This window comes from Geodermatophilus poikilotrophus (assembly GCF_900111455.1).
GTDB lineage: Bacteria > Actinomycetota > Actinomycetes > Mycobacteriales > Geodermatophilaceae > Geodermatophilus > Geodermatophilus poikilotrophus.
Map to the genome: position 1 here is coordinate 57,177 of NZ_FOIE01000009.1, position 55,382 is coordinate 112,558.

The 55,382-nt window shown below is 76.1% G+C and carries 57 protein-coding genes and 1 tRNA gene (2 of these 58 cut by a window edge); 34 read left to right on the forward strand and 24 right to left on the reverse strand.

Annotated elements, in window-relative coordinates; translation table 11 throughout:
• From BMW27_RS19555 to BMW27_RS19570, 4 genes are all read left to right on the forward strand, one after another.
• Window positions 1-398: the 3' portion of a S8 family serine peptidase gene (locus tag BMW27_RS19555; protein WP_091447291.1), read on the forward strand. It extends 2,353 nt beyond the left edge of the window; only the last 398 of its 2,751 coding nucleotides appear in the window; the start codon falls outside the window, past its left edge; it ends in the stop codon at window positions 396-398.
• 368 nt (window positions 399-766) lie between these two features.
• The gene (locus BMW27_RS19560) at window positions 767-3,508 is read left to right on the forward strand and encodes an ATP-binding protein (protein ID WP_245743729.1); all 2,742 of its coding nucleotides are present in this window, start codon (window positions 767-769) and stop codon (window positions 3,506-3,508) included.
• 15 nt (window positions 3,509-3,523) lie between these two features.
• A tRNA-Gly gene (locus BMW27_RS19565) sits at window positions 3,524-3,594 on the forward strand.
• A 220-nt stretch (window positions 3,595-3,814) separates the two neighbouring features.
• The gene (locus BMW27_RS19570) at window positions 3,815-4,465 is read left to right on the forward strand and encodes a hypothetical protein (protein ID WP_091447294.1); all 651 of its coding nucleotides are present in this window, start codon (window positions 3,815-3,817) and stop codon (window positions 4,463-4,465) included.
• 39 nt (window positions 4,466-4,504) lie between these two features.
• Here BMW27_RS19570 and BMW27_RS19575 read toward each other — a convergent pair whose 3' ends face one another.
• Window positions 4,505-4,741 carry a hypothetical protein gene (locus BMW27_RS19575; RefSeq protein WP_091447298.1) on the reverse strand — a complete coding sequence of 79 codons (237 nt, stop codon included), beginning with the start codon at window positions 4,739-4,741 and terminating at the stop codon, window positions 4,505-4,507.
• A gap of 131 nt (window positions 4,742-4,872) precedes the next feature.
• Between BMW27_RS19575 and BMW27_RS19580 the strand changes: the two genes are divergently transcribed.
• The 3 genes from BMW27_RS19580 to BMW27_RS19590 all read left to right on the forward strand — a co-directional run bounded on the left by BMW27_RS19580 (window position 4,873) and on the right by BMW27_RS19590 (window position 8,049).
• Complete coding sequence (locus tag BMW27_RS19580) at window positions 4,873-5,673, forward strand: putative protein N(5)-glutamine methyltransferase (RefSeq protein WP_245743730.1); 801 nt, start codon at window positions 4,873-4,875, stop codon at window positions 5,671-5,673.
• Between the two features lie 124 nt (window positions 5,674-5,797).
• Window positions 5,798-6,334, forward strand: coding sequence for a universal stress protein (locus BMW27_RS19585; RefSeq protein WP_091447304.1), 537 nt, complete (start codon window positions 5,798-5,800; stop codon window positions 6,332-6,334).
• Window positions 6,335-6,438: 104 nt separating this feature from the next.
• Window positions 6,439-8,049, forward strand: coding sequence for a GAF domain-containing sensor histidine kinase (locus BMW27_RS19590; RefSeq protein ID WP_245743732.1), 1,611 nt, complete (start codon window positions 6,439-6,441; stop codon window positions 8,047-8,049).
• Window positions 8,050-8,191: 142 nt separating this feature from the next.
• On the opposite strand, the gene BMW27_RS19595 is transcribed toward BMW27_RS19590, so the two are convergent.
• The 4 genes from BMW27_RS19595 to BMW27_RS19610 all read right to left on the reverse strand — a co-directional run bounded on the left by BMW27_RS19595 (window position 8,192) and on the right by BMW27_RS19610 (window position 11,153).
• Complete coding sequence (locus BMW27_RS19595) at window positions 8,192-8,827, reverse strand: response regulator (RefSeq protein WP_245743734.1); 636 nt, start codon at window positions 8,825-8,827, stop codon at window positions 8,192-8,194.
• A gap of 166 nt (window positions 8,828-8,993) precedes the next feature.
• Window positions 8,994-10,028, reverse strand: a complete 1,035-nt coding sequence (locus tag BMW27_RS19600) for a type III polyketide synthase (RefSeq protein WP_091447313.1) — start codon at window positions 10,026-10,028, stop codon at window positions 8,994-8,996.
• Window positions 10,029-10,099: 71 nt separating this feature from the next.
• On the reverse strand, window positions 10,100-10,801 hold the full coding sequence (locus BMW27_RS19605; protein WP_091447315.1) for a methyltransferase domain-containing protein: 702 nt from the start codon (window positions 10,799-10,801) through the stop codon (window positions 10,100-10,102).
• 7 nt (window positions 10,802-10,808) lie between these two features.
• A complete protein-coding gene (locus BMW27_RS19610; protein WP_091447317.1) occupies window positions 10,809-11,153 on the reverse strand; it encodes a DUF3140 domain-containing protein in 345 nt (114 codons plus the stop codon).
• Between the two features lie 81 nt (window positions 11,154-11,234).
• On the opposite strand from BMW27_RS19610, the gene BMW27_RS19615 reads away from it, so the two are divergent.
• The 10 genes from BMW27_RS19615 (at window position 11,235) to BMW27_RS19645 (ending at window position 15,811) form a co-directional block, all read left to right on the forward strand.
• Window positions 11,235-11,732, forward strand: coding sequence for a DUF6328 family protein (locus BMW27_RS19615; protein ID WP_091447320.1), 498 nt, complete (start codon window positions 11,235-11,237; stop codon window positions 11,730-11,732).
• Window positions 11,733-11,758: 26 nt separating this feature from the next.
• Entirely contained in the window at window positions 11,759-12,691 is a 933-nt protein-coding gene (locus BMW27_RS19620; RefSeq protein WP_091447322.1) for a ribokinase, read from the forward strand.
• A 55-nt stretch (window positions 12,692-12,746) separates the two neighbouring features.
• Complete coding sequence (locus BMW27_RS23545; protein ID WP_175486580.1) at window positions 12,747-12,893, forward strand: hypothetical protein; 147 nt, start codon at window positions 12,747-12,749, stop codon at window positions 12,891-12,893.
• Between the two features lie 151 nt (window positions 12,894-13,044).
• Complete coding sequence (locus BMW27_RS23550) at window positions 13,045-13,185, forward strand: hypothetical protein (RefSeq protein ID WP_175486581.1); 141 nt, start codon at window positions 13,045-13,047, stop codon at window positions 13,183-13,185.
• A 278-nt stretch (window positions 13,186-13,463) separates the two neighbouring features.
• On the forward strand, window positions 13,464-14,087 hold the full coding sequence (locus BMW27_RS19625) for a TetR/AcrR family transcriptional regulator (RefSeq protein ID WP_091447659.1): 624 nt from the start codon (window positions 13,464-13,466) through the stop codon (window positions 14,085-14,087).
• A 37-nt stretch (window positions 14,088-14,124) separates the two neighbouring features.
• Window positions 14,125-14,550, forward strand: coding sequence for a hypothetical protein (locus BMW27_RS19630; protein ID WP_091447325.1), 426 nt, complete (start codon window positions 14,125-14,127; stop codon window positions 14,548-14,550).
• Window positions 14,551-14,628: 78 nt separating this feature from the next.
• Complete coding sequence (locus BMW27_RS23555; RefSeq protein WP_175486582.1) at window positions 14,629-14,793, forward strand: hypothetical protein; 165 nt, start codon at window positions 14,629-14,631, stop codon at window positions 14,791-14,793.
• Window positions 14,794-14,830: 37 nt separating this feature from the next.
• Window positions 14,831-15,193 (forward strand): LapA family protein, encoded by a 363-nt coding sequence (locus BMW27_RS19635; protein ID WP_091447328.1) that lies wholly within the window; start codon window positions 14,831-14,833, stop codon window positions 15,191-15,193.
• 172 nt (window positions 15,194-15,365) lie between these two features.
• Window positions 15,366-15,617, forward strand: coding sequence for a hypothetical protein (locus tag BMW27_RS19640; RefSeq protein ID WP_091447331.1), 252 nt, complete (start codon window positions 15,366-15,368; stop codon window positions 15,615-15,617).
• Complete coding sequence (locus BMW27_RS19645; RefSeq protein WP_091447333.1) at window positions 15,617-15,811, forward strand: hypothetical protein; 195 nt, start codon at window positions 15,617-15,619, stop codon at window positions 15,809-15,811. The genes BMW27_RS19640 and BMW27_RS19645 overlap by 1 nt, the downstream gene beginning before the upstream one ends.
• A 56-nt stretch (window positions 15,812-15,867) precedes the next feature.
• Here the strand turns inward: BMW27_RS19645 and BMW27_RS19650 are convergent, their stop codons facing one another.
• Genes BMW27_RS19650 through BMW27_RS19665 form a run of 4 tightly spaced genes read right to left on the reverse strand, consistent with a single transcriptional unit; the run spans window position 15,868 to window position 19,481 of the window.
• The gene (locus BMW27_RS19650) at window positions 15,868-16,473 is read right to left on the reverse strand and encodes a response regulator transcription factor (protein WP_091447336.1); all 606 of its coding nucleotides are present in this window, start codon (window positions 16,471-16,473) and stop codon (window positions 15,868-15,870) included.
• Entirely contained in the window at window positions 16,470-17,663 is a 1,194-nt protein-coding gene (locus tag BMW27_RS19655; protein ID WP_175486583.1) for a sensor histidine kinase, read from the reverse strand. The genes BMW27_RS19650 and BMW27_RS19655 overlap by 4 nt, the downstream gene beginning before the upstream one ends.
• Window positions 17,664-17,704: 41 nt before the next feature.
• Window positions 17,705-18,505 (reverse strand): ABC transporter permease, encoded by an 801-nt coding sequence (locus BMW27_RS19660; protein ID WP_091447340.1) that lies wholly within the window; start codon window positions 18,503-18,505, stop codon window positions 17,705-17,707.
• 25 nt (window positions 18,506-18,530) lie between these two features.
• Window positions 18,531-19,481: an ABC transporter ATP-binding protein gene (locus tag BMW27_RS19665; protein WP_091447343.1), complete on the reverse strand. Its 951-nt coding sequence runs from the start codon at window positions 19,479-19,481 to the stop codon at window positions 18,531-18,533.
• Between the two features lie 355 nt (window positions 19,482-19,836).
• Here BMW27_RS19665 and BMW27_RS19670 point away from each other — a divergent pair, with 355 nt between their 5' ends.
• From BMW27_RS19670 to BMW27_RS19680, 3 genes are all read left to right on the forward strand, one after another.
• Window positions 19,837-20,592 (forward strand): 3-hydroxybutyrate dehydrogenase, encoded by a 756-nt coding sequence (locus BMW27_RS19670; protein ID WP_091447346.1) that lies wholly within the window; start codon window positions 19,837-19,839, stop codon window positions 20,590-20,592.
• Between the two features lie 128 nt (window positions 20,593-20,720).
• Window positions 20,721-22,658, forward strand: coding sequence for a helix-turn-helix domain-containing protein (locus BMW27_RS19675; RefSeq protein WP_217638214.1), 1,938 nt, complete (start codon window positions 20,721-20,723; stop codon window positions 22,656-22,658).
• Between the two features lie 322 nt (window positions 22,659-22,980).
• Window positions 22,981-23,856 carry a 3-methyladenine DNA glycosylase gene (locus BMW27_RS19680; protein WP_091447350.1) on the forward strand — a complete coding sequence of 292 codons (876 nt, stop codon included), beginning with the start codon at window positions 22,981-22,983 and terminating at the stop codon, window positions 23,854-23,856.
• 99 nt (window positions 23,857-23,955) lie between these two features.
• On the opposite strand, the gene BMW27_RS19685 is transcribed toward BMW27_RS19680, so the two are convergent.
• Window positions 23,956-25,614: a tannase/feruloyl esterase family alpha/beta hydrolase gene (locus BMW27_RS19685; RefSeq protein ID WP_091447352.1), complete on the reverse strand. Its 1,659-nt coding sequence runs from the start codon at window positions 25,612-25,614 to the stop codon at window positions 23,956-23,958.
• A 217-nt stretch (window positions 25,615-25,831) separates the two neighbouring features.
• On the opposite strand from BMW27_RS19685, the gene BMW27_RS19690 reads away from it, so the two are divergent.
• A complete protein-coding gene (locus BMW27_RS19690) occupies window positions 25,832-26,692 on the forward strand; it encodes a tyrosine-protein phosphatase (protein WP_245743736.1) in 861 nt (286 codons plus the stop codon).
• On the opposite strand, the gene BMW27_RS19695 is transcribed toward BMW27_RS19690, so the two are convergent.
• Window positions 26,687-28,777: a diguanylate cyclase domain-containing protein gene (locus BMW27_RS19695; RefSeq protein WP_245743737.1), complete on the reverse strand. Its 2,091-nt coding sequence runs from the start codon at window positions 28,775-28,777 to the stop codon at window positions 26,687-26,689. The genes BMW27_RS19690 and BMW27_RS19695 overlap by 6 nt on opposite strands.
• A 173-nt stretch (window positions 28,778-28,950) precedes the next feature.
• On the opposite strand from BMW27_RS19695, the gene BMW27_RS19700 reads away from it, so the two are divergent.
• Complete coding sequence (locus tag BMW27_RS19700; protein ID WP_091447362.1) at window positions 28,951-29,451, forward strand: DUF4396 domain-containing protein; 501 nt, start codon at window positions 28,951-28,953, stop codon at window positions 29,449-29,451.
• Between the two features lie 69 nt (window positions 29,452-29,520).
• Here the strand turns inward: BMW27_RS19700 and BMW27_RS23560 are convergent, their stop codons facing one another.
• Complete coding sequence (locus BMW27_RS23560; RefSeq protein WP_175486584.1) at window positions 29,521-29,667, reverse strand: hypothetical protein; 147 nt, start codon at window positions 29,665-29,667, stop codon at window positions 29,521-29,523.
• 135 nt (window positions 29,668-29,802) lie between these two features.
• On the reverse strand, window positions 29,803-31,515 hold the full coding sequence (locus BMW27_RS19705; RefSeq protein ID WP_091447365.1) for a phosphoenolpyruvate--protein phosphotransferase: 1,713 nt from the start codon (window positions 31,513-31,515) through the stop codon (window positions 29,803-29,805).
• A gap of 160 nt (window positions 31,516-31,675) precedes the next feature.
• On the opposite strand from BMW27_RS19705, the gene BMW27_RS19710 reads away from it, so the two are divergent.
• From BMW27_RS19710 to BMW27_RS19725, 4 genes are read left to right on the forward strand one after another with little or no spacing between them, the layout of a single operon-like run.
• Window positions 31,676-32,443, forward strand: coding sequence for a DeoR/GlpR family DNA-binding transcription regulator (locus BMW27_RS19710; protein WP_091447370.1), 768 nt, complete (start codon window positions 31,676-31,678; stop codon window positions 32,441-32,443).
• Entirely contained in the window at window positions 32,440-33,474 is a 1,035-nt protein-coding gene (locus BMW27_RS19715) for a 1-phosphofructokinase family hexose kinase (protein WP_091447372.1), read from the forward strand. Before BMW27_RS19710 ends, BMW27_RS19715 begins: the two co-directional genes overlap by 4 nt.
• A gap of 18 nt (window positions 33,475-33,492) precedes the next feature.
• A complete protein-coding gene (locus tag BMW27_RS19720; protein WP_091447375.1) occupies window positions 33,493-35,625 on the forward strand; it encodes a PTS fructose transporter subunit IIABC in 2,133 nt (710 codons plus the stop codon).
• A gap of 50 nt (window positions 35,626-35,675) precedes the next feature.
• A complete protein-coding gene (locus BMW27_RS19725) occupies window positions 35,676-35,936 on the forward strand; it encodes an HPr family phosphocarrier protein (RefSeq protein WP_091221737.1) in 261 nt (86 codons plus the stop codon).
• A gap of 155 nt (window positions 35,937-36,091) precedes the next feature.
• On the opposite strand, the gene BMW27_RS19730 is transcribed toward BMW27_RS19725, so the two are convergent.
• From BMW27_RS19730 to pdhA, 5 genes are all read right to left on the reverse strand, one after another.
• Window positions 36,092-36,559, reverse strand: a complete 468-nt coding sequence (locus BMW27_RS19730) for an SRPBCC family protein (protein ID WP_091447377.1) — start codon at window positions 36,557-36,559, stop codon at window positions 36,092-36,094.
• Window positions 36,560-36,771: 212 nt separating this feature from the next.
• A complete protein-coding gene (locus tag BMW27_RS19735) occupies window positions 36,772-37,611 on the reverse strand; it encodes an alpha/beta hydrolase (RefSeq protein ID WP_091447380.1) in 840 nt (279 codons plus the stop codon).
• Window positions 37,612-37,781: 170 nt separating this feature from the next.
• Entirely contained in the window at window positions 37,782-39,245 is a 1,464-nt protein-coding gene (locus tag BMW27_RS19740) for a dihydrolipoamide acetyltransferase family protein (protein WP_091447385.1), read from the reverse strand.
• A 3-nt stretch (window positions 39,246-39,248) separates the two neighbouring features.
• A complete protein-coding gene (locus tag BMW27_RS19745; protein ID WP_091447388.1) occupies window positions 39,249-40,229 on the reverse strand; it encodes an alpha-ketoacid dehydrogenase subunit beta in 981 nt (326 codons plus the stop codon).
• Window positions 40,226-41,362, reverse strand: a complete 1,137-nt coding sequence (gene pdhA / locus BMW27_RS19750) for a pyruvate dehydrogenase (acetyl-transferring) E1 component subunit alpha (RefSeq protein ID WP_245743739.1) — start codon at window positions 41,360-41,362, stop codon at window positions 40,226-40,228. The genes BMW27_RS19745 and pdhA overlap by 4 nt, the downstream gene beginning before the upstream one ends.
• A 219-nt stretch (window positions 41,363-41,581) precedes the next feature.
• On the opposite strand from pdhA, the gene BMW27_RS19755 reads away from it, so the two are divergent.
• A complete protein-coding gene (locus BMW27_RS19755; RefSeq protein ID WP_217638216.1) occupies window positions 41,582-42,061 on the forward strand; it encodes an Lrp/AsnC family transcriptional regulator in 480 nt (159 codons plus the stop codon).
• Here BMW27_RS19755 and BMW27_RS19760 read toward each other — a convergent pair.
• The gene (locus BMW27_RS19760; protein ID WP_091447671.1) at window positions 42,058-42,312 is read right to left on the reverse strand and encodes a DUF3253 domain-containing protein; all 255 of its coding nucleotides are present in this window, start codon (window positions 42,310-42,312) and stop codon (window positions 42,058-42,060) included. The genes BMW27_RS19755 and BMW27_RS19760 overlap by 4 nt on opposite strands.
• 187 nt (window positions 42,313-42,499) lie before the next feature.
• Between BMW27_RS19760 and BMW27_RS19765 the strand changes: the two genes are divergently transcribed.
• Window positions 42,500-43,042: a hypothetical protein gene (locus BMW27_RS19765; protein WP_091447392.1), complete on the forward strand. Its 543-nt coding sequence runs from the start codon at window positions 42,500-42,502 to the stop codon at window positions 43,040-43,042.
• Between the two features lie 137 nt (window positions 43,043-43,179).
• Window positions 43,180-43,698, forward strand: coding sequence for a hypothetical protein (locus tag BMW27_RS19770; RefSeq protein ID WP_091447395.1), 519 nt, complete (start codon window positions 43,180-43,182; stop codon window positions 43,696-43,698).
• Between the two features lie 91 nt (window positions 43,699-43,789).
• Here BMW27_RS19770 and BMW27_RS19775 read toward each other — a convergent pair whose 3' ends face one another.
• Both BMW27_RS19775 and BMW27_RS19780 read right to left on the reverse strand, forming a co-directional pair.
• Window positions 43,790-45,115 (reverse strand): serine hydrolase domain-containing protein, encoded by a 1,326-nt coding sequence (locus BMW27_RS19775; RefSeq protein ID WP_091447399.1) that lies wholly within the window; start codon window positions 45,113-45,115, stop codon window positions 43,790-43,792.
• Between the two features lie 26 nt (window positions 45,116-45,141).
• Window positions 45,142-45,477, reverse strand: coding sequence for a DUF3817 domain-containing protein (locus BMW27_RS19780; protein ID WP_091447402.1), 336 nt, complete (start codon window positions 45,475-45,477; stop codon window positions 45,142-45,144).
• 84 nt (window positions 45,478-45,561) lie between these two features.
• Here BMW27_RS19780 and BMW27_RS19785 point away from each other — a divergent pair, with 84 nt between their 5' ends.
• Window positions 45,562-46,095 (forward strand): hypothetical protein, encoded by a 534-nt coding sequence (locus BMW27_RS19785; RefSeq protein WP_217638217.1) that lies wholly within the window; start codon window positions 45,562-45,564, stop codon window positions 46,093-46,095.
• A gap of 60 nt (window positions 46,096-46,155) precedes the next feature.
• Here BMW27_RS19785 and BMW27_RS19790 read toward each other — a convergent pair whose 3' ends face one another.
• Window positions 46,156-47,208: a C40 family peptidase gene (locus BMW27_RS19790; protein ID WP_091447409.1), complete on the reverse strand. Its 1,053-nt coding sequence runs from the start codon at window positions 47,206-47,208 to the stop codon at window positions 46,156-46,158.
• Between the two features lie 365 nt (window positions 47,209-47,573).
• On the opposite strand from BMW27_RS19790, the gene BMW27_RS19795 reads away from it, so the two are divergent.
• Genes BMW27_RS19795 through BMW27_RS19805 form a run of 3 tightly spaced genes read left to right on the forward strand, consistent with a single transcriptional unit; the run spans window position 47,574 to window position 50,261 of the window.
• Window positions 47,574-47,786 carry a hypothetical protein gene (locus BMW27_RS19795; RefSeq protein WP_139206944.1) on the forward strand — a complete coding sequence of 71 codons (213 nt, stop codon included), beginning with the start codon at window positions 47,574-47,576 and terminating at the stop codon, window positions 47,784-47,786.
• Window positions 47,787-47,844: 58 nt separating this feature from the next.
• Window positions 47,845-49,398 (forward strand): phytoene desaturase family protein, encoded by a 1,554-nt coding sequence (locus BMW27_RS19800; protein WP_091447415.1) that lies wholly within the window; start codon window positions 47,845-47,847, stop codon window positions 49,396-49,398.
• A 14-nt stretch (window positions 49,399-49,412) separates the two neighbouring features.
• Window positions 49,413-50,261: a YihY/virulence factor BrkB family protein gene (locus BMW27_RS19805; RefSeq protein ID WP_245743741.1), complete on the forward strand. Its 849-nt coding sequence runs from the start codon at window positions 49,413-49,415 to the stop codon at window positions 50,259-50,261.
• On the opposite strand, the gene BMW27_RS19810 is transcribed toward BMW27_RS19805, so the two are convergent.
• Complete coding sequence (locus tag BMW27_RS19810; RefSeq protein ID WP_091447418.1) at window positions 50,225-52,699, reverse strand: transglycosylase domain-containing protein; 2,475 nt, start codon at window positions 52,697-52,699, stop codon at window positions 50,225-50,227. The two genes, BMW27_RS19805 and BMW27_RS19810, sit on opposite strands and share 37 nt — an antisense overlap.
• Before the next feature lie 99 nt (window positions 52,700-52,798).
• Complete coding sequence (locus tag BMW27_RS19815; RefSeq protein WP_091447678.1) at window positions 52,799-54,799, reverse strand: HelD family protein; 2,001 nt, start codon at window positions 54,797-54,799, stop codon at window positions 52,799-52,801.
• Between the two features lie 57 nt (window positions 54,800-54,856).
• On the opposite strand from BMW27_RS19815, the gene BMW27_RS19820 reads away from it, so the two are divergent.
• Window positions 54,857-55,382 carry the 5' portion of a zinc-binding dehydrogenase gene (locus tag BMW27_RS19820; protein ID WP_217638218.1) on the forward strand. 485 nt of this gene lie beyond the right edge of the window, so 526 of the gene's 1,011 nt are visible here — the first part of the coding sequence; the start codon lies at window positions 54,857-54,859; its stop codon lies beyond the right edge, outside the window.

The window sequence follows — 55,382 nt, forward strand, 5'->3', positions numbered from 1 at the left end:
CGGCGGCGACCGTGGTCCGCTCGTCGGCGACCCAGGTCGTCGTCCAGGTGCCCGCCCGGGCCGCGGGCGTGTACGACGTGCACGTCTTCGCCCCCGACGGCCGGCACTCGGTGCTCACCGCGGCGCTGACCTACACCGCCCCCACCGGCGGGACGGCGCCCGGCGGCAGCACGCCGGGCGGCTCGGGCGGTGGGTCCGGCACCGGTGGCGGCGCGCCCGGCGGCGGTGGCGGTGCCGGCGGCGGCAGCGACGGCTCCGCGGGCGCCGGCGGCGGCTCCTCGTCCGACGTGCGCACCGGCCCCGGCGGGCTGCGGCTCGTCCGGAGCGCGGTCTTCGCCGGGCTGCGGACGGTCTGGTCGACCGACTGCTCGGTGTCCTGCCGCGGGATCCGCGTCTGACGCGAGGGCTTCCCCCCGGGCCACCGGCCGGACCCCCGTCCGGCCGGTGGCCCGGTCGCTCCCCGGAGCGACGTGCCGACCGGGACGCCGGCCGTCGGACAGGGGACGAGGCGTCCACCCGCGGGGAGGCCCTCGCTCGAGACACGGGCGCGACCGGCGGCACGCCGGCCCCCGGAGCTCCGACGCCACCGTCCTGCCCCGGCCGCCGAGCGGCTGCGCTCGGCGGCGACCGCCTCCTGGCAGCGGTGCGCCGTTGACCCGGGGGTACCGTCCCGTCCCGGTGGTCGGCCACGCCGGGGTACCGGGTCCGACGGGCGTCCGGTCCGCGTCGGGGGGCCGAGGAGCAGCACGCGGAGGTGGGCCGGCACGTGAGCGCAGGGCCCTCCCCGTCCCCGGCCCCGGGGGACGACGAGCTCTTCCGTGACGGCGGCGGGAACGGCCGGCTGATGGCCGCCTTCGACTGGTCCGCCACGCCGGTGGGACCGGTCGGGAGTTGGCCGGCCAGCCTGCGGCACGCGGTGCGCACCGTGCTGGTGTCGCGGTTCCCGATGATCCTGGCCTGGGGCCCCGGCTACACCCAGTTCTACAACGACGCGTACGCGACCCTGATCGGCACCAAGCACCCCGGCGCCATCGGCGACGACCTCCGGGTGACCCTCGCCGAGGGCTGGGCGGCGCTGCAGGAGCCGGTGGAGCACGCCATGGCCGCCCGCGAGGCGTCCTGGATCCCGCAGCTGCTGCTGCTGCTGGAGCGCGCCGGCTACCGCGAGGAGACCTACTTCACCGTCTCCCACGCCCCGGCCTACGGCGACGACGGCCGGGTCGCGGGCATGCACGCGGTCTGCACCGAGGTCACCCGGCAGGTGCTGGCCGAGCGCCGGCAGCGGCTCCTGCACGACGTCGCATCCTCGACCGGGGAGCTGGCCGACGAGACGGCCACGGTGACGGCGATGACCGCAGCGCTGGCCGGCGACCTCCTCGACGCGCCCTTCGCCGCCGTCTACCTCGACACCCCCGGCACCCCCGGGTTGCGCCGAGCCGCCACGATCGGCTGCGACCCCGGGCTGCTCCCGGAGGTGGCCGCCTCGCCCGGCGAGCTGCTGCCCTCGGCGGTGGCCGCCCTGGGCCTCACCGGCGGGCCCTTCGGCGACCCGGTCACCGAGGCCGCCGTGCTGCCCCTGGGCGCCCCGGACGGCGACGGCGTGGGCGCGCTGGTCGTCGGCCTGAACCCCAACCGGGCGCTGGACGAGGAGTACCGCTCCTTCCACGAGCTGCTGGCCGGCCAGTTGACCGCCGCGGTCCGCAACGCGCGCGCCTACGCCGAGGAGCGCGCGCGGGCGGAGGCGCTGGCCGAGCTGGACCAGGCCAAGACGGCGTTCTTCGCCAACGTCAGCCACGAGCTGCGCACCCCGCTCACCCTGCTGCTCGGCCCGATCGCCGACACGCTCGCCGCGGACGGCCCGGCCCTGCCGGGCGACGTCCGCGAGTCGCTCACCCTGGCGCTGCGCAACGGGCAGCGCCTGCAGCGGCTGGTCAACGACCTGCTGGAGTTCGTGAGCATCGAGGCCGGCCGGGCGTCGGCGGTGCGGGTGCAGACCGACGTGGCCGCCTACACCGCCGAGCTGGCCGGCGTGCTGCGGGCCGCGGCCGAGCGCGCCGGCCTGCGGCTCACCGTCGACTGCCCGCCGCTGGGCAGGCCGGCGTACGTCGACCCGCGGATGTGGGAGAAGGTCGTCCTCAACCTGGTCGCCAACGCGGTGAAGTACACCTTCGTGGGCGGCATCGACGTCGTGCTCCGGGCCGACGGCGACGATCTGGTGCTGCGGGTGTCCGACACCGGGGTCGGGATCCCCGCCGACGAGCTGCCACGCCTGTTCGAGCGGTTCCACCGCGGCGTCGGGACCGCCGCGCGCAGCCGGGAGGGCAGCGGGCTGGGTCTGGCCCTCGTGCGCGAGCTGGTCGCCCTGCACGGCGGCGAGGTGCGCGCCAGCAGCGAGCCCGGCGCCGGGAGCACCTTCACGGTCCGGGTCCCCTTCGGGGAACCCGACGCCCCGGCCGGTGCGCCGGCCGTCCCCTCGGCCTCCTCGCGCGGCGGCGTGGTGACCCCGTGGGACGACGTCGCGGACGGCGCAGGCCCGCGGACGCCGGCCAGCAGCCCCGGCACCAGCGTCCTGGTCGTGGACGACAACGCCGACATGCGCGCCTACCTGACGCGGCTGCTGTCGCCGATCTGGTCCGTCCGGACGGCGGCCAACGGCCAGGAGGCACTCGACGCCGTGCGGGCCGCGCGGCCCGACGTCGTCGTGACCGACGTGATGATGCCCGGGCTGGACGGCTTCGACCTGCTGCGAGCCCTGCGGGCCGACCCCGCCCTGCGCGGCGTCCCGGTGGTCATGCTCACCGCCCGCGCCGGCCAGGAGGCCGCCGTGGAGGGGTTCGACGCCGGGGTGGACGACTACCTGGCCAAGCCGTTCGAGTCCGCCGAGCTGATCGGGCGGCTGCGCGCCGTCGTTGAGCGCGCCGCCGGGCGCGCGACCGGTGCCCGCCCCGCCGACCGCGGCGCGGAGCTCCCGGCCGGCCCGGCTGCGGCCGACGGGGACGAGGCGCCCTCGGTGCCGCCCCGCCCGCGCCCGCCGATGACCCCGGCGGCGGCCGCGCCCGCCGCCGGGGACCGGGCTGCGCAGCCGGGCTCCGGAGCCCCCGCGCGGACCGCCGTCCGCCGGCACTGGCGCTTCCCGGCCACCACGTCGTCCGTCCCGGCGCTGCGCCGGCGGCTGTGGGCCGTGTTCGCCGACGCCGGCCTCGACGAGGACCTCGCCTACGACCTCGTGCTGGCGGCGTGCGAGGCGGCCACGAACGCGATCGAACACGCCCAGGACCCCACCGAGCCGGCGATCGACGTCCGGGCCGAGGTCGCCGGCGGCCGGGTGGAGGTCGCCGTCCGCGACTACGGCCGGTGGCGGGAGCGGGTGCCGAGCATGGACCGGGGCCGCGGCTCGATGCTGATGAGCGTCGCCGGGGACGTCACGGCGACGCCCAGTCCGGCCGGCACGACCGTCGTCATCCGCGCGGGCGGCCCCCCGCTCCCCTCCGACCGGGCGCTCGGGTAGTCTCGGCAGGACCCTGCGGGTGTAGTTCAATGGCAGAACATCAGCTTCCCAAGCTGACAGTGCGAGTTCGATTCTCGTCACCCGCTCTCCGCCTCCGGGCTGCCCGGCCGGTCGACCAGCCGGCGTCCCCGCTCATCAGCCGTACCGGCCGGGACGTGTGGACCGAGGAGCTCCGGCCGCTCCCCGGCCCGCTCACGCGGTGACGTCCGCCCCGGTCGGCCCGTCACCCGATCCGGTCACGACCCGTTTGCCGGGAGGACGACCGGGCACCGGTGCCGGGCCCTGTGTCGTCCACGAGGAGACGTGATGACCGAGCCCGACCGCACCCGCACCGACCTGCACGCCCGGACCGCTCCGGCCGCGCCCACCGGCGCGGCGGCACCGGAGGGAGCCCGCGCCACCCGGGGTGCCGCCCGGGACGCCGTGGACGCCCAGCACGCGCGCTACGGCGGCATCAAGTGCGGCGCGGCGTTCTTCGGCTGGCTGTCGGCCAACGGCCTGGCCGTGCTGTTGCTGGCGATCCTCTCGGCGGCGGGCGTCGCCTTCGGCCTGACCCAGGTGGACAGCGCGGACGAGGCAGCCCGGCAGGCCGCCACCATCGGCCTCACCGGCGGCATCGCCCTCCTGGTGGTGCTGTTCCTGGCCTACCTCGCCGGCGGCTACGTGGCCGGCCGGATGGCCCGCTTCGACGGCCCCCGCCAGGGCCTGGCCGTGTGGCTCATCGGCCTCGTGGTCGTCGCCGTCCTCGCTCTGCTCGGCGTGGTCCTGGGTGCGCAGTACAACGTGCTGTCCCAGCTGAACCTGCCGAGCATCCCGGTCAGCGGCAGCACCGCCACCACCGCCGGGGTCGTCGCCGGGGTCGCCGCTGCGGTCGTCTCCCTGCTCGGCGCGCTCCTCGGCGGCGGGCTCGGCACCCGCTACCACCGCAGGATCGACCGCGTGGGCTTCACCGCCTGACCGCACCGCCGGTCCCTCCGGCGCGACGATGCGGGCCGGCTACGACCGGTCGACCTGCGGAGCGGTCTGCTCGACGACCGGTGCGCCCCCGACGGCCGACCCGTTGTCCTGCACCGCCTGACTGCACCGCGGGACGAGCAGCAGGACCCCCAGCACGATCGCCAGTCCGGCGAGGAAGGTGCCGACGACGACGCCCCTGCCCCGGCGTCCCCGGGCGCTCGGCCGCTCCTCGCCGGAGCGGTCCTCGCCGGGAGGTCGTGGGTCGGATGTCGGCATGGTCGGCTCCTCCGTCGGCCCCGTCGCGCGCTGCTCGCGCACGACTGCCCTGCCCCGCAGGCACGGTGCCCATGCACGCGCCGCCCGCCCGTAGGCTGCGCGGCAGCCGGAGTCGGAGGGGGCGAGCGGCCGTGCGACCGTCCCCGGACGCCCAGCAGGACCCCGCACCGGTGGTCGCGCGGCTGCGCGCGGCGGGTTGCGTCTTCGCCGAGGAGGAGGCCGCCGAGCTGCTGGCCGCCGCGACCGGCCCCGCGCACCTCGCGTCGCTGCTGGGCCGGCGGGTCGCCGGCGAGCCGCTGGAGCTGGTGCTCGGCTGGACGACGTTCTGCGGCCTGCGCGTCGCCGTGGAGCCCGGCGTCTTCGTGCCCCGCCAGCGGACCGCCCTGCTGGTCGAGCGGGCGGTCGCGCTGCTGCGGGACACCCCCCGGACGCCGCTGGTGGTCGACCTGTGCTGCGGGTCCGGCGCGGTCGGCCTGGCGGTGGCCACCGCCCTCGGCGCGGTCGAGCTGCACGCGGCCGACGTCGACCCGGTCGCCGTCCGCTGCGCCCGACGCAACCTCGCAGGGGTCGGCGGCCGGGTGCACCGGGGGGACCTCTACGCCTCCCTGCCGGCGGGGCTGCGCGGGCGGGTCGACCTGCTGGCGGTCAACGCGCCCTACGTGCCCAGCGCCGCCGTGGCGCTGATGCCGCCCGAAGCGCGCGACCACGAGCCGCGCACCGCGCTGGACGGCGGTCCCGACGGCACCGACCTGCAGCGCCGGGTCGCGGCCGGAGCGCGGCACTGGCTGGGACCGGGCGGATCGCTGGTCGTGGAGACCAGCGTGCGCCAGGCGCCGCGCACCGTCGCCGCCGTCGAGGGCGGGGGGTTGCGCGCGGTGCTGGTGCGGGACGACGAACGGGACGCGACGGTCGTCGTCGGGAGCGCGTGTTGAGATCGTCACTCTCCGCTGTGACACACGCGGTCACCATTCGGAACGGATCAGTCACGCGCTGACCTGGGGAGACACGGGCCCTTGGTCCCTGCCGCCCCGCAACGGGGGGGTACACGATCGCCGCATGGACGATGCGCACCGGTTCGGCCACGGGCCGGAGGGGGAGCGGCCGGACCCACCCGCGACAGGCGACACGTCGGCGGACGCCGCGAGCGACCGGCGCCGGGTCGAGCCGATGCGACTCACCCCGCTGCTGCCGCGGCGCCAGAACCCCTGGCTGCTCGTCGACGTCGACGGCTCGCCGTCCTCGCACGGCGCCCTCGTGTGGGCACTGCGGGAGGCCGCCCGCCGGGAGGCCACCGTGGTCGCCGTCTGCGTCCTCGACGACGAGGGCGACGACGGGCTGCCGGGCCTGGGCCGGCCGGGACGGCGCACGGGCACCGTCGCCCTGGAACGGCTGGAGGCCCAGGTCCTGCGGGCCATCGCCGAGACCGGCGTCTCCGGCCGGGTGCGCACCGCCGTGCTCGAGCGCCCGGTCTTCGAGGCGCTCAGCAGCGCCGCCCGCGGCGCCGACCTGGTGGTGGTCAGCGGCCACGGCAAGACCCTGCTGCGCCCCGCCGTCCCCCGGCAGCCACCCCGTCGCCTGGCCCGCGGAGCCTGACGGAGACACACATCGCCACGACCTCGCCGCTCCTCCCGGAGCACCCCGACCACCGGGCCCTGACCCCGCCCGGCGCCGGGGCGGCCGGTCTGCCCACGGCCGAGGTGTCCGTCCTGGGCAGTCAGCCCACGGCGCACAGCACCCAGGTCGACGGCACGCTGAAGGAGATCGTGCAGGCCGCCGTCGAGACCACCGGTGCCACGTACGGCGCGCTCGGCGTCCTCGACGACACCGGCGCGGCCTACGAGCGTTTCGTCGTCGTCGGCATGGACGCCGCCACACGCGAGCGGATCGGCCGGCCGCCGGTGGGGGCCGGCGTCGTCGGCCTGCTGCTGGGGCGGTCCGAGCCGGTGCGCCTCGACGACCTGACCACGCACCCGGAGGCGGTCGGCTTCCCACCCGGCCACCCGTCGATGCGCTCGTTCCTCGGGGTCCCGGTCCGGGTGCGGGGCGCGGTGTTCGGTCACCTGTTCGTGACCGTCGAGCGCGTCGACGCGTTCACCGTGGCCGACGAGGCCGCGGCGGTGGGGCTGGCCGCCGCGGCCGGCCTGGCCATCGGCAACGCCGAACTGGTCGAGCGGGCCGAGCACCGCCGCGCGTGGGCCCAGGCCGGGACCGACATCGCGACCGCCCTGCTCTCCGGCGCCGACCCGGACATGGTGCTGCGCTCCATCGGTGAGCAGGTCGCCGAGCTCGCCTCGGCCGACGCCGCCGGCGTGCTGGTGCCGAGCCCGGACGACGAGAACGTGCTCACCGTGGTGGTGGCCGTCGGCGCGCACTACTACGAGTACGCCGAGGGCGTGCGCCTCCCGCTGACCGACACGCAGCTGGGGACGGCGCACCGCACCGGCACGCCGGTGCTCATCCCCGACGTCAGCGCCGCCGCGGTCGGCGGCCAGCGTGCTCCGGTGCTCGGCGAGCTGACCGAGCGCTTCGGCCCCACGCTGATGATCCCGTTGGGCGGTCGCCCGGCGCTGGGGACCGTCGTCGCCATGCGGCGGCGCGGGCGGGAGCCCTTCGAGCCGGACACCCTCGAGCTGGCGTCGGTGTTCGCCGCCCAGGCCTCGGTCGCGCTGGAGCTGGCGCGCAGCCAGCAGCGGGAGCGGCGGCTGCAGGTGCAGGCCGACCGTGACCGGATCGCCCGGGACCTGCACGACCACGTCGTCCAGCGCATCTTCGCCACCGGCCTGGCGCTCGACCGGGTCAGCCGCTCCCTGGAGGAGACCCTCCCCGAGACGGCGGCGGCGCTGGCCGAGCGGGTCGACGAGCTCGACGGCACCATCGCCCGCATCCGCTCGGCCATCTTTGAGCTGCACGAGGCCGACGACGCCTCGCCCGACGCGGTCCGCAGCCGCATCGTCGACGTCGTCCGCTCGATCACCGGCGGGCAGGGGCTGCGGCCGGACGTGCGGCTGCGCGGGGACGACGACCTGCCACCGGCGCTGCTGCCCGACGTCGTCGCCGTCGTCCGCGAGCTGGTGACCAACGTGGTGCGGCACGCCTCGGCGACCCGGGTGACGGTCACGGTCACCGTGGACTCCGAGGTGCGCGTCGTCGTCACCGACAACGGTGTCGGCCTGCCCGCGGTCGCCGTGCGCAGCGGGCTGACCAACCTCGCCGACCGCGCGGAGCGCCACGGCGGGCGGCTGACGACCTCCACCGGCCCGAAGGGCACGCAGATCCGGTGGTCCGTGCCGATGCCGCGCCGGGACTGAAGGACCCCGTCCTCCTCACCGGAGAAGGACCTCGTCCTCCCCACCCTTCGCAGGCTCAGGGCGGGACCCGGGACGAGGCCTCGCGCCGAGCCTCTGGACGGGGCCTGACGCGAGCTCGCGAGTGGTGGGGGCAGGCGGGTCCCTAGTCGCCGCGGTCGCGCAGCTCGGTGGCGAGGATCGCGGCCTGAGTGCGCCGCTCGAGCCCCAGCTTGGCCAGCAGGTGGCTGGTGTAGTTCTTCACCGTCTTCTCGGCCAGCCCCATCCGGACGCCGATCTGGCGGTTGGTCAGGCCCTCGCCGATCAGCCGCAGCACCGTGCGCTCCTGCTCGGTGAGCACGGCCAGCCGGCGGTCGCGCTCGGCCGGGCGGCGGCGCGCCGCCGGGGTCGAGACCCCGGTGTCCCGGTCGAACAACGTCCCGCCCCCGGCGACGGTGTGCACGGCGGACACCAGCGCCGAGCCGCGGACCTGCTTGAGGACGTAGCCCGAGGCACCGGCGGCGACCGCGGCCGCGACGGCGTCCTCGTCGGGGAAGCTGGTCAGGACCAGGCAGCGCAGCCCGGGCACCCGCTCGCGCAGCTTGCGGCAGACCTCCGCGCCGTCCCCGTCGGGCAGGCGCATGTCGACGACGGTGACGTCCGGCCGCACCGCCGGCACCCGCGCGAGGGCCTCGGCGACCGACCCGGCCTCGCCCACGACGCTGATGACCGGATCCTCCTCCAGGACCTCGGCGACGCCGCGCCGGACGACCTCGTGGTCGTCGACGAGGAACACGCGCACGGGAGTGTCACTGGACCCCACGGGCTGCCCTCTCCGGAGAGTGACCTAGCTCACGCAGGGTAGCGAGTGGGCGATGTCCCCACCAGCGGCCCCTCCCCGGACGCCGCCGGCCCCGTCCCGGGGCTCGCCGCGGGCCGGCGAGCGGCGGTGGCAGGCAGGCCTCCCATCAGGCCGGGAGCAGCAGCGCCGCGTAGAGCGTCAGCCCCGGGCCGAACGCCATCGCCACGACCGGGCCGTCGGCGTCGGCGAGCTCCTCGAGCACGAGCAGCACCGTGGCCGACGAGCAGTTGCCGTGCTCGGCCAGCACGTGGCGCGAGGCGGCCAGCTGCTCCTCGGCCAGCCCGAGCTGGTCGCGGACGACGTCGAGGATGCGCGGGCCCCCCGGGTGCACGGCCCAGCCGGCGACGTCCTCGATCCGCAGCCCGGCGCCGGTCAGCAGCTCGTCGACGACGTCGCCGACGTGCCGGGAGAGCACGTCGGGCACCCGCGGCGACAGGCCCATGCGGAAGCCGAGGTCGGTGACGTCCCAGGTCATGTGGTCGGCGGTCGAGGGGTCGGTCCGGGCCACCACGCCGGCCAGCCGGCGCCGCTGCCCGTGCCCCGCCCGCCCGGGCTCCAGGACGACGGCCGTCGCGGCGTCGGAGAACAGCGCGTGCGCGACGACCTGGTCGAGGTCCCGCACCGGCGGCTGCACGTGCAGGCTGGTCAGCTCGCAGCACAGCAGCACGGCCGGCCGGGACCGGGCCTCCACGTAGTCGCCGACCGCGGCGAGGCCGGGGATGGCGGCGTAGCAGCCCATGTGCCCGACCAGCAGCCGCTGCAGCCCCGGCGGCATGCCGAGGTCGCTGGCCAGCCGGATGTCCAGGCCGGGGGTGGCGTACCCGGTGCAGGTGGCGACGGCGAACAGGCCGACGTCCCCCGGCGCGAGGCCGGCGTCGTCGAGGGCGGCGGCCACCGCCTGCTTGCCCAGCGGCAACGCCTCCTGGACGTAGCGCTGCATCCGGGCGCCGGTGCTCCAGCTGCTGATGTCCTCGTCGAGCGGGTTGGCCACCGCGTGCCGGCGCCGCACCCCGGCGCCGGCGAACACCCGCCGCGCCGCGCGGACGTCGGCGTAGTGGCCGGCGAAGAAGCCCTCCCAGACCGCGTCCTGCTCGATCGTCGTCGGCAGGGCGCGACCGGCGCCGGTCAGGACGGCGCTCATCGGCGCAGCTCACGGGCGCTCATGACCCCGACCCTATGGGCGGCCGATGGGTGGCGCCTGCGTCGGCGCCCTCACCGGCGGCTCCCGTAGCCGGCGAACACCACGGCGGTGGACCGGACCGGCTTCATCCGCACCGTGTCCCGCCGGCCCAGCCGCCAGGCCAGCGCCTCGCGGAACGAGGGCCGCAGCCCGACCAGGCGCAATTCCAGTCCGAGCCGGTCGGCGGCGGCGAGCAGCCGGACGCGGTCGACGAACAGGGCGGGGTCGTGGATGCCGGGGGGCGGGCCGCCGGGCAGCCGCTCGGCCACGGTCACCATGAGGAAGCGCCCGATCCGGGTGTCGGCCAGCGCGTCGATGACCAGCGTGCCGCCGGGGCGCAGCAGCCGGGCGCACTCGGCGAGCACCCCGACGTCGTCCTCGACGTGCTCGAGGATCTCGCCGGCCACGACGACGTCGGCGCACCCGTCGGCGAGCGGGACGGCGAGCACCGATCCCCGCACGGCCAGGACGCCGTGCTCGCGGGCCACCCGCAGGCCCGGCGCGCCGAGGTCGACGCCCACGTGGCGGTAGCCGAGCCGGGCGGCGTGCGGCGCCATCAGCCCCCCGCCGCAGGCCAGGTCGACCAGGACCGCGTCCGGACCCGGCGCCGGGGGGATGTGCTCGGCCCGCGAGGCGGCCAGCCAGTGCAGTGCCGCGAACCCGCCGGAGGCCTCCCACCACTGGTCAGCCAGGTCGTCGTACTGGGCGGGGTCGTTGCGGCGCAGGTCGGTCATCCGGGGACTAGCTCTCCTTCAGCGGGTCGTGGCCCCAGTTCATCAGCGAGTACCGCCACCTGGAGGTCTCGACGTCCTCCTTGCCCGGCTGCTGCGCCAGGTGGCGGGCCACGTAGCCGTGCACCTTGCGCATGTGGGCGAGGTCGTCGTCGGTGAGGTCCGACTTCTTCGTGCGCAGCAGCTCGACGATCCGGCGCCCCGCGGCGTGGCCGGTGGACTCGCCGTCGCCGTCCTTCTGCCCCACCGACTGCGACTCGTCGGTCTCCAGCCAGCGTTCGAGCTCGGCGGCGGTCATGTTCACCACCTCGCCGAACTCGCGGCGGGTGGTGTCCGGGTCCTCGTCGTGCGCCATGGCTGCTCCCGCGGTGTCTGCCCGTGTCGGGGCGCGTGTCGGGGTGGGTTGGGGTCGGTTCCCCGGCGGTACCGCAGGTGGGTGGCGCGGAAACGGACCGACGTGGCCGGGGCCGCGGTCGCCCGCGGGCAGTCGCTCGAGGAGGTGCTCGACCGCAACCTCGCCGAGCTGCTGCAGGAGATGCGCGTGGCGATCACCGGCGTGCAGATCCTGTTCGCCTTCCTGCTGACCCTGCCGTTCAGCGCCCGCTTCGAGGAGCTCGGCCCCTTCGGGACGACGGTCTACGCGGTCACCCTGCTCAGCACCGCGAGCGCGACGCTCGTGCTCATCGCGCCGGTCTCCTTCCACCGCACCCTGTTCCGGCAGCGGCGCAAGCAGCAGCTGGTCGCCTTCGCCGACGGGGCGCTGGTCGTCGGGCTGGCGCTGCTGCTCCTGGGCATCGCGGCGGCGGTCCTGCTGGTGCTCGACGTCGTCCTCGGCCGCTGGCCGGCGGTCGTCTGCTGCGCCTTCGTCGTCGTGTTCGGCGCAGTGGCCTGGTACCTCCTGCCGCTGCGCCAGCGCCGGCCGACCGACGGCTGAGGACCGGTTCTGGTAGAGCTGCTTGGGTGAGCGTCACCGTCGTCGGCAGCCTCAACGAGGACGTGCTGGTCCGCGTGCACCGCCTGCCCGGCCGCGGCGAGACCGTCGTCGGCCGCGGGACCGTGCTGGCGCCCGGCGGCAAGGGCGCGAACCAGGCCGCGGCCGCCGGGCGGCTCGTCGGCGGGGTGGCGATGGTCGGCCGGGTCGGCGACGACCCGGCCGCCGACCGCCAGCTGGCGGCGTTGACCGCTGCAGGGGTCGACGTCACGGCCGTGGCGCGGACGCCGGGGGCGCTCACCGGCAGCGCGACCATCCCGGTCGAGGACGGGAGCGGTGAGAACCTGATCGTCGTCGTCCCCGGTGCGAACGCCGAGCTGCGACCGGGCGACGTCGACGTCGCGGCGGTGCGCGACGCGCGGGTGGTGCTGCTGCAGCTGGAGGTGCCGCTGCAGACCGTGCAGGCGGCGACCGCGGTGGCCGCGGGCACCGTCGTCCTCACCCCCGCGCCGCCGCAGCCGCTGGCGGCGGACCTGCTCGCGCGGGTCGACGTCCTGGTGCCCAACGAGCACGAGCTGCTGCAGCTGGCCGAGGCGGCCCCCGGCGACCGGGCACCCGGCGAGCTGGCGGCGCTGGCGCGCAGCCTGACGGGTGGCACGGTGGTGGTCACCCTCGGCGGGCGCGGCGCGCTGCTGGTGCCGGACGACGGCCCGGCGCTGCTTCAGCCTCCGCTCGCGGTGCGGCCCGTCGACACCACCGGCGCCGGCGACGCCTTCTGCGGGGCGCTCGCGGTCGCCCTCGCCGCCGGCACGGCACCGGCCGAGGCGGTGGCGACGGCGGTCACGGCGGCTGCGCTGTCGACGACCGGACCCGGCGCCCGGGGCGCACTGCCCGACGCGGCAGCGGTCGCCGCGGCCCGGTCCGGGCTGCCGCCCGCCGTCCCGGCGGACCAGGGCGGTTGACCCGGCTGCCCGCCGGGCACAGCCTCGGCCAGCCGACGATCGAGGAGGCAGTCCCGTGAGCGAACCCGACCAGCCCGCGCACACCACCCAACCCGCCGAGGGCGGGGACCCGCCCGATGAGCAGCCGGGGGGACAGACGCCGCACCCCGACCAGCCCGCCGAGGGCGGCGACGTACCGGCGGACGGCGCGGACACCCCCTGACCCGAGCCGGGAGCGCGGGCCGGGCGGCGTGTCCGGCCCGCGCAGCCGGGGCCCGACGGCCACCGAGAGTGACGCATCTCTCCGTGATGTCGGCTCAACTCACCGTTGCGGGGTCTGTTTCGCGACCGGTCGCGCGGGGGACGCTGGGGCCATGGAGGAGACCCACGACCAGCCCCGTGTAGGTACCGAGACCTCTGAGGAGCGTGCGGCCGACGAGTCGCAGGCCCGGCAGACCTCGACCGCGCCCCTGGCCCGCCTGCTGGCCAACCCGCGCCGGACCCGCAGGGCCTGAGGGAGGACCCCTGCCCCCCACCGCTGGCAGGCTCGCGGTGGGGCCCGGCAGGGGGGCCGCCGTCCTCACGACTCGCCGGCCCCGTCCTCCCCATCCCTCGGCAGGTTCGGGTGGGCCCGGGACGGGGCCCCCCGAGGTCACGGATCGTCACACCCGCCCCACCGGTCCCCCGGGTCCCGGTCAGCCCGGGAGTACCTCGTCACTCACCGCAACCACCTGTCGGTCCTCCCCGGCGTGCCGTGGACTGCTCCGTCACGCACTCGGGCAGCATCCCCGGCGTGACCGCAGCCGCCATCCCCCTCGCCGCCGACGACGCCTCGGCCCCCGTCCGCCGGAGCCGGGCCGAGCGGCAGGCCATCGTCCTGGACACCGCCGAGCGGCTGTTCGCGACCCGCAGCTCGCGCAGCGTCGGCATGGACGAGCTGGTCCGCGAGACCGGGCTGGGCAAGATGACCGTCTACCGGCTGTTCAAGAGCAAGGACGACCTGGTCGGCGCCTACCTCGCCCGCAAGGCGGCCACCGTGCTGGCCCGCATCGACGCCGAGCTCGCGCGCCTCGAGGGCGACCCCCGGGCGGCGCTGCTGTCGGTCGTCGACACCGTGGAGGCCGACGTCACGCGGGCCGGCTTCCGCGGCTGCCCGTTCACCAACGTCAGCAGCGAGTACGACGACCCGCAGCACCCCGCGCGCAGCGCCGCCGCCGACTACAAGTTCGAGCTGCACGCCCGGCTGGAGCGCCTCGCCGAGCAGGTCGCCCCGGGCGCCGGCGAGGACCTCGCCGCGCAGGTGCACCTGATCATCGACGGCATGTACCTCTCCGGCGGGCTGCTGGGCCCCGACGGCCCCGCCTCGCACGGCCGCGAGCTGGCCGAGCGGCTCGTCGACACCGCCGTCACCCGCTGAGCCTGCGGCGCCGTACCGGGCACCCCAGGATGGGCCGGTGAGCACCGACCGCAGCCGGCCCGACCTCGACGACACCACCGTGGAGGGCCTCGGCAAGCTCTCCGAGGCCCTCGAGACGATCGAGCAGGCGCGCGGCCAGCTCTACGGCTTCCACCAGCACTCCGGCAAGGCCGACCTGCTGCTCCAGGACGCCGTCGAGCTGCTCCGCGAGGCCGGCCACACCCAGCTCGCCGACGACCTCGACCGCGACCTCGTCGGCCGCAACGTCATCGCCGACCGCTGGACCTTCCAGATCGTCGAGGACTACGACGCCACCTACTGGTCGGTCTTCCGCGCCTTCGACGAGCGCGCGCGCACCGAGCTGGCCGACGGCGACCGGCACGTCCTCGAGGCGCGGATGAAGCAGCGCGAGCGCACGAAGGGCCACCCGCACCACGAGGCGGGCCCGGTCCTGCAGGAGTAGGGGACGTGGCCCGGCGGGCAGACCGGGCAGCACGCTCCTGGAGTCGCCGTCCGGAGGACGCCGACGCACACTCGGGCCATGACCATGCCGGAGCCCGACGAGCCGCGCGACGTCCAGCCCCTCGGCGGCGAGGTCGCCCCGCCCGGCGACCCGGACTCCCAGGGCGGCACCCCCGGTCCGGCCGACGGGGTCGCGGGCCCGAGCTACCCGCCGGCCGGGACGGAGCCCGACGCGCACGGCTGACCGTGCGCGGAGCAGCGGCGGGCACCAGACTCGCACCGTGACCACCCCCGGCTCCGACCCCCTGCGCACCCCGACCGGCTCGACCGGCACACCCGGGACGACCACGGGTCCGGCCACCACCGGCCCGGCCACCACCGGCAGGAAGGCGACGCCCGAGCGTCACCCCGTCCGCAACGCCGGCCGCACCGCCGGCCGGACGCTCGCCCTGGCGCTGCTGCTGTTCGTCACCGTGCTGCTCGTGCTGTTCGTCGTCTACAACACCCAGACCGTCGAGATCAGCCTGGTCTTCGCCGACGTGCAGGCCCCGCTGGTGCTGGCCCTGGTCATCGCCGCGGCGCTCGGCGGCCTGCTGGTCGGGCTGGCCGGCCTCGTGCTGCGCGCCCGCCGCCGCAGCAGCTGAGCGGTCACCTCCCCGCCCCGGCGTGGGCCGGACCGGGGAGGACGGCGGCCGGACGGGGCCGTCGGGCCCCTGCAGGAGGCCGACCGCGCGTCACCGCGGCAGCCGCCGGTCGTTTCAGGGCGACGACGGCGGGCATGGCCCGGGGGACAGCGCCGTCGGACAGGAGGCTCCCGTGAGCGACCCCCAGGGCAGCGACCGGATCCAGCAGGACATCCCGACCGCGTCGGGCACCGGCGACAACAGCAGCACCGGGTCCGGCTTCGACGACGTCCCCCTCACCGCCGACGAGGCGATCGAGCGGGACGCCGCCGCGGGCGACGACCTGCCGGCCCGCGCCGACTCCGACGTCGCCCGGGCCCGTACGGACGGCGCGTCCGGCGAGGTCTCGGGACCGACTCCCCGATCCGGAGGAAGGGACACCTGATGAGCAACCCCGACGACACCGGCTACCGGGATTCCCCGGACACCACCGACGGGCCGACGAACGCCAACATGGTCGACGGCGTCCCCGGTGAGGACCGTTCGGACGGCGGCGAGCGCGACGAGGTCGCCCTGACCACCGATGAGGACGCCCAGCGCGACGACGGCCTGATCCGCCCCGGCAACCTCCCGGACTAGCAGGACCCCCTGCCCCCACCGCTCGCCAGTCAGCGGTGGGTCCTGCAGGGGGCCGTTCAGATCCAGCCGTGCCGGCGGGCCGCCTCGACGGCGGCGTGCCGGTTGCGCGCGCCGAGCTTCACCGCCGCGGCCGACAGGTGGTTGCGCACCGTCCCCGGGGACAGGTGGGCACGGGCCGCGATCTCCTCGACCGGCGCACCGCCGGCCGCCAGCTCCAGGACGTCCGCCTCCCGCGGGGTCAGCGGACTGTCCCCGGCGCTGATCGCCTCCGCGGCGAGCTCCGGGTCCACGTACCGGCCCCCGCGGTGCACGGTGCGGACGACGTCGGTGAGCACCGGCGCGCTCACGGTCTTGGGCAGGAACCCGCGCACGCCGGCCTCGAGCGCGCGCTTGAGGTGCCCGGCGCGGCCGTGCCCGGTGACGATCACGACCGCGCAGCCGGGCAGCACGGTGGCCAGCTCGCCGGCGACCGAGATGCCGTCGCGGTCGGGCATCTGCAGGTCCAGGACGGCGACGTCCGGGGTGTGCGCCCGCGCCATCGCCAGCGCCTCCGCGCCGGAGGCGGCCTGGGCCACGACCGCGAGGTCCTCCTCCAGCGCGAGCAGCGCCGCGAGGGCGGAGCGGATCAGGTTCTCGTCGTCGGCCAGCAGCACCCGGATCACGCCGGCACCCCCACCGGGACGGTCGCGGCGAGGACGAACCGGTCGCCGTCCGGCCCCGCCGACAGCCCACCGCCGGCCGCCGCCAGCCGCTCGGCGAGGCCGGTGAGCCCGTTGCCCCAGGTCGTCCCCGTGCCGGGGGCGCCGTCGTTGGCCACCCGCAGCTCCGCGTCTCCGCCGACCGCACGCAGCTCGACGCTGCACCAGCTCGCCCGGCTGTGCCGCAGCACGTTGGTCACCGCCTCGCGCACCACCCAGCCCAGCGCCGCCTGCACCTGCTCGGGCAGCGCCACGGCCTCCTCCTCGCCGGTCACCGTGACGCCCACCCCGGCCGCACGGAGCACCGACCGGGCGCCGGCCAGCTCGCCGGGCAGGTCGGTGCGCCGGTAACCGCGGACGACGTCGCGCACCTCCCGCAGCGACTCCTCGGCGACCCGGCTGATGTCGGCGAGCTCCTCGGCCGCGCCACCCCTCCCCCGCCGGACCAGCTCGGCGGCCAGCTGGCTCTTCACCGCGATGGCCGAGAGGTTGCGGCCCATCACGTCGTGCAGGTCGCGGGCGAAGCGCAGGCGCTCCTCGGCGACGGCGAGCTGCGCCTGCACGCCGCGGCTGCGCTCCATCTCCAAGACCACGTCGAGGATCCAGACGCTGAAGCGGAAGGCCGTGACGAAGAAGCCGACCGCCACGCCGATCGAGGCGCCGACGACGACGGCGGCGGCCGGTGGACCGCCCTCGGCGTACGCCACCGCGCCGGCCAGCACACCGGTGACCGCGGCACCGGCGACCAGCGGCCGGGTCGGGACGGTCACCGACAGCGCCAGCAGCACCGCGGCGCCCACCAGGCCGGCCACGAACGGTGCCGCGGGCGCCGGCCCCGCTGCCGTGGCGGCCAGCGCCGCCAGGACGGTGACCAGGCCGGCGACGAGGGCGACCAGCAGGGCCGGCCGGTCGGGGCCCGCGCTGCGGTCGCAGAACCCGCGCCGGGTGAGCAGGAGGCAGGCCGCCGTCGTGACCACCGAGGAGCCGAGCAGCACCGGCGGCTGCCACGTGGAGGCCGCCACCCAGTTCGGCGCCACCGCGAAGAGCAGCAGGACCGGGACGAACACCAGCGTCGAGTAGTACGAGGAGCGGGTGTAGAGGTCGATGCGCTGCGGGTCGGTACGACTGCTCCACCAGCGCGCGACGGTCGGCACGGCGCCCATGCTGCCGTACCGACCGCCGCTCGCCGGGCGGGTCAGCGCCGCGGGGCCCAGCGGAACCACCGCACGGTCGCCGCTGCCCCGAGCGCGGTCCACGCGAGCGTGACGCCCAGCGGGACCAGCGCGGCCCCCCACAGCTCGGCGCCGGCGACGGCCGCGCCGTCCCAGGTCCGACCCGCGAGGCCCAGCTGCACCAGCTCGATGACCGGCGTCAGCGGCAGCAGGCGGGCGACCGTGGCCAGGTCTCCAGGGAGCGCGCTCAGCGGGAAGAACAGCCCGGAGAGCGCGGTCGCCCCGAGGACGACGGGCAGCGTGGTGATCTGCGCCGACTCCGGCGTCCGGGTGAACACCGTGCTCGCGGTGGCCAGCACGACCATCAGCGCCGCGCCGAGCAGGACCCCCAGGACCGGCAGGACGGCGTCCACCGGCGCGGTCCACAGGCCGAGCACGGCCACGCCCACGGCGACCAGGACGAGCTGGCCGACGGTGACCAGCAGGGTGGGGACGGCGGTGGCGGCGAGCACCTCGCCGTCGCTCAGCTCGCCGGTGCGCATCCGCTGCAGCACCAGGTCCTCGCGCCGGGCGACGTAGGTGGTCACCAGGTTGTAGTAGGTCAGGAAGACGAGCGTGAAGCCGGCGGCCGCGGTCAGCAGGCCGGGCCCGGTGGCCCGGTCGTCGAGGCCCATCCCGGGGACGAGGGCCACCAGCAGCAGCGGCATGAGCACGGAGTTGACGACGGCGGTGCGGTTGCGCAGCAGCAGGCGGGTCTCCGCGGCGGCGAGGGACCCGACGCGGCGCAGGCGGGAGGGGGCGACGGGAACGGCGATCGTGGTCACGGGGACTCCTGGAGGGGTGGGGAGGTCACTCGGTGTCGGTGTCGGTGTCGGCGACGGCGAGGAAGGCCTGCTCCAGCGAGGCGGCGCGGGCCTGCAGCCCCCTCAGCACCACGCCGTACGCGGCGGCCCACGCCAGCAGCTGGGCCAGCGCCGGCTGCAGCGCGCGGGTGTGCCACTCGACCCGCGGGCCGGCGCCGACCACCTCGACCCCCGAGGGCACCGGCGGCTGCGGGTCGCCCGGGGCGAGGGTGAAGCGGATGGTGGCCGGCTGGGTCTCGGCGATCTCCTCGCGGGTGCCGGCGAGCACGATCCGGCCGGCCCGCATGACCGCGATCCGGTCGGCCAGCTCCTCGGCCTCCTCCAGGTGGTGCGTGGTGAGCACCACCGCGGCACCGTCGTCCACCAGGCCGCGGACCAGGCCCCACACGGTGCGCCGGCTCTCCGGGTCCAGGCCGGTGGTGGGCTCGTCGAGCACCAGCACCCGCGGGCGGCCGAGCAGGGCCAGCGCGAGGTCGAGCCGGCGGCGCTCCCCGCCGGAGAGGCTGCGCACCCGGACGTCGGCCCGGCCGGTGAGGTCCACCTGCGCCAGCGCCTCGTCGACCGGGCGCGGCGTGGTGAGGGTGCCGGCCCAGGTCCGGACGGTCTCGGCGACGGTCAGGTCGCCCGGCAGGCCGCTCGTCTGCAGCAGCACGCCCAGGTGCGGGCGGACGGCGGCCCGCTCGCGCCGCGGGTCGGCACCGAGGACCCGCACGGTCCCGCCCGACGCGGGCGCCAGGCCCTCGAGCACCTCCAGCGCGGAGGTCTTGCCGGCGCCGTTCACGCCGAGCAGCGCGAAGACCTCACCCGGCCTCACGTCGAAGGAGACGCCCCGGACGGCCGCGAAGTCGCCGTAGCGGCGGTGCAGGTCGACGACCTCGACGACCGGTGGGGCGGCAGCCGCCGGGGACGGCGGGGCGGGTGCGACGGACGGGTGCACGGCGACCTCCTCGGTGCGCCCGCCGGCCGGGGTCCGGCCGTTCGTCCCGGGCGCACCCCTGACGCTGCCGTCGCCCCGGCGCCGGCACAGGTGCCGTCGCTCACGACTTCCCCCTGGCCCGCCACGGGCGCCCGGTGACACGTGTCAGGGGGCGCCCGTGGGCTGCTCCTGGACCCGGTGCGGCCCGTTCCTCCCAGACGGACCGCCACGTCGAGCCGCGCAGCCTCCGTCCGCCCGTGGCGGCCTGCGGCTCCGACGGACGGTCGGGTGGTGTGGTCCAGCACCACCGCGACAGGTGCAGGTGTGTGGCCGCGCACCGTGTGCCGGACGACAGAACGGCCTAGCGTTCGGCCACATGGCGGACTCAGGAACCCTCAGCGGCCGGCGGGCCCTCGTCACCGGCGGCGCCTCGGGCATCGGCCGGGCGTGCGCGGTGCGGCTGGCCGAGGCCGGCGCGGACGTGGTCGTCGTCGACCGCGACGCCGACGCGGCGAAGGCGGTGGCCGAAGCGGTCGGGGGGACGTCGGTCGCCGTCGACCTCTCCGACCTCGACGCGGTCGACGGTCTGGACCTCGACGTCGACGTGCTGGTCAACAACGCCGGACTGCAGCACGTGGCCCCGCTGCACGAGTTCCCGGTCGACCGCTTCTCGCTGATCCTGCGGCTGATGCTGGAGACCCCGTTCCGGCTGGTCCGGGGCGCGCTGCCGCACATGTACGAGCGCGGCTGGGGCCGGGTGGTCAACGTCAGCTCGGTGCACGGGCTGCGCGCCTCGGCGTACAAGAGCGCCTACGTCACCGCCAAGCACGGCCTGGAGGGCCTGTCGAAGGTGATCGCGCTGGAGGGCGCCCCGCACGGGGTCACCTCGAACTGCGTCAACCCGGCCTACGTGCGCACCCCCCTGGTGGAGAACCAGATCGCCGACCAGGCCAAGGCACACGGCCTGTCCGAGGACCAGGTCGTGGAGCAGATCATGCTCGCACCGGCGGCGGTCAAGCGGCTGATCGAGCCGGCGGAGGTCGCCGAGGCGGTCGCCTACCTGTGCTCACCGGCGGCAGCGTCCATCACCGGCAGCTCCCTGGTGATGGACGGCGGGTGGACCGCCCACTGATGGAGGACCCCCTGCCCGCCTCGAAGGGCCCCCCTGCCCCCCACCACTCGCAGGCTCGCGGCGGGACCCGGCAGGGGGGCCGGTCGACGCTCGCGGCGGGAGCCGGCAGGGGGCCGGCACCGGCGAGGATGCCGGTCGTGACCCGGCCCACCCCGCCGCCCGCCGAGCCGGCCCCGGCAGCCGGCGAGCTGGCCGCCGCCGAGTACTTCGCGCTGCTGCTCGAGGAGGCCGCGGCGATCGAGTTCGAGGGGCCGGTCGTGCGCGCCCGGACCGCCGGCGCCGACAGCGCCACGGTCGCCGGGCTGGAGCGGGTGAAGCTGCTGGCCCTGCAGGTGCGCGACGCGTTCGCCGCGCGCCGCCGCCGGGAGTCCGAGCTGGCCGCGCTGTTCGACACCGCCGGCGACCTCGCCGCGCTGCGCAGCGTCGACGACGTGCTCACGGCGATCGTGCGGCGGGCCCGGCAGCTGCTGGGGAGCGACGTCTCCTACCTGACCCTGCACGACGACGCCCGGGGCGACACCTACATGCGGGTGACGGACGGCTCGGTCTCGGCCCGGTTCCAGTCGCTGCGGCTGCCGATGGGGGCCGGCCTCGGCGGCCTGGTCGCGCAGACCGCTGCGCCGTACGCCACCGCCCGCTACTTCGCCGACCCCCGGTTCCAGCACACCGACGACATCAACGGCGGCGTCGCCGAGGAGGGCCTGGTCGCCATCCTCGGCGTGCCGCTGGTCCGCGGCTCGCGGGTGATCGGGGTGCTCTTCGCCGCCGACCGCAACGAGCGGCTCTACGACCGCTCCGAGGTGTCGCTGCTGGGCTCGCTCGCCGCGCACGCGGCCATCGCGCTGGACAACGCCCGCCTGCTCGAGGAGACCCGCGCGGCGCTCGAGGAGCTCTCGGCGGCCACCCGCGAGCTGCGCGCGCACTCCGCCTCGGTGGAGCGGGCCGCGGGCGCGCACGACCGGTTCATCGACATCGTGCTGCGCGGCGGTGGCGTGGAGGACGTCGCAGCGGCGGTCACCGAGGCGCTCGGCGGGCGGATCACCATCCTCGACGAGCACGGCCGCGGCACGCCGTCCCCCGCGTCGGACGACGACCTGCCGCCCGACCCCGCCGCCGCGCTCACGCTCGCCCGCTCGACCGGCCGGACGGTCCGCGACGGCAGCTGGTGGACCGCGGCGGTGACCGTGGGCGCCGAGCTGCTCGGCGGCCTGGTGCTGCACCGGGACGACGAGCTCTCCGACTCCGACCAGCGCATCCTCGAGCGTGCCGCACTCGTGACCTCCCTGCTGCTGCTCATCCGGCGCACCGCCGGCGAGGCCGAGGGCCGGGTGCGCGGCGAGCTGCTGGAGGAGCTGCTCGGGCCGGCAGTGCGCGACCCCGACGGGCTGCGGGAGCGCGCCCGCCGGCTGGGCGCCGACCTCGACCGGCCGCACGCCGTCGTCGTCGTCCTGGTCGAGGAGCGCTCCCGGGGCCGGGCGCTGGCCGCCGCCACCCACCTGGCCGCCGTCCGCGGCGGGCTGGCCGGCCTGAACGACGGGCGGGTGGTGCTGTGCCTGCCGGGTCAGGAGCCCGGCGCCGCGGCGGCGCAGGTGTGCCGGGAGATCGGCACGGCCGTGGGCCGGCCGGTGACCGCCGGCGGCGCCGGACCGGCGCAGGGGCCGGCCGCGGTCGCCCCCGCCCACGTCGAGGCCCAGCGCTGCGCCTCGACGCTGGTCGCCCTCGGCCGGGCGGGCCAGGCGGCCAGCGCCGACGAGCTGGGCTTCGTCGGGCTGCTGGTCGGCGAGGGGCGGGACGTGCGCGGCTTCGTCACGGCCACGCTCGGCCCGGTGCTGGACTACGACGAGCGACGCGGCACCGACCTGGTCGGGACGCTGCGGGCCTGGTTCGACGCCGGCGGTTCACCGGCGCGGGCGGCCGAGGCGCTGCAGGTGCACGTCAACACCGTGACCCAGCGCCTGGAGCGGGTGGGGCGGCTGCTCGGCCGCGGGTGGTCGGCGCCGGAGCGCGCCCTGGAGGTCCACCTGGCGCTCCGGCTGCACCGGCTCACCGGCCCCGTCGTCGACTGACCCGGCGCCGCCGTGCGCAGGGAGTGGTCCCACGTGGCCCCGAGACCACCACCGGTGCACGACGGGCGAGGTGGAGACAGCGACTCGGCCCCTGCTCATCTCAGCGACCCCGGCGGCAGCCCACCGAGATCGCCCAGCTGCCTGCCGCACCGCCGGCAGACCTCCTGGTCCGGACCGTGCGACCGCTCGTCGGCGGGGTGCTGCCGCACCCAGGAGTGGAACCCGAGGCGGCACGGGAGGGGCTTGCCGGCCATGCGGTGGTGCTGGGCAGCCGGTGGCTCGCGCGACACGGCCGGAGGTCCCTGCCGCCTACCCTGGCCGGGTGCCCGCCGTCCCCGTCCCCCTGCCGGCGGCCGAGTGGACGGCGCTGGCACGGGCACACGCGGAGCGGGCCGACGCGCTGACCGCGGGGCACCGGGCCCGCCGGGCGACCGGCACCCGCCACCCCGTCGAGGACTTCCTCCACGAGTACTACAGCGCGCGGCCGGCCCAGCTGCGCCGCTGGCACCCCGGCGCCGGGGTGGTGCTCGCACCCGGCGCGGACGGGCCCGCACCGCACGCGGCCTGGCGCTGGTACGCCACCGGGGACGGCGCGGTCACCCTCGACCTCGACGCCTTCCGCGCCGACCGCGGGGACACCGTCGCCTTCGTCGCCCGGTTGCTGGCCGCGACGGCGGCCCGGCCGGTGCACACCGGGTGCTTCGGGCTGCACGAGTGGGCGATGGTCTACCGGGACGACGAGCACCGGCACCCGCTGCCGCTGCGGCTGGGGCAGGCCGGCACCGACGCCGTCGTCGAGGCCCATCCGATCCGCTGCTCGCACTTCGACGCGTTCCGGTTCTTCACACCCGCCGCCGTCGGCCGCAACCGGCTGCAACCCACCCGGGCGACCCAGGTCGAGTTCGAGCAGCCCGGCTGCCTGCACGCGACCATGGACCTCTACAAGTGGGCGTACAAGCTCGGCGCGGCGGTTCCCGGCGCGCTGCTGCTGGACTGCTTCGTGCTGGCGGCCGACGTCCGGGAGCTCGACATGCGGGCCTCGCCCTACGACCTGCGCGAGGCCGGCTACGAGCCGGTGCCGATCGAGACCCCGGAGGGCAAGGCGCAGTACGCCGCCGCCCAGCGCGAGTTCGCCCGCCGGGGTGCCGGGCTGCGGTCGCGTCTGCTGGCGGTGTGCGACCGGCTCCTGGAGAGCTGACCGACCGCAGCAGGCGCCGCCACCCCGCCGTCCGCCCGTACCCCCGCGGTGGGTCGACCGCGGGGGCACCGGCGGTGCCGGGATCCGTCCGGACCTCGGCTACCCCGTCGCGCAGTCGAAGCTGCTCGCCTCGTCGGGGCTGCCCGTGCCGCTGTACCGCGGGTGGGCCGGGTACTCGCACAGCGGCCGGGTGCGGGTGGCGCCGGGGTTGGTGTCCCGGACGACGGGGTCCGTCGGCGCCACGCCGGTCTCGACCCAGCGCTCCAGAGCGGTGAGGGAGTCCCAACCGGCGGCGAAGGCGGCTGCGAGGTTGGCGTGGTTGGCCCCGGGGACCAGGTAGAAGCGGGCGAACGCGTCGACCCGCCGCTCCCCCATGGTCTGCACCAGCCCCTCGTAGTACTCCACCGTGGCCCGGTGGCTGACCAGCTCGTCCGCCGTCCCGTGCAGCAGCAGGAGCTTCCCGCCCCGCCTCGCGAAGGGCCGCAGGTCGGTGCTGTTGACGTCCTGCAGCGCGGTGAGCTCCGAGATGCGGTCCTGCCAGGGACCCGGGGCCAGCGGGTCCAGGGACAGCGAGTCGAAGCCGGGGTCCCGGGTGACGGCGTACTTCACCCAGGCGTCCCAGAACTGCATGCCGTAGCCCGCGGTCTTCGGGATGGGCGTGGCCGGCGGGGTCGTCCCCAGGCCGAGCAGCGGTGTCGACATGTCCGCGCCCGACAGGAACGGGAAGCCCGGGTAGCCGGTCTCGCCGCTGGCCAGGGGGTACGGGAACGTGACCGCGCTGGAGACGGCACGGATCGCGGTGATCTGCGGGTCCGACAGGCAGGTGTCACCGCCGTCCTGCCCCTCCGGGCAGCGGAGGACGGCGGGGTCGAAGTCGCAGGCCGGCTCGTCGCTGATGACGCCGTCGGGCAGCCCGTCGAGGCCGTCGCAGGTCCTGATGACGGCGTCGTAGAGCAGCACCTGCTGCGCGGGACGGGGGAAGGCGCCCGGTGCGGCCAGCTGACGGGTCATGTGGCCGAAGTACAGGTCGAGGGTGGCGGCGTTGAACGCGGGGTAGACGCTGATGACCCCGTCGAAGTCGCGCTCCCAGCGCTGCGCGACGGCGAGCGCCTCCCGGCCGCCGGTGGAGCCGCCGGCGAAGTAGGTCCGCTCCGGCTCCTCCCGGTCGTAGTACCGGCCGATGACGAACACCGCGGCGTCCCGGGTCTTCTTCAGGGCGTCGCCGGCGAAGTTGCGCAGCGCCTCGTCGTTGGCGAGGAACTCGCCGTAGAGCGAGGCGGTCGGCAGGTACCCGGCGGGTGCCTGGTGCCCGGAGTCGCTGGCGAAGGTCGCGTACCCCCGGCCGAGCGGGCGGGCGGCGTCGCCGGGACCGAAGGGGACGTTGCCGTCGAGTGCCGGGATGGTCCCGTTGTAGCCGCCCCCGCCGAACATCAGCGCCTCCTGGTTCCACGTGGTGGGCAGGGCCACCTGCATGCGGATGTCCGGGGCGGCGGGGTCCACGGGGTGCAGCGCGGCGGTGACCCTGCAGTACTCGCCGATCGCGGTGCTGCCGCTCCCGGACGGTGCCACGAGGGTGGCTTCGGTCACCTCGCCGCCGGTCGTCGGGAGGCCGACGACGCGTGCGGGGATGTCGACCCCCGACAGCGCCGCACACCGGGCGGCGGCGTCCGCGGCGCCCGCGGGCGTCGTCCACCCGAGTGGGGCGACGACGGCGAGGACCACTCCCGCCACGACCGTCCTGGCTCTGGTCAGGTCCATGGGACTCCTGTCGATCGGCGGTGGAGGGCGCGGACGAGGCGGTGGCGACCGCGGCTCGGCACGACCGAGCGCCTCCCGCGGACGCCGAGTGAAGCAGGTCACACAGTAGGGAGTGGCACGCGCGGTCTCCACGTCAGCGGACTCCACAGTCGCGACACCGGGCGTGGGGTCCGGGCCCACACCGGGCCGGCGTCCCGGGGGTCGTACCGTCGTGCGCGTGACCTCCGGAGCCTCCGACCGCCTGCGGACCGACCGCTGGCTGCGCCTCGACGGGACGACGAACACCCGCGACCTCGGCGGCCTGCCCACCTCCGACGGCGGGAGCACGGTCCCCGGCCGGGTGCTGCGCAGCGACAACCTGCAGACCCTGAGCGAGGCCGACGTCCGCCGGCTGGTCGACGAGGTGCGGCTGCGCGAGGTCGTCGACCTGCGCACCACCGCCGAGGTGCTGCTCGAGGGGCGCGGCCCGCTGCGCGCGGTCCCCGGGGTGACGCACCGGCACTTCACCCTGCTGCCCGAGCGCGGCCACCACACCGACGTGTTCGCCGTCGAGGAGGACGCCCTGGCGGAGCTGCCGGCCGACTGGGCCGAGTCGATCCTGCCGCGGCAGGTGGCCGAGGGCGACCAGGGCGAGCCGCCGGCGGTGCGCTCCTACCTGGGCTACCTCGCGCACCGGCCCGAGAACGTGATCGCCGCGCTGCGCGCCCTCGCCGCAGCGACCGACGGGGCCACGGTCGTGCACTGCGCCGCGGGCAAGGACCGCACGGGGGTCGTGGTGGCCTTCGCGCTCGCCGTGGCCGGCGTGCCGCACGAGGAGATCGTCGCCGACTACGCCCTGACCGCCGAGGTCATCGACGACCTGGTGGCCAAGCTCGCCGCGTCGCCGACCTACGCCGAGGACATGGTGCGCCGCGACGTCGCCAGTCACACGCCGCGGGCGGAGACCATGCGGCGGGTGCTCGAGCTGCTCGACGAGCGGCACGGCGGTCCGCTGGGCTGGCTCACCGAGCACGGCTTCGGCCCCGGGGAGCAGGCCGCCCTGCGCGCCCGCCTGCGGGACCAGCACCTGCGGCTATGACTCGTGGCCCCCCTCAGGGTGCTGCGGCGAGCTGGCGAGCCGTGGGGGGGAGGGGGTCCTCTTCTTGTGGCGGTACATGTCGGCGTCGGAGGCGCGCAGCAGCGTGTCGGCGCCGCCCTGGCCGCCCGCGTGGACGGCGACGCCCACGCTGGTGCCGACGGCGACGGCGGTGCCCTCGAGGCGGAAGGGCTCATCGAAGCAGCCCAGCACCCGGGCGACGACGCGGTCGGCGTCCTCCGGCCGGGCGAGGGCGGGCAGCAGCACGGCGAACTCGTCGCCGCTGAGCCGGCCCACCATGTCGCCGGGGCGGATCGCGGCGCGCAGCCGGGCCGACACCTGTCGCAGCAGCTCGTCACCGGCGGCGTGGCCGAGGGAGTCGTTGACCGACTTGAAGCGGTCGAGGTCGCAGAAGAGCACGCCGACGTGCTGCTCCGCGGGCGTGGTGGTCAGCGCCTCGCCGAGCCGGTCGAGGAAGAGCACCCGGTTGGGCAGCCCGGTGAGCGCGTCGTGGGTGGCCTGGTGCCGCACGGTCTCGAGCAGGCGTGCGCGCTGGAGGGCGGTCGCGGCCTGGTCGCCGACACCGCGCAGGCGGTGCAGCACGTCACCGGCGAGGACCTCCGGGGCCCGCCCGGCCGGCCAGCTCGCCGTGGCGACACCGAGGAAGGTGCGCCCGGCCACGAGCGGGACGGCGACGACGTCGGTGAGCTCCAGCGCCGTGAGCAGCTGCTGCAGCACCGGGCTGCTGGACTCGGGCCGCAGGAAGCGCGGCTCCCGGTCGGTCAGCATCCCGACCAGCTCGGGGACGTCCTCGGCGTGCAGGGGCGTCTCGTACATCAGCCGCTGGTGTGACTCGTCGGGGTCCACGTGGGCGGCGGTGCGCAGGCAGCCCGCCGCGGGGTCCCAGAGCATCACCGCGGCGCTGTCGCAGCCCACGACGCGGGGCAGCGCCGCGGCGACCACCGCGCACACGTCGTCGGCCTCGGTGGCCTCGGCGAGCTCGTGGGCCAGGGTGAGCAGCGTCCCGGCGCGGTCGGCCTCCTGCCGCGAGGTCTCCAGGGCCATGAGCAGGTCGAGCGCGGCCGCGGCGTGGCCGGCGTAGGCGCCCAGCATCCCGTGCTCGTGACCGAACCCGCCGTCACCGGGACGGTAGACCGCGGCCAGCCGGCCGTGCACGCGACGGGCGGAGGCGACGTCGACCGCGACGACGTTGGGGCCGGGGTCGGCGCCGGCCAGCAGCGTCGCGGCCAGGGCCTCGACCTCGGCTGCCGGCAGGCCGGCGCTGTGCACCAGCGCCGGACCGCCCGCGGGGTCGGCGACGGCCAGCACCCAGCCCGGGGCGAGCACGGCCTCGGCGGCCTTCTCGACGATCCGCTGCAGGACGGTGCCGACGTCGTCGCTGGCGACGAGGTCGGCCGCGGCCGACTGGAGGATGCGCAACTGCTCGCGCAGGGCCAGCAGCTCGCGGCTCTCGCCCTCGCCGCGGCGCCGGCCGCCGAAGCGGCGGCGGCGTTCCCAGCTGAGGTGGTACAGGCAGACCGGGTGGCCGTCGGACTCGCACTCGGTGTGCACCACCTCGGCCGGGGGCAGCCCGAACACCGTCGGCACGGCGCCGATCAGCCCCTGGGCGTACTCGCAGTCCAGCCGGGAGTGCCGGTAGCCCTCGTGCAGCCGGTAGCTGAGCGTGGCGGAGGTGGCGCCGGACTCCAGGACGCGCATCGTGGACGTGGTCGAGAACTTGGCGACGGCGCGCGGCAGCTGCCGGTACACCTGACGGGGCGACCCCATGGCACGGATGAGCAGGACCAGCGAGGGACCCAGACCGAGGCCGAGGGCCTCCCGGCCGACGTGGAACATCGTCCGCGGGTCGCCGAGCACCTCGGTGGCCGCGGTGAACAGCCTGATCCGGGTGTCGTAGCTGGTCCACAGCGCGAGGCTCTCCAGCTCCGCGGTGCTGTGCGGGACGTCGGCACGGCGCAGCACCTCCGTGACCGCGTCGTCCCCGCCCTGCTGGCGCACGTAGCCCAGCAGCAGCCCCGTGGTGGCGCCGGACGTCTCCCTGGCCTCGGACACCGCAGGGCCGCTCACCTGGGGCCACCCGTTCTGCTCACGCCCGTCCCATCGGCAGGACGGGGCCCGGAGTTGAACGGTCACACTCCAACGGGGGACGGCGCAACCGGGTGGTGCCTGATACCCCGTGGGGGTATGCTGTCCCCGTCGGGGCAGCCGTGCCCGACGTCCGACCCGAGGAGGCGACTCCCATGACGACGAGTTCGCACGACCACGCGCCCCGGGCACACGCGGGGCACCCGGCCGACCCCCGCCCCGCCTCGTGGGCCATGGCGGCGTCGGCCACGCTGCACTGCCTCACCGGCTGCGCCATCGGCGAGGTGCTCGGCATGGTGATCGGCACGTCCGTCGGCCTGTCCGACTGGGCCACGGTGGCGCTCGCCGTCGCCCTGGCCTTCGTCTTCGGGTACGCGCTGACGATGCGGGGGGTGCTGCGCGCGGGGCTGCCCTTCCGTCGCGCGCTCCAGGTGGCGCTGGCCGCCGACACGATCTCCATCGCCGTCATGGAGGTCGTCGACAACGCCGTGATGCTGACGGTCCCGGGCGCGATGGAGGCGGGCATCTCGGGCGCGCTGTTCTGGCTCGCCCTCGCCGGCGCCCTGGCGGTCGCCTTCGTCGTGACCCTGCCGATCAACCGCTGGATGATCAGCCGCGGCCGGGGCCACGCCGTCGTCCACCAGCTGCACGGCTGACGGACCCCGGACAGCAAGCGACCCCGGTCTCCACCAGGGAGGCCGGGGTCGCGCGTCGTCGGGAAGGGCTCAGCGGGTGAACCCGCTGCTGTTCGCCATCGTCAGCAGCTCGTCGCGCATCGCCGGGCTGCTGGTGCGCGCCAGGGCGCGGTCGAGCGCCCGCCGCGTCCGCGCCGCCTGCCGACGCCGCCGCCAGCTGGAGGTCACGCTGTTCATGTCCCGATGCCTTCTTCCGGTCTCGTGGGGGTGTACACCAAGAACAATGCAGGCGCACGCCCGAGTATTCCGAAGAAAGCCAGGTGAACGGCGCGACACGGCGACGATCCATTACCCCGAGGGGTGACGTCGACCTCAGCCGTCGACGCCCAGCTCCCGGCGCGCCGCCGCGCGCGCCTCGTGCGGGTCGTCGGTCAGCAGCGCCGCCTCGGCGGCCCGCCGGCAGGCGTCGGTGTCGACCACGGCCAGGCGGGCCCCGACCCCGGCGATGGACGACGCGGCGCAGGACAGCGAGGTGACACCGAGGCCGACGAGGACGCAGGCCAGCAGCGGGTCGGCGGCGGCCTCCCCGCAGACCCCGACCGACCTCCCGGTGCGGCGGCCGGCCTCGGCGGTCAGCTGCACCAACGCCAGCAGGGCCGGCTGCCAGGGGTCGGTGAGGTCGGCGAGGTCGGCCGAGAGCCGGTCGGCGGCCAGCGTGTACTGCGACAGGTCGTTGGTGCCGATCGACAGGAAGTCGACGTGCCGCAGCAGCCGCTCGGCCATCAGCGCCGCCGAGGGGACCTCGATCATCACGCCGGGGGTGAGCCCGCGGGCGCGCACCCGCGCGCCGAAGTCCGCGGCCTCCCCGACGGTGGCCACCATCGGCGCCATCACCCAGGGCGAGGCGCCGGTCCGACGGGCGGCCTCGGCGATCGCGTCGAGCTGCCGCTCCAGCAGGCCGGGGTCGCGCCGGGCGACCCGCAGGCCACGGACGCCGAGGGCGGGGTTGTCCTCGTCGGGCATCGTGGCGAAGGCCAGCGGCTTGTCCGACCCGGCGTCCAGCGTGCGGACGACGACCCGCTGACCGGGGAAGGCCTCGAAGACCTCGGCGTAGCCGCGGGCCTGCTCCTCCACCGAGGGCTCCTCGGCCCGGCTGAGGAAGGCCAGCTCGGTGCGCAGCAGCCCGACCCCCTCGGCGTGGGCGGCGGCCGCGGCCCGCGCGCCCGCGCCGTCCTGCACGTTGGCCAGCACCTTCACCTCGAGCCCGTCCCGGGTGCGGCCCGGGCCGCGGTAACCGGCCAGCGCCGCGGCGGCGGCCTGTGACGCCTGCAGCCGGGCGCGCGCCTCCTCCGGGTCGGGGTCGACGGTGACCGTGCCGCGCTCGCCGTCGAGCAGCACGGTGGCGCCCTCCGGCACGTCGGCCAGGCCACCGACGGCCACCACGCACGGCAGCCCCAGCTGGCGGGCGATGATCGCGGTGTGGCTGGTCGTGCCGCCCAGCCTGGTGGCCAGGCCGGTGATGCGCCGGGGGTCGAGTCCCGCGGTGTCGGCCGGCGCGAGGTCGTCGGCCAGCAGCACCGACGGCTGGGCCGGGCTCGGCACGCCGGGCTCCCCCTGCCCGGTCAGCTGGGCGACGATCCGGTCGCGGACGTCGCGGACGTCGGTCACCCGCTCGGCCATGAGCCCACCGAGGCTGGTGAACAGGTCGACGAACTGCTGCGCGGCCTGCACGGTCGCGACGGCGGCGGGCGTGCCGGCGTCGATCCGCTGCTCGACGGACGACAGCAGGCCGCGGTCGCGGGCCAGTCCGGCGGTCGTGGCCAGCACCTCCGCGCTCACCCCGGTCGCCGCAGCCGCGCGCTCGGTCAGCCGGTCGGCCACCACGCCGGCGGCCGCGGCGAAGCGCTCCTTCTCCCCCGCGCGCTCCTCCTCGGCGACCACGGCACCGTCGTCGGCCGGCAGCAGGACCGTGCCCGACGGGCGGACGACCGGGCCCCAGGCCACCCCGGGGACGACGGGTGTCCCGGGCAGGACCACCGGAGCGGCGGTCGTGGGGGCGGTGGTTCCGGGAGCGTGGGTGGTCATGGCTACCTCGCACGGGTCAGGGTGGGACGCGACTTCGGCTATGACCAGAGTCACGAAGAGGTGTTGACTTGTCAACGGATCACACGTAGAACAACAGCAACACAACACCAAGCCAACACAAACGGGCAACCCGCATGTGCTACGGGCAGGGAGGTGGGACGTGTACGCGGAGGAACGCCAGCAGGCGATCGCCGGGCTGGTCGCCGACCGCGGCCGGGTGTCGGTGGCCGCCCTCGCCGAGGAGTTCCGGGTCACCACCGAGACGGTGCGCCGCGACCTCGCCGTCCTGGAACGAGCGGGGATGCTGCGCCGGGTGCACGGTGGCGCCGTGCCGGCCGGCGCCCTGACCTACGTGGAGACCGCGCTCGGCGAGCGGCACGGCACCCGCAGCGAGCAGAAGCGCAAGATCGCCGCCGCCGCGCTGGACCTGCTGCCCGGCACCGGCGGCAGCCTGCTGCTCGACGGCGGCAGCTCCGTCGCCGCGCTGGCCGAGGTCCTCCCCGCCGACCGCCGACTCCTGGTGGCCACCCACTCGGTGCCGCTCGCCGCCCGGCTGGCCGTGGCCCCCGGTGTCGACCTGCACGTGCTCGGCGGGCGGGTCCGCGGGATCACCCAGTGCGCCGTGGGCGAGCGGACGGTCGCCACCCTCGCCGACCTGCGGGCCGACGTGGCCGTCCTCGGCACCAACGGCATCACCGCCGAGCACGGCTTCACCACCCCCGACGAGGCGGAGGCCGCGGTGAAGCGTGCGATGATCCGCGCCGGGCAGAAGGTGGTCGTGCTCGCCGACAGCAGCAAGCTCGGCCGCGAGCACCTGGTCCGCTTCGCCACGTCGGCCGACGTCGACGTCCTGGTCACCGACGCCGAGGCCGCACCGGCCGACCTCGCCCGTCTCGAGGACGCCGGGATCGAGGTCGTGGTCGCATGACTGCACGGGTCGTCACCCTCACCGCCAACCCCAGCCTGGACCGGACGCTCGCGCTGCCCGGCCCGCTGGTGCGCGGCGGCGTGGCCCGCCTGGCGCCGAGCTCCACCGAGCCGGGTGGCAAGGGCGTCAACGTGGCCCGCGCGGTCGCCGCTGCCGGCGGGGACGTCGTCACGGTGCTGCCCGCGGCCGACGACGACCCGATCGTCCGGGCGCTGCGGGAGCTGGACCTGCCGATGGCCACGGTCCCGATCGCCACGCCGGTGCGCACCAACTACACGCTGGCAGAGCCCGACGGCACCACCACCAAGCTCAACGAGCCCGGTGCCCCGCTGGACGACGAGGCCCGCGGAGCGCTGACGATCGCGATGCACCAGCACGCCGAGGGCGCCCGCTGGGTGGTGCTCTCCGGCTCGCTGCCGCCCGGTACGCCGCTGGACTGGTACGCCGACCTGGTCCGCTCGTTGCGCGACACCGGCGCGAAGATCGCAGTCGACACCTCCGAGGCCCCGCTGCTGGCGCTGCTGGACGCCGGCCCCGACGCCGCGCCGGACCTGCTCAAGCCCAACTCCGAGGAGCTCGCTCAGCTCTCCGGGGTGCCCGAGGCCCACCTCACCGCCAACCGCGCCACCGCCCTGGCCGCCGTCGACACGCTGCACGCGCGCGGCGTGGCCGAGGTGCTGCTGACCCTCGGCGCCGACGGCGCGCTGCTGTCCGGCGCCGAGGGCGTCTGGGCGGCCACGCCGCCGCGGATCGCCGTCCGCAGCACCGTCGGCGCGGGCGACTGCAGCCTGGCCGGCCACCTGCTGGCCGACCTGGCCGGTGGCGGGCCGGCCGAGCGGCTGCGCAGCGCGGTCGCGTACGGCGCCGCCAGCGCGTCGCTGCCCGGTTCCGCCGTCCCCTCGCCGGAGCAGGTCGCCGCCCTCGACGTCGAGGTCGCCACCGTCCGGACCGAGGGCCTGCCCAGCAGCACCACCGCACCGCCCGTCACATGGAGCACCACCGTCCCGGCCGCCGGCCGCGACGTCCACTGACCACTCCGGAGGTGGGCCATGCCCGACCTGATCACCCCAGACCTGGTGGCGCTCGACGCCGACCTGGGTTCCGACAAGACCACGGTGGTGCGCCGTCTCGCCGGCCTCGTCGCCGGCGCCGGGCGGGCCACCGGAGCCGACGCCCTCGCCGACGACGCCCTCGCCCGTGAGGCGCAGGCCGCCACCGGCCTGCCCGGCGGCATCGCGATCCCGCACTGCCGCTCGGCCGCGGTCACCGAGGCCTCGCTGGCCTTCGCCCGGCTGGACCCCGCGGTCGACTTCGGCGCCCCGGACGGCCCGGCCGACCTGGCGTTCCTCATCGCCGCGCCGGCCCACGGCGACGCCGACCACCTCACCCTGCTGACCGCGCTGGCCCGGGCGCTGGTGCGGCCGGAGTTCGTGGCCTCGCTGCGCGCCGCCGGCTCCGCCGACGAGGTGGTGCGGCTGGTGCAGGAGGTCGTCGCCCCCGAGCCGGCTCCCGCCGGGGCCCCCGCGGCGTCCGGCTCCTCGAGCGCCGCGACCGCCGCGACCCCCGCCGCCGCACCGGCCGCGGACACCTCCACCACCGCGCGCCGCAGCCTGGTCGTGGTCAGCGCCTGCCCGACCGGCATCGCGCACACCTACATGGCCGCCGACAAGCTCACCGCCGCCGCCGAGGGGGCCGGGGTCGACGTGCACGTCGAGACCCAGGGCTCCTCGGGCTCCACCCCGCTCGACCCGGCCGTCATCCGGGCCGCGGACGCGGTCATCTTCGCCGTCGACGTCGGCGTCCGGGACCGCGACCGGTTCGCCGGCAAGCCGCTCGTCCAGTCCGGCACCAAGCGGGCCATCAACGAGCCGGACGTCATGATCCGCGAGGCGCTGGCCGCCGCCGACGACCCGAACGCCCGCCGGGTGCCGGGTGGTGCCGGTGGCACCGACGAGCCCGCCGCTTCCGCAGGCGGCCGACCGGGCGCCGCCACGGAGATCCGACGCTGGTTGCTCACCGGCGTCAGCTACATGATCCCGTTCGTCGCCGCTGGCGGTCTGCTCATCGCCCTGGGCTTCCTCTTCGGCGGCTACCAGATCGTCAACCCCGACCCGTCCTCCGCCGACGGCAACAGCTACGCGCTGAACTGGGCGTTGAACAACACCTTCTTCAACCTGCCCGACGTCGCGCCGCTCGAGGGACTCAACGACGGCTTCTGGGGCTACCTCGGCGCGGTGTGCACCGTGCTGGGGCAGGCGGCCTTCAGCTTCCTGGTCCCGGCGCTGGCCGGCTACATCGCCTACGCGATCGCCGACCGGCCGGGCATCGTCCCCGGCTTCGTCGTCGGCTTCGTCTCCGTCCAGGTGGGTGCCGGCTTCATCGGCGGACTGATCGGCGGCATCATCGCCGGCTTCGCCGCGCTGTGGATCAGCCGCTGGAAGCTGCCCGTCGGGGTCCGTGGCCTGCAGCCGGTCGTCATCATCCCGCTGCTCGCCACGCTCATCTCCAGCGGGCTCATGGTCGTCGTCCTCGGCCGCCCGCTGGCCGCCGCCCTCACCGGCCTCGGCAACTGGCTCAACGGCCTGACCGGCACCTCGGCGATCCTGCTCGGGATCATCCTCGGCCTGATGATGTGCTTCGACCTCGGCGGCCCGGTCAACAAGGCCGCCTACGTCTTCGCCACCACGGGGCTGGCCGCCGGCTCCGGCGCCCCGTTGGTCATCATGGCCACCGTCATGGCGGCCGGCATGGTGCCTCCGCTGGCGATGGCCCTCAGCACCGCCATCCGGCCGAAGCTGTACACCCCGGCCGAGCGGGACAACGGCAAGGCCGCCTGGCTCCTCGGCGCCTCGTTCATCTCCGAGGGCGCGATCCCGTTCGCCGCGGCCGACCCGCTGCGGGTCATCCCCTCGATGATGCTCGGCGGCGCGACCACCGGTGCGATCGTCGCGGCCTCCGGCATCGAGCTGCGGGCCCCGCACGGCGGCATCTTCGTGTTCTTCGCGATGAGCAACGCCCTGCTGTTCGCCCTGGCGGTGGTCATCGGCATGGTGGTCGGCGCCATCGCGGTGACCATCGCCAAGAGCATCGGCCGCCCGAAGGCCGACGCCGTCCCGGAGGACGCCGTCGACATGGCGCACGCCCACAACGCCGCCCCGGTCACCCAGCCGGCTCGGGCCTGACACGCCAGGCTGTCCCCGACCACCCGTCCCCCAACAGAGGGAGAGACCCCATGCCCAGTCAGACCGTCACCGTCGGTTCCCGGGTCGGGCTGCACGCCCGGCCGGCGGCCCTCATCGCCGAAGCCGTCGGCAAGGCCGGGACGCCGGTCACGCTGGCCACGCCCGGAGGCAACCCGGTGGACGCCGGGTCGCCGCTGATGATCATGACGCTCGGCGCGAAGCAGGGGACGGAGGTCGTCGTGAGCAGCGAGGACCCCGCCGTCCTCGAGCAGATCGCGGGCCTGGTCGCCCAGGACCTCGACGCCGAGTAGCCGCAGGACCCCGTCCTCCCCACCCCCCGCGAGCGCAGGGCGGGACCCAGGACGGGACCTCCCCAGACGACGGCGCCCGTCCCCTGCAGAAGGGGGCGGGCGCCGTCCTGTGTGCGGGCTCCCGCGCCGTGGTCATGCGGGGGCAGGGGCTCCTCTCACTGCTGGTCCGGCCGCGGGACGTCGCCGCGCCAGGCGCCGGTCTCGGTGCCGCGGCTCTCGATGAACTCCTTGAACCGCTTGGCGTCGGCCTTGACCTGGCGGTCGTCGAAGCCGAGCGCCGCGCCGGCCTTCTCCACGATGCCGGTCGGCTCCCAGTCGATCTGGATCATCACGCGGGTCTTGGTGTCGTCGAGGCGGTGGAAGGTGACCACGCCGGCGTGCTTGGCGTCGCCGCTGGTGCTGGTCCAGGCCACCCGCTCCTCGGGGTGCTGCTCGGTGATCTCCGCGTCGAACTCCCGCTTGACGCCGTCGATGTTGGTCACCCAGTGGGTGCGCGTCTCGTCGATCTGGGTGATCCGCTCGACGCCACCCATGAACTGCGGGAAGGACTCGAACTGCGTCCACTGGTCGTAGGCGACCCGGATCGGGACGTCGACGTCGACGGATTGCTGCACGCTGGCCACGTTGGCCTCCTCTGCTCGGGGTCCTCGGATGGAGTCGCTCTACCCGGCGTCCCCGCGCAGGACACCTGCCCCACGCCGGGTCACCGCAGCGCGGCCGCCGTGCCATCCGGCGGCGCCGCCGCAGGAGTCCGACGGCTCCGCCCAGCCGGCGTCCCGCTCGGATCCGTCGTCCTGGACCGTGATGCCACGCAGCCCCAGGACCTGGAACGAGGTCAGGACCGGGCCACCGGCCGGCGACCGGCGTTCTCGACCGCCCAGTCCAGCGCGAGGTCGGCCACCGCCTCCCAGCCGGGCTCGGCGCAGGTCCAGTGCGAGCGGCCGGGCAGGTCACGCACCTCCGTGAGCGCCGCCGAGCGACGGTAGTGGCGGGCGTTGGCGTGGTTCACCGACGGCGGCATCAGGCGGTCCTCACCGCCGGTGACGAACAGCAGCGGCGCCCGGTCGTCCCGGCGGTAGTCCACCCAGGTCTCCTGGTGCCCTGGCCGGAAGTTGGCGATCAGCCCGTAGTCCCAGATCCAGCGCCCCGGCGCGGGGACGTGGTAGCGCTCGTAGGCCGCGTCGGACTCCTCGCGGGAGAGCGTGGTGGCGAACGCGGCGTGGAACTGCTCGGCGGTGAACCCGACCGCACGGTGCCGGTTCGCCGGGTTGCGGAGGAACGGGAAGAGCGCCCGCAGTTGCGACGGCGGGTTGACCCGCACCCCCTCGGTCGGCGCGGAGTCGATCGCGACCCCGGCTGCACCCAGCCCGCGGGCCAGGAGCAACTGGGTCAGCGTGCCGCCGAAGGAGTGGCCGATGAGCAGCGGGGGCCGGTCGAGAGCAGCCACCACCGAGGCGAGGTGCTCGACCGTGTCGGTGATCGACAGGTCGGCGATGACCTGCGGGTCCGCCCGCAGCGCCTCGACCTCGATCTCGAAGCCCGGATAGCCGGGGGTCAGCACGCGCAACCCGCGGGCCTCGACGTGGGGCACCCAGCGCTCCCAGCTGCGCGGGGTCATCCACAGGCCGTGGACGAGGACGACGGTGTCGGGGCCCGCGGTCGGTACGTCGCTCATGGCACGCCTCTCGCCGATGGGGAGCGAGCCGGGCACGTTGCGCGGACCGGCCCGCGCTGGCGCGGCGGACGCTAGTGGCCCCGCGACGTCCGCCCCCAGGGCCGACGACACCGCTGCCGCGCGTCGCTCACGGCGTGGAGCCGGCCGGTGCGCCGGCCGGCTCCACCCCGTCAGAACGCCAGCGCGGTCCCCGGGTCGGACAGCAGGGCCCCGACGTCGGCGAGGAACCGGCTGCCCAGCTCCCCGTCGATGATCCGGTGGTCGAACGACAGCGCCAGCTGGGTCACCTGCCGGGGCCTGACCTTGCCCTTGTGCACCCAGGGCATCTCGCGGATCGCGCCGAAGGCCAGGATCGCCGACTCGCCGGGGTTGAGGATCGGCGTCCCGGTGTCGACGCCGAACACCCCGACGTTGGTGATGGTCATCGTGCCGCCGGTCATGTCCTCCGGTGCGGTCCGCCCGGCCCGCGCCGTCTCCGTGAGCTGCGCGAGCGCGCCGGCCAGCTCGGCCAGCGACAGCCGGCCGGCGTCCTTGACGTTGGGGACGACGAGCCCGCGCGGGGTGGCCGCGGCGATGCCGAGGTTGACCTGCCCGTGGACGACGATCTCCTGCGCCGCCTCGTCCCAGGAGCTGTTGACCATCGGGTGCCTCGCGGCGGCCAGCAGCAGCGCCTTGGCGGCGAACAGCAGCGGGCTGACCTTGACGCCCGCGAACTCCGGCCGCGCGGCGATCCGCGACCGCAGCTTGACCATCCGCGTGACGTCGACGGTCAGGAACTCGGTGACGTGCGGGGCGGTGAAGGCGCTGGCCACCATGGCCGCGGCGGTGTGCTTGCGCACCCCCTTGACGGGGATCCGCTGCTCCCCCGCCGTCGCCGCGGGAGCCGGCCGCAGTTCCGTTCCCGACGCCGGGGCCCCGGCCGCCTGCTGCACGTCGGCCCGGGTGATCACCCCGCCGTCGCCGCTGCCGGTCAGCGCGGTCAGGTCGACGCCGAGGTCCTTGGCCAGCTTGCGCACCGGCGGCTTGGCCAGCGGCCGGGGGCGGCGCCGCCCCTGCTCGGCCGCGCGGGAGGGCGCGGCGTCGACCGACGCGGCGTGCGCCTCCGCCTGACGGCCCACCTCGAGGCCCCCGTGCCGCACCGGCTTGGTGGTCACGTCCGGCGCGGTGGCCAGCAGCGGCGGGCGGTCCTGGCCGCCGGAGCCGTAGTCCGCGCCAGGGGTCGGGGCCGGCGCGGCGTGGACGGCGCGGCGCGGGCGCCGGCGGGCCTCGGTGTTCCGCGGCCCGTAGCCGACGAGCACCGCCGTCCGCCCGCCGGGCGCCGCACCGCCGATCAGGCCGGCGGCCGGCTCGGCGGCGCCGTCGCCCGCGCCGACCCCCGCTGCGTCCGGCCCGCCGACGTCGATGGTGATGATGGGCGTCCCGACGTCGACCGTGTCCCCGGCCTCGTGCAGCAGCGCGGTGACCGTCCCCGCGTACGGCGAGGGCAGCTCGACGGCGGCCTTCGCCGTCTCCACCTCGCACAGCGGCTGGTTGACGGTGACCGTGTCGCCCACGGCGACCAGCCACTGCAGGATCTCCCCCTCGGTCAGCCCCTCGCCGACGTCGGGCAGCTTGAACTGCTTGAGCGTCCCCATCGGTCAGAACCCCATCGCGCGGTCGACGGCGTCGAGCACCCGGTCGAGGTCGGGGAGGTACTCCTCCTCGAGCTTCGACGGCGGGTAGGGCGTGTCGTAGCCGCCCACCCGCAGCACGGGCGCCTCCAGTGAGTGGAAGCAGGCCTCGGTGACCCGCGCGGCGATCTCCGCGCCCAGCCCGAGGGTCACCGGCGCCTCGTGGACGACGACGCAGCGCCCGGTGCGCCGCACCGAGTCGACCACCGGGTCGAGGTCGAGCGGGCTGATCGTCCGCAGGTCGACGACCTCCAGCGAGCGGCCCTCCTCCGCCGCCGCCTCGGCCGCCTGCAGCACCGTCTTCACCATCGGGCCGTAGGCGAGCACGGTGACGTCGTCGCCGCCGCGGACCAGGCGGGAGGCGAAGAGCGGGTCGGGCGTGGCCGCGGTGTCGACCTCGGCCTTGTCCCAGTACCGGCGCTTGGGCTCGAGGAAGACGATCGGGTCGGGGTGGGCGATCGCCTGCTGGATGCCCCAGTAGGCGTCGACCGGGTTGCTGACGGCGACCACCTTGAGCCCCGGCGTGTGCGCGAAGTAGGCCTCGGGGCTCTCGCTGTGGTGCTCGACCGCGCCGATGCCGCCGCCGAACGGAATCCGGATGACGACCGGCATGGCCAGCCGGCCGCGCGAGCGGGCGTGGATCTTGGCGACCTGGGTGACGATCTGGTTGTAGGCGGGGAAGACGAACCCGTCGAACTGGATCTCGCAGACCGGCCGGTAGCCGCGCATGGCCAGGCCGACGGCGGTGCCGAGGATGCCGGCCTCGGCCAGCGGGGTGTCGACGACGCGGTCCTCCCCGAAGTCCTTCTGCAGGCCGTCGGTGATGCGGAAGACCCCGCCGAGGCGGCCGATGTCCTCCCCCATGAGCACGACCTTGGCGTCGTCCTCCATGGCCCGGCGCAGGCCGAGGTTGAGCGCCTTGCCGATGGTGAGCGTCTGGGTGCTCATTCCGACGCCTCCTCGAAGGTCGCCTGGTAGGCCTCGAAGGCGGCCTGCTGCGCGGCCAGGTGCGGCGTCTGCTCGGCGAAGACCTGGTCGAACATCGCCGTCCCCGGCGGGTCCGGCATCTCGGTCGTGCCGCGCCGGATGCGCGCCGCGAGCTCGTCGGCCTCGGCCTCGACGGCGTCGAAGAAGTCCTGGTCGGCGGTGCCGCTCCGGGACAGGTACGCCTTGACCCGGGCGATCGGGTCGCGCAGCTTCCACTCCTCCAGCTCGCTGGCCAGCCGGTAGCGGGTGGGGTCGTCGGAGGTGGTGTGCGCGCCCATCCGGTAGGTGAAGGCCTCGACGAACGTCGGGCCCTGGCCCTCCCGGGCGGCCGCCAGCGCGGCCCGCGTCACCGCCAGGACGGCGAGGACGTCGTTGCCGTCGACCCGGACGCCGGGGAAGCCGAAGCCGGCGGCGCGCTGGTAGAGCGGCACCCGCGACTGGCGCTCCAGCGGGACGCTGATCGCGTACTGGTTGTTCTGGCAGAAGAAGACGACCGGCGCGGAGAAGCTGGCCGCCCAGATCATCGCCTCGTTGACCTCGCCCTGGCTGGTCGCGCCGTCGCCGAGGAAGGCCAGCACGGCGCCCTCCGCCCCGTCGCGCTGCAGGCCCATGGCGTAGCCGGTGGCGTGCAGGGTCTGGGCGCCGATGACGACGGTGTAGAGGTTGAACGCGGTGGCGACCGGGTCCCAGCCACCGTTGTCGACGCCGCGGAACAGGCTGATGACGTGCAGCGGGTCGACCCCGCGGGTCCAGGCCACGCCGTGCTCGCGGTAGGTGGGGAAGGCCATGTCGCCGGGCTGCAGCGCGCGGCCGGCGCCGACCTGGGCGGCCTCCTGGCCGAGCAGCGAGGCCCAGATGCCCAGCTCGCCCTGGCGCTGCAGGGCGGTGGCCTCGACGTCCCACCGGCGGACCAGCGCCAGGTCGCGGTAGAGGTCGCGCAGCTCGTCGGCGTCGAGGTCGAGGGAGTACTGCGGGTGCTCGACCCGCTCGCCCTCCGGCGTCAGCAGCTGCACCAGGTCGGGTTGCCGCGGCAGGTGGGGCGCCCCCGCCCCCGGTACCGGGTCGACCACCTCGGTGGCACTGGACACGCTCACGTGCTCCTCCTCGCCGTCGGCCGCCGCTGCCGGGGTCGCCGGCTCCGAGCGCGCGGTGTGGACGTCTCGCGGCGCCCGGGTGTGGCACCACTCACACATCGTGGCACGGCCCGGCCGCTCGTGGAGCAGACACCTCCCCATCGATCTGCGCAAGATCCCCCCGAAGGATTGCGCACGATGACGCCTCGAGGGGCCGACCGGCCTGTCAGACTGAGCGGTGTGCCGGCCCTCGACGCCACCGACGCCCGCCTGCTGCAGGCCCTGGGCGAGGACCCGCGCGCGACGGTGATGGCGCTGTCGCAGCGGCTCGGGCTCGCGCGCAACACCGTGCAGGCGCGGCTGGCCCGGCTGGAGTCCGGCGGCGCACTGGCGCCCTTCGACCACCGCGTCCGCCCCGAGGCGCTGGGCTACCGGCTCGGCGCGTACGTGACCGTGCAGGTGGTGCAGCGCAGCCTGGCCGACGTCGGCGAGGCGCTGGGGCAGATCCCCGAGGTGCTCGAGGTGACCGCGCTCTCGGGCGTCGCCGACCTGCTGGTGCAGGTGGTCGCCGTCGACGCCGACGACCTGTGGCGGATCACCGAGCGGGTGCTGGCCATCCCCGGCGTCCAGCGCACCGACACCGCGCTGGCGCTGCGCCGGCTGGTCGACCACCGCATGGGGCCGCTGCTGGAGCGGGCGGCCGGGACCGACCAGGCCTAGCCGGCGACGCGGCGCACGCGCACCGGCCCGCGTGCGGTGCCGACGTCGACGACCTCCCCGCGCTGGGTGACCTCCACCCGACCGGCCGCGGCCAGCCGACCGGCCGCTGCGCGGGCCGCGGGCATCAGCTCGCGCCAGCCGTCCGGGTCGACGGCGCGGGCGGCCTCCGACGGGCAGATCGTCGCGCCGGCCCGCCGGTCGTCGAGCAGCGCGCCGATCACCTGCTCCAGCCGCGCGTCGACGTCGTCCACGCCGCCCAGGGTGGACGTCGCGCCGCCGCCGCGCCACGGCACCCGGCTCCCGGCTCCCGGCCTGCGGCGTGCTCCCCCGCTGCTCCGCACGGCGGGCAGGGGGAACGCGTCCGCGGAGGGTCACGCGCCCGCGGTCCAGCGGGGGACGCCGTCGGCGCGGGGACGGCGGTCGCGGGATGCTGGGTGGGTGCGCCGCTGGACGACCGGGCTGCTCGCCGGCCTGCTGCTCGTGCTCGCCGGCTGGGTGCTGGCACCGGCCGCCTCGGCGTGCGGCTGCACCGGGGGGACGACGTCCGAGCACGCGCTGCGCGCCGACGCGGTGTTCGCCGGCCGGCTCGTCGACCGCGAGGTCATCGGCGGGACGGCCCTGCACGTCTTCGCCGTCGACACCGTCTACACGGGCGCGGTGTCCGCCCGCCAGGGCGTGCTGTCGCCCTCGTCCGGCGCATCGTGCGGTCTGGAACTCAGCGGGGAGGGGCCGTTCCTCGTGTTCGCCGCCCACGAGGACGGCCGGCTGGCCGCCGACCTGTGCGGCGGGACGGCGGCGTGGACCCCCGGGGCCGCGGCCGAGGTGCAGATGCTGACCGGCGCGACCGCACCCGAGCCCGGGTCGGCCGGCACCGAGCTGCCCGGGGGTCCGTCCGGCACGACCCTGGAGGCGGCTGTCGCCGTCCTGCTCGTGGCGGTGTTCGCAGGCGGGCTGCTCCTCCGGCGGCGGGCGGCCGGGTAGACCGGGCACCGCTGCCGACACCGCCCACCCACGACTCCGGGGTGCGGCGCCGTCGAGCGGTGCGCGGCTGGTCGCCGCGGACCTGTGCCGTGCTGAGCTGCGTGTACCCGGCCGTTCGACGGGGGTAGACCGGGCGGATGGCGAAGCGCACCCCGCTGGGGACCATCGGCAAGGGACGGCGCGGCATCAGCGTGGCGGGTTGGGCCCTGCGCGGCGCGGCGGCCGGCGCGGCGGGCAGCACCGCGCTCAACGCCGTCACCTACCTCGACATGACCGTCCGCGGCCGCCCGACGAGCTCCACCCCCGAGCAGACCGTCGAGAAGCTGGCCGAGAAGGCGCACGTGCCGATCCCGGGGGACGGCGACACGCGGCAGAACCGCATCCAGGGGCTGGGCCCGATCACCGGGCTGGTGGCCGGCGTGGGGGTCGGGGTCGTCGTCGGGCTGGTGCGCGCGGCCGGCTACCGGTCGCAGCCACTGGTCGGCACGCTGCTGACCACGCTGGGTGTGCTGGTCGTCGCCAACGGCCCGATGACCGTCCTCGGCATCACCGACCCGCGCACCTGGTCGGCGACCGACTGGGCCAGCGACATCGTCCCGCACCTGGCCTACGGCGCGGTCGTGAAGACGACGATGGACGCCTTCGACCGCCGGTGAGCGCCCGCGAGACCTGCCCAGCGGTGCCCATCAGCGGCGGGATCGCCACCACTGTGCAGATCTCGCGGCACGGAGCCGACCGGCGCAGCAGTCAGGCCCGCCAGCCGCCCTCGTCCACGCCGCCGGGCACCGGGGCGCCGGGGTCGTAGGGCTGCCGGGTGAAGACGAAGGTGCCCAGGTCCAGGTGGTCCTCGGCGATGCGCAGCGGCTCGCCGGCGTAGTAGCCGTCCAGGCCCACCCACGTGCCGTCGTCCCGGCGGGCGAAGCGGCTGGCCCGCCCGGCGCGGCCCGGCAGCGGGCCGAGGTGCAGCAGGCCGCCCGGCAGCGCCCGCAGCGCGTGCGGCCCGGGGCCCCAGTACCAGATGCCGAGGGCCTCCAGCGGGACCGGCGGCGGCGAGGGCACCCACGCCTCGACGACCCGCGGCTCGGCGGCGCGCAGGTCCGCGAGCAGGTCGGGCAGCAGCGGGTCCAGACCGGCGGTGGTGTTCGCCAGCGAGACGGCGCCGATCTGCTCCTCGCGGTCGACGAAGACGCCGGCGAGGAAGCCGGGCATCGAGCCGCCGTGGCCGACCAGCGTGCGCCCGTCGACCCGCAGCACCTGCAGCCCCAGCCCGTACGCCGACCACCCCGGTGCCGAGGAGTCCACGCCCGCGGGCACGGTCATCTCCTCCAGCGTCGCGGGGTCGAGCACGTCGCCGGTGTCGCCGAGCAGGAAGGCGGCGAAGCGCCCGAGGTCGGTCAGCGTCGCCCACAGCTGCCCGGCGGCGGCCATCACCCCGGCGTCGTGCTCGGGCTCGGGCAGGACGACGTCGGCCCACGGGTGCACCGCACGCCCCTCGGCGGCGGGGGCGACCGGCCGGGGCGTCGTCCGGTCCATGCCCAGGGGCGCCAGCACCTCGGTGCGGACGACGTCCTCCCACGGGCGCCCGCGCAGCCGGGCGACCAGCTCGCCGAGCAGGCCGAAGCCGAGGTTGGAGTAGTGGAAGCGGCGCGCGGCGCCGAGGACGACGTGCTCCGGAGCCAGCTGGAGGTCCGCCAGCGAGCCACCGGGCGCCCGCTCCCACCACGCGCCCGGGCTCTCCGCGGCGGCACCGGCGACGTGGGCCAGCAGCTGGCCGACGGTGCGGTCCCCGAGGGGAGTGCCGGGGACGTGCCGGTCGAGCGGGTCGTCGAGGTGCACCCGGCCCTCGTCGCGCAGCCGCAGGACGGCGACCGCGGTGACCGTCTTGCTGATCGAGCCCAGCCGGTACTGGACGTCGGTGTGCGGCTCGGGGACGTCGCCGCGGCCCGCCGACCAGGCCAGCCCGCCGTCCCGGACGACGCCGGCGACCAGGCTGGGCGCCCGGCCGTCGCGCTGGACCCGGGCGGTGCGGGCGAGCAGCAGTCGGGCGGTGGACGGCAGGACGGCGTCGGGCACGGGCCCAGACGCTAGCGAGCCGCGGCTCAGGAGGTGGGCGCCGCCTCGGGCACGGGCAGCCGGCCGGTGCGGGTGGCCCAGCGGTCGAACCACAGCGTGGCCAGCGGCGGCACCGACGCGGCGAGGGCCAGCAGGGTGGTCACCGCGTTCCAGCGCAGCACCCGGGCGGCCACGACCGCGACCACCACGTAGGCGACGAAGATGCCGCCGTGGATCGGGCCGAAGACCTGCACCCCGCGCTCTGAGGTCGCCAGCACGTACTTCACGAACATCCCGGCCAGCAGCCCCACCCAGGAGCACGCCTCGGCGAGGGCGACGGCACGGAAGGCCAGGGCGACGGCGCGCGGGGTCACGCGCCCCATGGTCCCCGACGCCGGGGCGGGCCGGCCGCGACGGTCGGGGTGACCCGCGCCACCCGTCGTCCCCCCGTGGCAGGGTCGGCGCCCGTGCGGGGTCTGGCGCGGCGCGAGTTCTGCCTGGTGCTGCTGCGCCGGATGGCCGACCTGCGCCCGGACCTGGTGGCCGAGGCGCTGCCCCGGCTGGGCGCCACGCGCGCGGAGGCGCACGCGGCGCACACCCGCTGGCAGGCGCTGCAGCACTCGCCGCGGGCACCGCGCGGGCTGGCGCTGCGCTCGGCCGTCCTCGGCCCGCCGGAGGAGACCGAGGACCGCCGCTCCGGCGACCTGGACCTGGAGGTGCGCCGCTGGCCGGTGCCGCTCTGGCCGCACCTCTGCTGGGAGGTGCTCTCCGGCACGGGCGGCAGCGTGCTGCACGAGCACCTGGTGCGGGCACCGGGCTCGCCCGTGCCGCGGGCCACGCCCGGCCGGCTGCTGGTGTGGGAGCACACCCTGGACGACGCCGTCGGCCTGCGCGGGGCGCGGAGCGTGGACCCCGGCGTGGTCACCCGCTGGGAGGTGCACCTGCCCGGCGGCGTCCGCGCCCGTTTCGTCTGGGGTCTGCTGCAGGCCGTCGACCCGTGAGGGACCCCTGCCCCGCCACGCGCGAGCTCGCGGCGGGCCCCGGCAGGGGGCCGGGGGACCTCATGACGCGATGCGGTTGAACTTCGGCGTCGCGCCCATGGTGTCGACGCTGGCGACCTTGACGACGTCGCCGGACGTCGGCGCGTGCACCATCTGCCCGTTGCCCAGGTAGATGCCGATGTGGCTGACCGGGCTGTAGAAGGCCACCAGGTCACCGGGGCCCGCCTCGGCCCGCGAGATCGGCGTCCCCATCTGCGACTGCATGCGGCTGGAGTGCGGCAGGCTGACGCCCACGGCCTGGAAGGCGTACTGCACCAGGCCGGAGCAGTCGAAGGAGCTCGGGCCGCCCGCGGCCCACACGTAGGGCTTGCCGCGCTGGGCCAGCGCGCGGTCGACGACCGCCTGGAGCGAGCCCCCGGCGACCGCCACGGGAGCGGAGGAGGCCGCGGCCGGCTCCTCCCGATCGGTGCGGCTGACCCGGCCGCCCTCGCCGGCGCCGTGCGCGGCCGCGGCGGCCCCGAGGGCGGCCCGCCGCTCCTCGGTGGACAGCCGGGCGTAGTCGGCCTGGTACTCGGCGATCCGGGCCTGCAGGTCGGCCTGCTGCTGGGCCACCGCGTCGTACTGCTGCTGCGCCTCGCCGGCGGCCCGGTCGGCCACGATCCGCGCCTGCGCGGCGGCCTCCCCCGCGACGACGGCCGCGTCGAGCAGCTCGCCCTGGTGGCCGGCCACGGCCTGCAGCAGGGTCACCCGGTCGACGAACTCGTCGGCGGACTCGCTGGTCATCAGCGCCTGGAACGACCCCATGGTCTCGCCGGTGAAGGCGGTGCGGGCGACGCCCACGACGGAGTCCCGGGCGAGGTCGACCGCCGCCTCCGCCTCGGTCACCGCCGCGGCCGCGGCCTGCGCGGCCGCCTGCTGGCCGGCCAGCAGCTCGCGCGCCTCGTTGAAGTCCTCGGTGAGGACCTCCAGCTCGTGCCCGCGGGCGGCGACGAGGGCCGCGGCCTCCGCAGCGGTGGTCGGCTCCTCGGCGCCGGCGGGAGCCGGGGCGAAGGCGAGACCGAGGGAGCCGGCGAGGACGAGGGCGGCGCGGCGGGCGGTGCGAGGGGTCGCCATGGTGCGGCGGCACTCCGTTCATCCACGGCCGCCTACCGGGTCAGCTGACGGGTTCGGGCCGGACGTGCCCGGCGCGGCCGGCTGCGGTGCCGGCGTGCGCGCTTCACCCCAGTGGTTCGGTGGGTCCCCGGCCCGGCGCCCTCGGGGAGGAGAGCGCCGGCTCGGCGGCATCCGCGGGGTGTCACCCAGGCTGGTGACGGAGCGCCCCGACGGGTGTACTCACCGTAGGGGCCGTGACGCCGCCGTGACAATCACCGGGATGTGATTTCGTGGACTCTCGACTCGACCGCACAGGTCGGCGACGACGGGCGGGGCGGGTGTGACGGGTGGGGTTCACCGGCGGCGCGGCGGGGCACGCAGCGGTCATGGATCTCAAGCGACCCCTCGTCGTGCTGGCCGCCGTCGCCGCCCTGGCCGGGTGCAGCGCCAGCACGGAGACCGGCGGCAACACCGATCTGGATCGGGGGACCACCGAGTGCGCCGCCGCCGAGGCCGGGTCGACCGACGAGGAGGCGTGCCAGGACACCGAGCAGGACAACGAGCAGCAGACCGACGAGGAGGACGACGGCGAGGGCTGACCGCGCACCGGCCCCGCGACGGACGGCCCTCCGGCCACGCACCGGTTACGGTCCGCCGGTGGGTGCGCACAGGTACGACGCCGTCGTCGTGGGAGCCGGGCACAACGGGCTGGTGGCCGCGGCCTACCTGGCCCGCGCCGGGTGGTCGGTCCTGGTGCTCGAGCGGCTCGCCGAGGTCGGCGGCGCCGCGGTCAGCCGGCAGGTCTTCCCCGGCGTCGACGTCCGGCTGTCGGCCTACTCGTACCTGGTCAGCCTGCTGCCCGACCGGATCGTCACCGACCTCGGCCTGCAGGTGACGCTGGCCGATCGCGCGGTCGCCTCCTACACCGCCGTCCCCGGCGGCCCGGGGCTGCTCGTGGAGCGGGACGAGGGTCCCGCCACCGCCGCGTCCTTCCGGGCCCTCACCGGCTCCGACGCCGAGCTGGCGGCCTGGCAGCGGTTCTACGGCCGGGTCGCCACGCTCGCCGAGGACCTCGCGCCCACCCTCACCGAGCCGCTGCTGTCCCCCGCCGACCTGGCCGGCCGGCTGCGCGACCCGCAGCTGTGGCACGACCTGCGGGAGCGCCCGCTGGCCGACGTGGTCGCCGACGAGGTGTCGCACGACGTCGTCCGCGGGGTGGCGCTCACCGACGGGCTGATCGGCACCCACGCCGACGTGCACGCCGCCGACGGCCTGGCCGGGCGCTGCTTCCTCTACCACGTGGTCGGCAACGGCACCGGACGCTGGCGGGTACCGGTCGGGGGGATGGGCGCGGTCAGCGGCGCGATGGCCGCCGCGGCGCGCGGCGCGGGCGCCGAGCTGATGACCCGGGCCGAGGTGACGGCGGTCGAGCCGCGGGGCGACGGCGCCACCGTGCACTGGACCGACGACGACGGCGCCGAGCGGGCGGTGGACGCCGGCTGGGTGGTCGGTGGCGCCGCCCCGGCGGTGCTCCAGCGGCTGCTCGGCGAGACGCCCCGCCCCTCTGTTGACGGCGCCCAGCTCAAGGTCAACATGGTGCTGGCGCGGCTGCCCCGGCTGCGCTCCGGGGTGGACCCGGCGGTGGCCTTCGCCGGCACCTGCCACGTCGACGAGGCGGCGTCGCAGCTCGACGACGCCCACGCGCAGGCCGCCGCCGGCCGGCTGCCCGACGTCGTCCCCTTCGAGGTCTACTGCCACTCGCTGACGGACCCGACGGTGCTGGGCCCGGCGGAGCGGGGCGCGGGCTGGCACACCCTCACCTTGTTCGGCCTGCACACCCCGGCGGCGCTGTTCCGCGAGGACCCGGAGGGCAGCCGGGACGAGGCGGTGCGCCGGGTGGTGGCCCAGCTGGACGCGCACCTGGCCGAGCCGCTGCTGGACTGCCTGGCCCGTGACGCCGAGGGCCGGCCGTGCCTGCAGGCGGCCTCGCCGCTGGACGTCGAGGCGTCCCTGGCGATGCCGGGCGGGCACATCTTCCACGGCGACCTCTCCTGGCCGGTCGCCGCGACGCCGGACGAGGTCGGCACCTGGGGCGTGGGGACGGCGCACCCGCGGGTGGTCGCCGCCTCCTCGGGCGGCACCGTGCGCGGCGGGGCGGTCAGCGGCCTCGGCGGCTACGCGGCGGCCCGCTCCCTGCTGGACCGGCGCTGAGGCGGGCCTGGTCGGTGCGCCGGCTGCGCGCCGAGGCGGCGGCGCTGCTGCGCGGCGCCGCCGAGCAGCTGCGCGGCCGGGACGTCGCGCTGATCGCCGCCGGGCTGACCTTCTACGCCGGCATCGCCGTGGTGCCGTTGCTGCTGGTCGCCTTCTCGCTCACCGCGCTGCTCACCTCGGCCGAGCGGGTGCGCGAGCTGAGCGACCGGCTGGCCCAGCTGCTGCCGCCGCAGCTGGGCGCTCCCGGGGCGCTGCGGACGCTGGCCGAGGCCGGCACCGGCCTGGACCTGCTGGGCTTCGTCCTGGCGCTGGTCCCGCTGTCGTTCTACGGCGAGGGGCTGCGCCGAGCGCTGCTGCGCTTCACCCCCCGCCAGGACCGGCTGACCGGCTGGCGCGGGCGGCTGCTGGCGCTGCCGCTGGTGCTGGCCACGCCGTTGCTGATGTACCCGCTGCTGCTGGCCGCGTCGGCGATGGTGGAGCTCACCGAGCGGGGCAGCGCGCTGGGCACCGTCGCCGTCGGCTACTACTCGGTGCTGTTCGCCCTGACCGTGCCGCTGCTGTGGGGCTTCGGCGTGGTCGCGGCCGGGGACCTGCGCTGGCCGGCCCTGGTCTCCGGCGTGCTGTTCACCGCCGCCTGCCTGTCGGGTTTCCTGCAGGGCTTCGCGATCTTCCTGGCCCTGCCGCTGGCGCTGGGCGCGCCGTTCGGCGGCCTGACCGTGGTCGGCGCGGTCGTGGCGATCAGCCTGTGGCTGTTCCTGCTGCACCTGGTCGTGATCGCCGGCTGGCTGCTGACCCAGTCACTCGACGGCCGGCTGCGGCGAGGGGCTCAGTCCTCCGGCCGGCCGGAGTCCGGCCGGCCCTGACCGTCCTGGCCCCCGTCCTGGCCCCCGTCCTGGCCCTCGTCCTGGCCCTCGTCCTGGCCCTCGTCCTGGCCAGGGCCCTGTCCCTGCTCCTGGGCGGGCTCCTCCGGCGCCCGCTCGGGTTCGGGTTCGGGCTCCGGGGAGTCGGCCGGCGGCTCCGGGGCCTCCGACTGCTGCTGACGCTCCCGCGACGGCTCGGGGTCCGGTTGCGGCCGCGGCGGGACGTAGTCCTCGCCGTTGCTGACCAGGATCGAGACGACCTGGCCCGGCACCGCCCGGCCGCCGCGCGGCGGGCTGGTGCCCAGGAAGGTGCCGGAGCGCCGGGCGCTGTCGGTCTCGACGGTCCGGTGGTCGAAGCCGGCCTCCTCGAGCGCCGCCCGGCAGGCCCGCACCGAGGAGCAGCCCGGCACCGGACGGGTGTTGCCGTTCATCACGACGTCGTCGGCCGGCGGGAACTCCCCGCTGCCCCGGGCCTCCAGGATCGGTGCCATCGCGTCGCGCCAGACGGTGGCCGCCTTGCCGCCGCCGAACCCGCCGACGTTCTGCTTGCGCTTGGGGTTGAGCACCATGACGCTCGCGGCGATCTCCGGGGTGTACCCGACGAAGGCGATCGAGTCGTTGTCCTGCGACGTCCCGGTCTTGCCGGCGATCTGGTGGCCCGGGACGTACGCGCGGGTGCCGGTCGCGCCGGAGTTCCCCGGCTCGACGTCCTTGCGCAGCATCTGGTTGAGCGTGTTGGCCACGCCGGGCTTGATCGCCTCGGGGGTGCAGCGGTCACCGACGGCGATCGGCTCGCCGTCCGGCCCGAGCACGGGGTCGCCGTGCTGGTCGAGCACCGCGGTCACCGGGACGACCTCGCACTGGGTGCCACCGGCCGCCAGCGTCGAGTAGGCGCTGGCCAGGGCGAGCGGGCTGGTGGCCTCGGAGCCGAAGGTGAACGACCCCCGGTTCTCGTCGATGATCTGCTGCGGCAGCGCCGGGTCGCTGAACTGGAACAGCCCCATCCGCTCGGCCATCCGCACCGGCTCCTCGACGCTGCCGAGGGCGTCCTCGAGGGCCAGGAAGTAGGTGTTGGAGGACTGGTAGAGCGCGGTGGTCAGGTCCAGCGTGGAGCGGAACGTGCCGGCGTTCTCGACGTCGTAGGGCCCGCTGCCGTCCCGGTAGACGCGGGACACGTAGGGGTCCGACGTCGTCAGCGTGTAGTAGCCCGAGAAGCCCCGGTCCAGCGCCGCCGCGGCGGTGAAGACCTTGTAGGTCGAGCCGGAGCCCTTGCTGGCGGCGAGGTTGAGGTTGAACGACTCCTGCGCGCGGTCCTCCTTGTCGTAGCCGAAGACCCGGTTGACGCTCATCGCCAGCAGGTGGCCGGTGCCTGGCTCGACGGCGGTGAACATGCCGGCCAGCGAGTTGCCCATGGCCAGCGTCTCCAGGACGGCGGCGTCCCCGGCGCGCTGCAGGTCGGTGTCCAGCGTGGTCTGGATGACGTAGCCGCCGTTGTCCAGCTCCTGCTGGGTCAGCCCCAGCTCCTGGATGAGGTAGCGCTGCACGAAGTCGCAGACGAAGGGCCCGACCGATGCCTGGGCGCAGCCGCGGGGCGGGGCCGGCGCGGGGGCGAGACCCAGCGGTGCGGCCTGCGCCGCGGCGACCTCCGCCTGACCGATCAGGCCCTGCTCGGCCATCCGGGACAGGACCTCGTTGCGGCGCGTGGTGGCCGCCTCGGGGTCGGTGAAGGGGTCGTCCTCGGTCGGGCTCTGCGCCAGGCCGGCCAGCAGGGCGGCCTGCGGCAGGGTGAGGGCGGCGGCGTCGATGCCGAAGAAGGCCCGCGCGGCCGGCTGCACGCCGTAGGCGTTCTGCCCGAAGTAGACGATGTTGAGGTAGCGGGTGAGCAGCTCGTCCTTGGAGTAGGTGTCCTCGAGGGCCAGCGCCAGCCGGGCCTCCCGCAGCTTGCGGCCGAGCGTCTGCTCGGTGGCCGCGCTGCGCTCCTCGGGGGTGTCCGCGGTCTGCAGCAGGGTCTGCTTGACCAGCTGCTGGGTGAGCGTGGACCCGCCCTCCTGCACGCCCCCCGCGGCGAGGTTGGTGACCAGCGCCCGCGCCGTGCCCTGCACGTCGAGGCCGTGGTGGTCGTAGAAGCGGGCGTCCTCGATGGCGATCATCGCCTGCTTCATGACCTCGGCGATGCGGTCGCCGGTCACGGGGGCCCGGTTCTCCTCGTAGAAGGAGGTGATCACCTCGCCGTTGGCCGCCTTGAGCACGGTGTTCGCGGGCGGTGCGTCGACGGTGAGCTCGGTGGGCAGGTCACCGAGCAGGCTGGTCGACTGCTGGGCGGCCACCGCCGGCCCGCCGACCCAGGGGAAGAGGAGGCCCGCGACGAGTGCTCCGGCCACCACGACCGTGGCAGCGAGCTTGAGCACCGTCCTGACCCGTGCGTCCGAGCGCAGGTCCATGGGCCCCCTTTCGTGGAGTGTCACTGGAACAGGATTCGGCGTCGGCCACAACCACCCGCGCCGAGGGCATGATCACCCGCTGCGCGTGCGACACAGGCGTCACGCCACGAGCAGCTCCGGCAGGTCGCCGGTGTGCAGCACCACCAGTGTGCTCACCGCCCGGGTGAGGACGACGTAGAGCCGGTGCAGCCCGCGCGGCTCGGCCGCGGCGATCGCGGCGGGGTCCACCACGACGACCGCGTCGAACTCCAGCCCCTTCGCCAGCGTGGCCGGGACGACGGCCAGCAGCCCCGCGTCGCCGTCCTCCCCGAGGACCGACGCGGGCAGCCCGGCGGCGACCAGCGCACCGGTCACCTCGGCCACGGCGGCGTCGGCGCAGACCACCCCGATCGAGCCCGGCGTGGCCGCGAGCTCGCGCACCACGTCGGGCAGCGGGCCGTCCGGCCGGACGCGCAGCGACCCCGTTCCGCGGCGCACCGCCGTGGCGACCGGCAGCCCGGGCGCGATCGCCGGCAGCAGCCGGTTGGCGTACTCGAGCACCTCGCCGGGCACCCGGTAGCCGCGGGTGAGCGGCCGCACGGCGGTCTCCGGCCGCCCCAGACCCGCGAGCGTGCGGCTCCAGTCGGCCGCCGACCACGGGCTGGTGGCCTGCGCGAGGTCGCCCAGCACGGTGAGCGACCCGGCGGCCAGGCGACGGGCGATCGCGCGGCACTGCATGGGTGAGAGGTCCTGCGCCTCGTCGACGACCACGTGCCCGTAACCGGCACTGCGCTCCAGCAGCCCGGCGACCTCGTCGACCAGCACCGCGTCGGCCTCGGTCCAGGGAGCGCCGCGCAGCGGGCCGGCCGGGCGGAGGAGCAGCGCCTGCTCGCCGTCGTCGAGCACGCCGCGGGCCGCCCGCGCCAGGACGGCGGGGTCGGTGAGCAGGGCGTGCACCAGCTCCGCGGCGTCCCGGGCCGGCCACACCGCGTCGCAGAACGCGCGCACCTCCGGGCTGCGGGCCGCCCGGCGGGTCTCGGCGTCGGTGGGGCTGCCGCCGGCGGCCTCGGCCTGCCGTCGGGCGTCCTCGGCCAGCAACATCGCCAGCCGCTCCCGTCCGGCGGCGTGGTGCAGCACCTGCTGGTCGTCGCCGGCCCGGCCGCGGCGGCGCAGGTCGTCGACGTACCGCTTCAGCCGCTCCACCGGCACGCGCCGACGGCGCCCGGTCATCGGCACCTGGACGTCGTCCGCCGGCTTGGTGATCGAGCCCCACAGGGCGCGGTGCAGCACCTCGGCCATGCGGGCGTCGCCCTTGAGGACGGCGACCCCGGGGGCGTCCGTGCCGCGCACCGGCACCCGGGCGGTCAGCTCGGCGACGGTGGTCTGGTCGACGTCGACCTCGCCGAGGGTGGGCAGCACCTGCTCGATGTAGCGCAGGAACGCGCGGTTGGGTCCCACGACGAGGACGCCGGTGCGGGCCAGCTGGCCGCCGTGGGTGTAGAGCAGGTAGGCCGCGCGGTGCAGGCCGACGGCGGTCTTCCCGGTGCCCGGAGCGCCCTGCACGCAGATCGACTCGGCCAGCGGCGCCCGCACGATGGCGTCCTGCTCGGGCTGGATGGTGGCCACGATGTCGCGCATCGGCCCGGAGCGCGGGCGCTCGATCTCCTGCTCGAGCAGCCTGCTGGAGGCGGCGTCCCCCACCCCGAGCAGCTCGTCCTCGTAGCTGGTGAGCTCCCCGCCGGCGAAGCCGAAGCGGCGGCGGCGCACCAGGCCCTGCGGATCGGCGGCGCTGGCCTGGTAGAACGGCCGGCTCATCGGCGCCCGCCAGTCGATGACGACCGGGGTGCCGTCGGTGTCGCGCACGTGCCGGCGACCGATGTGGAAGGTCTCGACGCCGGTGTCGGTGCGGCCGAAGAACGGCGGGACGCCCGGGTCGGCGGCCAGCGCCCGCAGCCGATCGGCACGGGCGGCGCCGAGCCGCTCGGACGCCCAGGCGTCGACGCCGGCGTCGACGACGGCGGAGGTGGCCGCGCGCATGGCGGTCAGGCAGTCGGCCGCGTGCGCCAGGTGGGCGCGCTCGGCGGTCAGCACGGGGTCGGAGGCGACGGTCGTCTCGCGCATCGCGGAGGACACGGTCGGTGGACGTTACGCGCGCTCCTGGGCGGGGAGGAAGGGGTCATGCCCGAGACGATGCTCGCCGGACGGTTGGACGTGCGCACCCGCGACTTCGCGGTCGAGGAGGTGCCCAAGCCCTCCCCCGGCCCCGGCGAGGTGCTGGTCCGGGTGGCTGCCGCCGGCATCTGCCTGTCCGACGTCCACCTCATCGAGGGCCAGCTCAGCCCGCTGTTCCTCGCCGGCGACGCGGTGACCCTCGGCCACGAGGTGGCCGGCACCGTCGCCGAGTTGGGGGACGGCGTGACCGGCGCGACCGTGGGGCAGCGGGTGCTGCTGCAGGCCGGCGAGGAGAGGGACGGCTGGGTGCACACCCGGGGTGTCGACTACGACGGGGGCTGGGCCGAGTACGCGCTGGCCACGGTCGGCACGCTGGTGCCGGTGCCGGACGGGATGCCGCTGGAGCAGGCCTGCATCGTGCCGGACGCGGTCTCCACGCCGTGGGCCTCGATCGTGCGCACCGCGGGCGTCCGGGCCGGTCAGCCGGTCGGCGTCTGGGGCATCGGCGGCCTGGGCGCGCACGCCGTGCAGC

Excerpts from the sequence above, each read along its gene's own strand:
- BMW27_RS19570 (WP_091447294.1), top strand. The coding sequence starts at position 3,815 with ATGACCGAGCCCGACCGCACCCGCACCGACCTGCACGCCCGGACCGCT.
- BMW27_RS19575 (WP_091447298.1), bottom strand. The coding sequence starts at position 4,741 with ATGCCGACATCCGACCCACGACCTCCCGGCGAGGACCGCTCCGGCGAG.
- BMW27_RS19585 (WP_091447304.1), top strand. The coding sequence starts at position 5,798 with ATGGACGATGCGCACCGGTTCGGCCACGGGCCGGAGGGGGAGCGGCCG.
- BMW27_RS19600 (WP_091447313.1), bottom strand. The coding sequence starts at position 10,028 with ATGAGCGCCGTCCTGACCGGCGCCGGTCGCGCCCTGCCGACGACGATC.
- BMW27_RS19605 (WP_091447315.1), bottom strand. The coding sequence starts at position 10,801 with ATGACCGACCTGCGCCGCAACGACCCCGCCCAGTACGACGACCTGGCT.
- BMW27_RS19610 (WP_091447317.1), bottom strand. The coding sequence starts at position 11,153 with ATGGCGCACGACGAGGACCCGGACACCACCCGCCGCGAGTTCGGCGAG.
- BMW27_RS23550 (WP_175486581.1), top strand. The coding sequence starts at position 13,045 with ATGGAGGAGACCCACGACCAGCCCCGTGTAGGTACCGAGACCTCTGAG.
- BMW27_RS23555 (WP_175486582.1), top strand. The coding sequence starts at position 14,629 with ATGACCATGCCGGAGCCCGACGAGCCGCGCGACGTCCAGCCCCTCGGC.
- BMW27_RS19645 (WP_091447333.1), top strand. The coding sequence starts at position 15,617 with ATGAGCAACCCCGACGACACCGGCTACCGGGATTCCCCGGACACCACC.
- BMW27_RS19670 (WP_091447346.1), top strand. The coding sequence starts at position 19,837 with ATGGCGGACTCAGGAACCCTCAGCGGCCGGCGGGCCCTCGTCACCGGC.
- BMW27_RS19675 (WP_217638214.1), top strand. The coding sequence starts at position 20,721 with ATGCCGGTCGTGACCCGGCCCACCCCGCCGCCCGCCGAGCCGGCCCCG.
- BMW27_RS19685 (WP_091447352.1), bottom strand. The coding sequence starts at position 25,614 with ATGGACCTGACCAGAGCCAGGACGGTCGTGGCGGGAGTGGTCCTCGCC.
- BMW27_RS19700 (WP_091447362.1), top strand. The coding sequence starts at position 28,951 with ATGACGACGAGTTCGCACGACCACGCGCCCCGGGCACACGCGGGGCAC.
- BMW27_RS23560 (WP_175486584.1), bottom strand. The coding sequence starts at position 29,667 with ATGAACAGCGTGACCTCCAGCTGGCGGCGGCGTCGGCAGGCGGCGCGG.
- BMW27_RS19705 (WP_091447365.1), bottom strand. The coding sequence starts at position 31,515 with ATGACCACCCACGCTCCCGGAACCACCGCCCCCACGACCGCCGCTCCG.
- BMW27_RS19715 (WP_091447372.1), top strand. The coding sequence starts at position 32,440 with ATGACTGCACGGGTCGTCACCCTCACCGCCAACCCCAGCCTGGACCGG.
- BMW27_RS19720 (WP_091447375.1), top strand. The coding sequence starts at position 33,493 with ATGCCCGACCTGATCACCCCAGACCTGGTGGCGCTCGACGCCGACCTG.
- BMW27_RS19725 (WP_091221737.1), top strand. The coding sequence starts at position 35,676 with ATGCCCAGTCAGACCGTCACCGTCGGTTCCCGGGTCGGGCTGCACGCC.
- BMW27_RS19735 (WP_091447380.1), bottom strand. The coding sequence starts at position 37,611 with ATGAGCGACGTACCGACCGCGGGCCCCGACACCGTCGTCCTCGTCCAC.
- BMW27_RS19740 (WP_091447385.1), bottom strand. The coding sequence starts at position 39,245 with ATGGGGACGCTCAAGCAGTTCAAGCTGCCCGACGTCGGCGAGGGGCTG.
- BMW27_RS19745 (WP_091447388.1), bottom strand. The coding sequence starts at position 40,229 with ATGAGCACCCAGACGCTCACCATCGGCAAGGCGCTCAACCTCGGCCTG.
- BMW27_RS19770 (WP_091447395.1), top strand. The coding sequence starts at position 43,180 with ATGGCGAAGCGCACCCCGCTGGGGACCATCGGCAAGGGACGGCGCGGC.
- BMW27_RS19780 (WP_091447402.1), bottom strand. The coding sequence starts at position 45,477 with ATGGGGCGCGTGACCCCGCGCGCCGTCGCCCTGGCCTTCCGTGCCGTC.
- BMW27_RS19790 (WP_091447409.1), bottom strand. The coding sequence starts at position 47,208 with ATGGCGACCCCTCGCACCGCCCGCCGCGCCGCCCTCGTCCTCGCCGGC.
- BMW27_RS19795 (WP_139206944.1), top strand. The coding sequence starts at position 47,574 with ATGGATCTCAAGCGACCCCTCGTCGTGCTGGCCGCCGTCGCCGCCCTG.
- BMW27_RS19810 (WP_091447418.1), bottom strand. The coding sequence starts at position 52,699 with ATGGACCTGCGCTCGGACGCACGGGTCAGGACGGTGCTCAAGCTCGCT.
- BMW27_RS19815 (WP_091447678.1), bottom strand. The coding sequence starts at position 54,799 with ATGCGCGAGACGACCGTCGCCTCCGACCCCGTGCTGACCGCCGAGCGC.